The following is a 55,647-nucleotide window of genomic DNA, read 5'->3' as shown; positions in this document are numbered from 1 at the left end:
CAGGACGTGCAGACCTGGGGAATGCGGGCGTCGCTGCTGGCCAAGCAGGGAGACAAGGCGGCCCTTTCCAACCTGTACAGCGAGCTGTCGCGGCAGGCCGCCAAACCGGACCCGGCGCAGCGCCTGCTGCTGGGCAAGATCGCGGAGTATCTCAAGCGTTATCCGGAAGCGGTGCAGTGGTATCACAGCGTGCCGGGCGGCGATGAACTGAGCGAGGCCCGCCTGCGGGCGGCGAGCGCACAGGCGCTTGCCGGGCGCCAGAGCCTGGCGCTGGACGAGGTACACGCGATCCAGTCCGATGCAGGCGTGGACGATGAGGTGCGCCGCGACGCCTATCTGCTGGAAGCGGAACTGCGGCAGCGCGCCAGCGACGATGCAGGTGAACTGGATGCGCTGGCCCGCGGTCTGGCCGCTTACCCGGACGAGAATGCACTGCTGTACGCGCGTGCGTTGGCCTGGGAACGCCGTGATGATATTGCCCGTGCCGAGGCCGACTTGCGCAAGATCCTGATCACCGAGCCGGAGAACGTGCCGGCGCTGAATGCGCTGGGCTACACCCTGGCCGATCGCACCGGTCGCTACCAGGAGGCGCTGGAACTGATCGACCGTGCCCGCGTGGCCGAGCCGGACAATGCCGCCATCGTCGACAGTTATGGCTGGGTGCTGTATCGCCTGGGCCGCAACGAAGAGGCGCTGGTGCAGCTGCGTCGTGCGTGGACCCTGGCCAAGGATCCGGAGATCGCCGCACACGTCGGCGAAGTGCTGTGGGTGCTCGGCCGGCATGACGAGGCCCGCCACTTCTTCGAGGAAGCGGCCAGGCTCGACCCCGACAACCGCGCGCTGCAGCGTGCCCGCGAGAAATTCAATCCATGAGTGTTCTTTTCCGGCCGCTGCTGTTGGCAGTGGCGACCGTCGCCATGACTGCCTGTACGTCGCTGGGCACCCAGAAGACACCGGCGCCGGCCGTGGTCGAGACCGTGTCGGCGGAAGCGGCACAGGCCGAAGCCGCTCGGGTGGCGGCGCTGCAGGCGCAGCCGGAGTGGTCCTTCCAGGGCCGGGTAGCGGTCAGCAAGGGCAAGGACGGTGGCAGTGGACGCATCGACTGGCAGCAGGCCGGGCGGCGCTACGTGATCGAGCTCAGTGCACCCGTGACCCGTCAGAGCTGGAAGCTGACCGGCGACAGCCAGCATGGAGGCGGTCGCCTGGAGGGACTGGCCGGCGGCCCGCGTGAAGGCGAGGACGCGCAGCAGCTGCTGCTGGAGGCCACGGGCTGGGAAATCCCGGTCAACTCCCTGCCCGAGTGGGTGCGTGGGCTGGCGGTTGCCGATCCCGCCGGCGCGGGCAATGTCGAGCGTGATGGCGAAGGCCGCCCGCGCCGCATGCAGCAGATGGGCTGGCAGATCCAGTACCTGGACTGGTACCCCGCCGAGGCCGGGCGCCCGTCCCTGCCGCGCCGGATCGAAGCCAGTAGCGGAGACGCCAAGGTTCGCCTGCTGGTGGACCAGTGGGGGCAGGGCGCGCCATGAGCGCGGGTGCGGAGGATGCGGGCTGGTCCTGGTGGCCGGCCCCGGCCAAGCTGAACCTGTTCCTTCATATCACCGGCCGCCGCGCCGACGGCTATCACGAGCTGCAGACCGTGTTCCGCCTGCTGGATTGGGGGGACCGCATCGGCCTGCGCCTGCGTGAAGACGGCCAGGTACGTCGGCAGGGTGAGGGATTGCCGGGTGTGGACGAGGCCGACGATTTGGCCGTACGTGCCGCTCGCATGCTGAAAGAGGTCGCCAACATCGACCAAGGTGTCGACATCATCGTCGAAAAGCATATTTCGGCCGGTGGTGGGTTCGGCGGTGGGTCATCCGACGCTGCCACCGTGCTGGTGGCGCTGAACCGGCTCTGGAACGCCGCTCTGCACGAGGACGCGTTGGCCGCGCTGGGCCTGCGCCTGGGCGCGGATGTGCCGGTGTTCGTGCGTGGCCGTAACGCCTGGGCCGAAGGTGTGGGAGAGCGGCTGCAGCCGATCACCCTGGCACCGGCCTGGTATGTGGTGGTCGAGCCCGGCGTTCATGTTCCGACCCCGGTCCTGTTCGCAGCCCCGGATTTGACGCGCGACAGCCCAGTGGCGAAAATAGACGACTTCGCTTCCGGGGCCTTGGTCGGGAACGCGTTCGAACCGGTGCTGCGCCGCCGCGAGCCTGCCGTCGAGGCAGCGCTTGCCGCGTTGAGCGACATCGGTACCGCGCGACTGACCGGTTCTGGAAGTGGTTGTTTCGTCGAATTCGCATCGCAGACTGCCGCACAGCAGGGGCGGGCGAAGTTGCCGAAGGAGTTGCGGGCCAGGGTGGCTGCGGGCGTTGCGCGTTCGCCGCTGCTGGATGCACTCGAGCAACACTGATTTCAAATGCAGGGGCGTCGCCAAGAGGCCCAAGGCACCAGGTTTTGATCCTGGCATTCGTAGGTTCGAATCCTACCGCCCCTGCCAATGCGGCTGTGTCCGCGCCTTCAGCGCATCCTCCGCGCGGGACGTGGAAACAACCGCGGTGTTGTCAGCAGCAAGGGTCCGGCGTGGTCCTTGCCGCCACCGGATCCCCGCCACTCGTCCCCGCCCGAGACAATCATGATGCAAGAGTCCCCGAACCTGCTGGTCTTTTCCGGCAACGCCAACAAACGTCTGGCGCAGAACATCTGCAAGGAACTGGGGGTTCGCCCGGGCAAGGCGCTGGTCTCGCATTTCTCCGATGGAGAAGTGCAGGTGGAGATCGAAGAGAACGTCCGCAAGCAGGACGTGTTCGTGATCCAGCCGACCTGCGCGCCGAGCGCGGAAAACCTGATGGAACTGCTGGTGCTGATCGACGCGCTCAAGCGCGCATCGGTGAACAGCGTGACCGCCGTGGTGCCGTACTTCGGTTACTCGCGCCAGGATCGCCGCATGCGTTCCTCGCGTGTGCCGATCACCGCCAAGCTGGCGGCGAAGATGTTCAGCACCGCTGGCGCTGATCGCGTGCTGACGGTCGACCTGCACGCCGACCAGATCCAGGGCTTCTTTGATATTCCGGTCGACAACGTTTATGCCTCCCCGCTGCTGCTGGCCGACATCTGGCGCGCCTACGGCACGGAAAACCTGATCGTGGTGTCGCCGGACGTGGGCGGCGTGGTCCGCGCCCGTGCCGTGGCCAAGCGCCTGGATGATGCCGACCTGGCGATCATCGACAAGCGCCGTCCGCGTGCCAACGTCTCCACCGTGATGAACATCATCGGTGACGTCGAAGGCAAGACCTGCGTGATGGTCGATGACATCGTCGACACCGCCGGCACCCTGTGCGCCGCCGCCGCTGCCCTGAAGGCGCGCGGTGCGCTCAAGGTCGCCGCCTACTGCACCCACGCGGTGCTGTCGGGACCGGCGGTGGACAACATCACCAATTCCCAGCTCGACGAGCTGGTGGTGACCGACACCATCCCGCTGAAGGACGCAGCGCGGGTGTGCAGCAAGATCCGCCAGCTGAGCGTGGCGGAAATGCTGGCCGAGACGATGCGCCGCATCGCCTTCGGCGAGTCGGTCAGCTCGCTGTACGTCGACTGAGTTTTTCGTCCCTGCCGGCAACGGCAAGGACTTTCCCGGATGCTTCTGGTCGCGGAAGCATCTTCAATCGCCAAGCCGCAGGGCAAGGCAACAACCTGAGTAGTCGAAAATGTCGAAGACCCATGAAATCAAGGTCACCAAGCGTGAACTGCAGCGTAAGGGTGCGAGCCGCCGCCTGCGTCACGCCGGTGTGATCCCGGCCATCGTGTACGGCGGCAACGCCGAGCCGGTCGCCATCAGCCTGGACCACAACGAAATCTGGCTGGCACAGCAGAACGAGTGGTTCTATGCCTCGATCCTGGACCTGAACCTGGACGGCCAGGTGCAGAAGGTCCTGCTGCGTGACATGCAGCGCCATCCGTACAAGCAGCTGATCATGCACCTGGACTTCCAGCGCGTGAACGAGAACGAAGCCCTGACCGCTTCGGTCCCGCTGCACTTCATCAACGAAGACACCTCGCCGGCCGGCAAGGCTGCCGACGTCGTGGTCACCCACGAACTGAAGGAAGTGACCATCAGCTGCCTGCCGAAGGACCTGCCGGAGTCGATCGAAGTCGACCTGGCCGACCTGGCTGCTGGCGACGTGGTGTACCTGTCCAACATCAAGCTGCCGAAGGGCGTGGAAATCCCGGCCCTGGCGCTGGGCAAGGACCACGACGACGCGATCGTCACCGCCAAGCACGGCAAGGAAGACGCTGCCGACGCTGAAGAAGCACCGGCCGCCGAGTAATGCCCCCGCGGGGGGGGGGGGGGGCCGGGCCGCCCCCCCCCCCCCCCCTTCCCTCCCCCCCGGGGGGGGCCCCTCCTGGTTGCGGGGGCGGCCCCGCCCGGGCGTGCAGCGTGCGCATTCACCCTAAAGTAGCGCCGGCCTCGGCCGACACGGTAAATTCACAGGATCGCTCCGCGGGAATCCGGGTACCGCACGCCGATGTCAGCTGTCTTCTCCCTCTCCGCCACCGACGCTGCCCGCCTGGCCAGCACCGACCTGCCACCGCGGGTACGTGAACTGCTGGGGGCGTTGACCGGCCTGTGCCGGCAGGCACTGACCGCGCCGCTGATCCTGACCGTCGAAGCGCTGGAACAACTCCTGCTGCACGATGCCGACCGCGCGCGCAGTCCGCAGCAGCAGGCTGAACTGATGGCGCAGCGTAGCCAACTGCATGCCTTCGCCGGCCACTTCAGCGAGCGCATGCTCGATGCGGTGGCCGAGGCACTGGCGCGGCTGCGCGAACCGACCGCCTTCACGGCAGCAGCACCACCGCCCGCACTGCCGGGCACGATCGGCCTGTCGCTGGTCGACGAGCACGAGGTCGACCGCGACCTGCTGCTCACCGAAATGGTCCGGCGCGAGACGCAGCGCTCGGCCAACGCCCTGAACCTGCTCGGCCAGCGCCTGGGCGTGCTGGCTGCGGCGCCTGCGTTCGAAGCCGATACCCTTCCGCTGGCACCGCAGGCGCTGTGCGCGATGGTGCGCAGGGTCGCCGAACAGGATGGCCTCGGGGCAGAGGTGCAGCTGGCGCTGTATCGCAGTTTCGAGCGCCAGGTGCTGGAACGCCTGGGCGACCTGCTTGATCGGGCCAATGCCCTGCTCGCCCAGCAGGGCGTGCTGCCGGGCCTGGTCTACACCCCGTATCTGGCCCGCTCGTCGAGTACGCGAAGGATCATCACCCAGTCCGTCGCTGGCGGCCGTGCCACGCAGCCAGCCAGGCGCGCGGCGGCCCCCATGACCGGCTGGGGCGAGAACCTGCCTGCCGGCTCCTGGTCGACCCTGATGCAGGATGCCTTCCAGTCCGGTTCCGCATCCGCTGCAGCGACCCCCGGGCTGACCACCGCCACCGGCACCCTGCTGCACGACCTGCTGCAGCGCGCACGCGCCACGCCGGCGGCAGACGCGCCTGCGGTACCGACTGCTGCCGTCGATGCGGTATTGGCAAGGCTGCAAAACCAGGCCAGCGCCGCTACCGGTGTGGTCGACCTGCAGGCCGCCGTGGTCGCGCAGCTGCGCAGCGAGCATGGCCCGCATGCGCAGATCGGCAGCCATGATCGCGACAACCTGGACCTGCTGCGCCTGTTGATGCAGCAGATCCAGCAGCAGCAGCGTCCGGACCCGGTGCCCGCCGCCCTGCTGGCGCGCCTGCAGGTACCGTTGGCACGTGCAGCGATGGCCGATCCGGGCTTCTTCGTACGCGACGAGCATCCTGCGCGCGAGCTGCTCAACCATATCGCCGAAGCCGGTGCCCGCTGGCTGGGGGACGACGACGTCGATCCGCAGTTTCTGCAGCGCATGGCACAGAGCGTGCAGAGCCTGCTCGGCGAGGATGCACGCACGCCGGAAGCCTTCGCTGCTGCCAACGAAGAGGTGCAGCAGCACCAGCGCGCGGCCGCCCATCGCGCCGAACTGGCCGAACGCCGCCACGTCGAAGCCGCGCGCGGCAGGGAGCGCCTGGAACTCGCGCGGCGCCAGGCCAGCGCCCAGATCGAGCAGTGCTGCAGCACGCAGCAGCCGCCGCGCTTCGTCCAGACCCTGCTGCGCCAGGCCTGGTCCGACGCGCTGACCCTGACCCGGCTGCGCCATGGCGAGGACTCGCCCCAGTGGCAGGAGCGGCTGCAGCAGACCGAGCGCATCGCGGCCGTTACTGCAACCGCCGCCAACGGCGTCGATGGCACCGATGGCGCCTTGGCCGCCGATGTGGAGGCCGCGCTGCTGCAGGTGGGCTATCACGCCGAGGAAGCCTCAGCGGTGGCCCGTCGCCTGGCCACGCCCGGGGGCGAGGACGACAGCACGTCGCGTACCGAACTCAGCGCGCGGCTGAAGGCCCGCGCCCGGCTGGGCGAGCACACCGACAGCCGCAGTGCGTCCGCCCCTGCCGCGCCACGCAGCAGTGCGGAGGAGGCCGCCTACGAGCAGCTGTGCTCCCTGCCCTTCGGCAGCTGGTTCGACATCGACAACGGCGACGGCACGCTTCGCCGCCAGCGCCTGTCCTGGTACAGCCTGCTGACCGGCCATGTGCTGTTCGTCAATCCGCGCGGGCAGAAGATTGCCGAAACCGACCTCGACAGCCTGGCGCGGCAGATCAGCGCTGGGCGTGCGCATCTGGTCACCGAAGACAAGGGCCGGCTGGTCGACCGCGCCTGGAAGGCCAGCCTGGGCGCCCTGCGTGCGCTTGCCGGCCGCAACCCGCAGGACACCCCCGCATGAGCATGACGCCGCCGCAGGACACCCGCCGCGCCCCCCGACGCCAGGTGTCGGACCTGGTGCCGGTGACCGACCAGATGCGCGACTGCGTGGTCGGTCGCCTTGGCAATGTGTCCGAAACCGGCATGCTGATGCTGGCCAGCACTGCGCTGCGCGACGACGCGCTGTATCAGTTCCGCTTCCCGCTGCCGCTGGGCGATGGCCAGCAGGCAGCCATCGACGTGGGCGTGCACCTGTTGTGGAGCGAGCCGGCGCACGCCCCGGGACAGAGCTGGGTGGGCTTCCGGTTCCTCACCCTGTCACGCGAACACCGCCAGCTGCTGCGGCAGTGGGTAGGCGAAGACAGCGACGAAGGACCGCTTTCGACGGACTGACTGCCGGTTCCGGCACAGCGGTTTCCGCCGGTATGCGGCAGAATCTAGGGCCGTTTTCCGTGTCGAGCCACCGCAATGATCCAGCAAGACCCCGGCGCCCTGTATCCCGATCACCTGGCCGTGCTGTGCCGACGCGCCGAGCAGGCGCTGGCGCGCGGCGGCTTTGATCACCTCGTCGTGCCCAGCGGCACCCTGCACTACCAGGTGTTTGATGATCGCGACTATCCCTATGCGGTGAATCCGCAGTTCAAGGCATGGTTGCCGCTGACGCGCGTGCCCAACAGCTGGATCGTGTTTACGCCCGGCAAGCGGCCGGTGGTGATCTTCCATCAGCCGTTCGATTACTGGCACGTAGTGCCGGACGCGCCGAGCGGCTGGTGGGTGGAGCACTTCGACATCCACATCATCCGCACGCCGGACGAAGCGCTGGCGTTGCTGCCGGCCGATCCGTCGCGCTGCGCGATCCTGGGTGAGCCGCAGAGCGCACTGGGCAGCCACGTGCCGAACAATCCTCCGGCGGTGGTGAATTACCTGGAATGGCACCGTGGCAGCAAGACGCCCTACGAGATCGCCCTGATGCGCCAGGCACAGGTGCTGGGCGTGCGCGGCCATCGCGCCGCCGAAGCCGCGTTCCGCAACGGTGCCGACGAGTTCAGCATCCACATGGCGTACTGCCAGGCGGTGGGCCAGGACGCCAATGAACTGCCCTACGGCAACATCGTGGCGCTGAACGAGCACGCCGCCGTTCTGCACTACACCGAACTGGGCCGCAAGGCACCGCAGCCGCTGCGCAGCTTCCTCATCGATGCCGGCGCCAGCGCGCACGGCTACGCCAGCGACATCACCCGTACCTACGCGGCGCACGGCCACGACGAATTCGCTGCGATGATTGCTGCCGTCGATGCCGCCCAGCAGCAGATGTGCGCGGCGGTGCGCCCGGGCGTTGATTACAGGACGCTGCACGTGGACGCGCATCTGTCGCTGATGGGCGTTCTGAAGGACTTCGGCGTCATCAGGGTATCGCCGCAGACCGCGCTGGAAACCGGCGTCAGCGCCGCATTCTTCCCGCACGGCATCGGCCATCTGATCGGCCTGCAGGTGCATGACGTGGCCGGATTCGCCGCCAGCGACGAAGGCGGCCGGATCGAACGTCCGGCGGGTCATCCCTACCTGCGTCTGACCCGCGTGCTGGAACCGGGGATGGTGGTGACCATCGAGCCGGGCCTGTACTTCATCGACATGCTGTTGAACGAGGTCAAGGACGCCGGCCATGGCGATGCGATCAACTGGGAGCGCGTGGACTTCTTCCGTCCGTATGGCGGCATCCGCATCGAGGACGAAGTGCTGTGCACCGATGGCGAAGCGGACAACCTGACGCGACCGGAGTTTGCGGCAGCCAACGGCTGAGCCCCTCGTGGTTGGCCTCAAAGGTAGAGTCGACTGTTAGTCGACTGGCATCATGCGTGATGCGCGCTGGGCGGGGCGGGTAGGCCATGCAGGGGACGCTGCAAGTACGTCCCTGCATGCCCCCCCGCCCCACCTCTGACAGTCTTCTGCGCGCATCCAATCACGGAAAAGAAGAAAGAAAAGCAAAAGCGGGTCGCTCGCTGCGCTCGCTCTGTGTCGACCAAGGTCGACACCTACCAACAGCCACCGGCCAGCTGTCGAAGGCGGGGCACTGTGGATTTGCGGGGTGTGAGCGGCATGGATGCCGCGACCAAGCCCCCATGGACGGGTTCACGGCGTCCCCGCAAATCCACAGTGCCCCGCCATCCCTCGGAATGCCCGCTTTGGCTTTGGCCGTTGCATTGAGCAGGTGCAGGGCTGCAAGCCCTGCCGGCAACCCTCAACCCGCCATCACCGCTTCGATCTCGTCCGCACTCCGCGCCAGCCCTTCGGTCAGCACGCGATGGCCATCGTCGGTGATCAGCACATCGTCCTCGGTGCGGATGCCGATGCCACGCCAGCGCGGCTCCACCGTCGTATCGTCCACGCCGATGTACAGGCCCGGCTCGATGGTGAACGCCATGCCCGGCTCCAGCAGCCGCGAGTCACCGGCCAGGCGGTAGTCGCCCACGTCGTGCACATCCAGCCCGATCCAGTGGCCGGTCTTGTGCCGGTAGAAGCGCTGGTACAGGCCTTCGGAGAGATTCTTCTCCAGCGTGCCCTTCAGCAGGCCGAGCCGCAGCAGGCCCTCGGTCAGCGTCTGCACCGCCGCCAGGTGGCCGGCTTCGTAGGGTACGCCGGGCCGGGCCTGGGCCAGCGCCGCCGCCTGGGCCTGGCCGACCAGATCATGCAGCGCGCGCTGCTCGGCGCTGAAGCGCCCGTTCACCGGGAAGGTACGGGTGATGTCGCTGGCGTAGCCACGGTACTCAGCACCCGCATCGATCAGCACCAGCTCGCCGTCGCGCGCACGCCCGTTGTTGTCGCGATAGTGCAGGATGCACCCGTTGCGGCCGGCGCCGACGATGCTGCAGTACGCCGGCACCGCATCGCTGGCACGGAACACGCGCTCCAGTTCGGCCTGCAGTTCGTACTCATGGATGCCCGCCTTCGCCGCCTTCATCGCTGCCAGGTGCGCACGCACGCTGATCTGGGCGGCGTGCTGCATCAGCGCCACCTCCGCGCCGGACTTGAACAGGCGCTGCTCATGCAGCAGGTGGCCCAGCTCCAGGAACTCGTGCGGCGGCTGCGCACCGTGGCGCACCTGGGAGCGGACACGGTTGACCCAGCCGATCAGCTTCAGGTCGAAGTCCGCATCACGGCCGAAGTGGTAGTAGACGCGCGAGCGTCCCTCCAGCAGGCCCGGAAGGATGTCGTCCAGATCGTCGATCGGATAGGCATCGTCCATGCCGAACTGCGCCACGGCGCCTTCCTGGCCGGCGCGGCTGCCGTCCCAGGCCTCGCGCTCGGCATCGCGTTCGCGGCAGAACAGGATCGCCTCGCCGTGACGACGCCCGGGAATCAGCACCAGCACGGCTTCCGGCTCCGGGAAGCCGCTCAGGTACTGGAAGTCCGAATCCTGCCGGTACGGGTAATGGGTATCCAGGCTGCGCACCTTCTCGGACGCGGCGGGCAGCACCAGGATGGCGTCTTCGCCGGCCATGTCCATCAGCTGCCGGCGACGACGCTTGTACTCGCCGGCCGCGATGCCGGTGCGCTGCTTGATGTCCATCAGTTCAGGCGCTGCCGGTGGCGCGCGGCCAGCACCACATCGCCGTGCAGCAGCAGCACCGCCACGCGGATGAATTCCTCGATCTCCGACAGCGCCTCATCGTCGTCCTCGCCACCTGCCTCGAAATCCTCGCTGGAAGCACGCGCCAGGCTGGCCATGTCGGTCAGCGCCTCTTCGCCCTCTTCGGACAGGGCCGGACGACGGCCGCCACTGCCCAGTCCGAATCCACCCAGGAAGGCGCGGGTCCAGCTGAACATGGCGTCGGCCTGCGCAGCCACGTCCTCGCTGTCGCTCAGCAGCAGCTCGAACGCGAAATCGCGGTCCTCCAGCTGCTTGATGGTGGCCTGCAACAACTGCCCGAGGGCGCTGTCGGCCGCCACCGGCGGCAGGCTGTCGTCGGCCAGCACACGCGCCGGCCAGTCGTTGCCGGGAGCTCCACCGGCGGCCAGCCAGCCGCACAGGCCGCCATGCAGCTCGGCAGCGGTGGCGCCCAGGCCCAGGTCCTGGCTGGCGCGGGAAACGTCGTCGACGGAGGGAAGTTCGGTCATCGTGCGGCTCGTTCGGAGAAGGAAACCCCGAGCGCGCACGCGCGCGCCCGTGAGCCCTGTAGTGTAGCAACCCGATAGCGACCTCCCCGTGGCCATCGGGGCCTGCTGCGACAGCGCTTGACCGCCCAGACCCGGCTTGCCTATCGTGCCTGCATGGAACCCGCCGATCCCCTTGCCCAGCTGCAGGACTTCGCCGCCCGCGTGGAAGCGTTGCTTGAACGCAACCAGCGCCTGGCCGAAGAGAACCGCAGCCTGCGCCACCAGCAGGAACAGCTGGTGGCCGAGCGCTCGACGCTGCTGGCCAAGAACGAACAGGCGCGCTCGCGGGTGGAAGCGATGATCAGCCGGCTCAAATCCCTGGAGCAGCACACATGAGCGCCGAACCGGTCAGCGTCCGCATCCTCGACCGCGAGTACACCGTCGGCGTGGGTGCCGATGAACGCGACAGCCTGATGGCGGCCGCGCGCCTGCTCGACGCACGGATGCGCGAGATCCGTGGCAGCAACCGCATGGCGGCGGTCGACCGCATCGCGGTCCTGGCGGCACTGAACCTGGCCCATGAACTGCAGCTGCTGCGTGACGAGAACGCCCGCCAGGCCGTGGCCCTGCAGCAGACGCTGGCCGACCTGAACCGGCGGCTGGACCGCGCCATCGACGGCAATCCCTGACAGATCGCGCGACACGCGTCTTCTCATTTCTGAATTGGCACGGACTGTTGCCGACGAACGGCCTATCCAGATCAGGACCGGCCGCTATAATGGCCCTGCGTTCTCTGCGGTACTCGACGGCATGTGCAAACATTCGCCTTGTCCCTTAAGAACGACACCGGGAGCGCGACAGCGCCGGGAGTGCAGGTCCGCCTTGTAGCGGGAAGCCCGATGGTTCTCCAGCGTTCCCACTTGAGCCCCCGGGTTCAAGGTCGTTTCGCATGCATCGACATTGCGGAGAATGCAATATTCCAGCAAGGGCGGCGTCTTCGGGCGTCGCCCTTGTTCTTTCCGGCACAATGACGGCTGTTCCTTGCCGCACGCTGCCATGACCGACCCGCGCCAGGCCCTGCGCCACGACCTGCGGCAACGCCGCCGCGACCTTTCCGCCAGCGAGCGCATCGCCGCCGCCGATGCCCTTGCCGATGGGCTGCTGGCGTTGCCGTTTGCGCCGCTTCACGGCCACGTTGCCGGCTATTGGGCGCTGGACGGTGAGATCGCGCTGCATCGCTGGCAGCTGCAGCTGCCCGATGGACTCTCCTACTGCCTGCCGGTGCTGGCCGGCGACACGCTGCGCTTCGCGCCCTGGCGGCCCGGTCAGCCCCTGACCGGCAACCGCTACGGCATTCCGGAACCGGACGTGGCCGTGGAAGACACGCTGGAACCGGCGCAGATGGCGCTGGTAGTGACCCCGCTGGTGGGTTTCGACACACAGTGCCGGCGGCTGGGCATGGGGGGCGGCTGGTATGATCGCAGCTTCGCCTGCCGCCACGACCGGCCGGCGCCGCCCTGGCTGGTCGGTGCTGCCTTCGCGGTGCAGCAGGTCGAGTCCTTGCCGGTGGCGTCGTGGGACGTGCCGGTGGATGCGATCTGCACCGAAGCCGGCACCCTGTTCCCCTCCGCTGCCCCCGTGAACGCATGACCGCCCGCAAGCGCTATTGGCTGATGAAGTCCGAACCGGACGCCTTCTCCATCGATGACCTGGCCCGGGTCAAGGTCGAGCCGTGGAACGGGGTACGCAACTACCAGGCGCGCAACTTCATGCGCGATGGCATGCAGGTCGGCGACGGCATCCTGTTCTACCACTCCAATACCAAGGTCCCCGGCATCGTCGGCCTGGCCACGGTCGCCAGCCCGGCCTACCCGGACGATACCCAGTTCGACCCCCGATCCGACTACCACGACCCGAAAAGCACGCGCGAGAACCCGCGCTGGATGCTTGTGGACGTGGCCTTCGACCGCAAGCTCAGGCAGGTGATCGCGCTGGACGAGATCAAGCTGCACGCTGAAGCGCTGGGCGAGGGCTTCCCGCTGGTTGCCAAGGGCAACCGGCTGTCGGTGTTCCCGGTGACCGCCGCGCAGTGGAAGCTGCTGCTGTCGCTGGAAAAGAAATCCTGATTCCCTGCTGAGAGTTGCTCCCATGTCCGAAGCCAAGCGCCTGGCCGCCGAGAAAGCCATCGAGTACGTCGAAGACGGCATGATCGTCGGTGTCGGCACCGGTTCCACCGTCGCCTATTTCATCGATGCGCTGGCGCGCATCCAGCATCGCATCAAGGGTGCGGTGTCCAGCTCGGAACAGAGCACCGCGCGCCTGAAGCAGCACGGGATCGAGGTGATCGAGCTGAACCACACCGGCAACCTGTCGCTGTACGTCGACGGCGCCGACGAGTGCGATCCCGGCAAGTGCCTGATCAAGGGCGGTGGCGCTGCACTGACCCGCGAGAAGATCATTGCCGAGGCCAGCGAGCGCTTCGTCTGCATCGTCGACCCGAGCAAGCAGGTCCCGGTGCTGGGCAGGTTCCCGCTGCCGGTGGAAGTGATTCCGATGGCACGCAGCCTGGTGGCCCGGCAGATCCGCGACATGACCGGGGGCCAGCCGACCTGGCGCGAGGGCGTGGTCACCGACAACGGCAACCAGATCCTGGACATCCACAACCTGCAGATCACCGATCCGGAAAAGCTCGAGCGCGAACTCAACCAGCTGCCGGGCGTGGTCTGCGTCGGCCTGTTTGCCCGTCGCCGTGCCGACGTGGTGATCATCGGCGGCGAACCGCCGGTCGTGCTCTGACCCTCACGCGAAGGATCCTGACGATGTCGCTGCTGCGTTCGCTGCTGATGCTTCCCTTGCTGGCCCTGGCCGGCTGTGCCACCGATGCGGCCCGTCACTGGGTCGAACTGGACGGCGCCCGCTACCACGTGGAGCTGGCAACCAATGATGAGACCCGCGCACGCGGGCTGATGTTCCGCGACCAGATGCCCGTTGACCACGGCATGCTGTTCATCCATGACCGCGAGGAAATGCAGGCGTACTGGATGAAGAACACCAAGATCGCGCTGGACATCCTGTACTTCGACAGCCAGCGCAGGCTGGTGAGCCAGCAGCGCGACGTGCCGCCCTGCTCGGCCGGCGACATGTGCCCGCCCTATCCCAGCGGCGGCCCGGCCCGGTACGTGCTGGAACTCAACGCCGGCCAGGCCGAGAAGCTCAAGCTGAAGGATGGTACCGAACTGACCTTCGGCCCGGGCATCGAGAAGTAGGCCCACGCGGCCCGGCGGCCGGCCGGCACCCCGGTCGGGGTCGGATCCCTTTCGCACGCGGACGGGATCTGACCCCTGGATTTTTCACGCCACACCGCTTGAATCCGTCTGCGATTGCCGCCAGTCTGTGACCATGCCGGACCGGATCACACTCCCCGACTGGGATGCACTGGCCGACCTCGAAGACGAGGCGCTGCCGTTGTTGCCGACCGCGCTGCTGATCGCGCGCGATGAATATCCGGATCTGCAGCCGTCCACCTACGACGCGCTGATCCAGAGCCATGTCGACCACCTTCGCGCCGAAGTGGACAGCATCGAGCGCAGTCCGCTGAAAATGGCCGCGATCAATCGCCACCTGTTCGACGAACTGGGCTACAGCGGGGACCACGACGAGTATTACGATCCGCGCAACAGTTATCTCAACCAGGTATTCGAGCGCAGGCTCGGCAATCCGATCTCGCTGGCGCTGGTACAGATGGAGGTCGCGCGGCGGCTGGGCATTCCGCTGGACGGCGTGTCCTTCCCCGGCCACTTCCTGGTGCGCCTGCCGGTGGATGACGGTGTCCTGGTGATGGACCCGTTCAACGGCGGTCGGCCGCTGGATGTGGACGAACTGCGGGAGCGCGCAAAGTCACATCTGGGCGGGCAGATGCCCGACGACCAGGTGCTGGCGCAGATTCTCGATCCGGCACCGTCCCGCGCGATCCTGATGCGGATGCTGCGCAACCTGCACGGCGTGTATGCCGAGGCCGGTGAATGGGACCGTGCCGCGCGCAGTGCCGACCGCCTGCTGAAGCTGGCGCCGGAGCAGGACGACGCCCTGCGCGACCGGGGCCTGGCCTACCTGCAGCTGGAGTACCTGACGGGAGCCCTGCACGATCTGGGGCAGTACCTCAAGCGCAATCCCGAGGCCAGCGACGCGCAGTGGCTGCGCGAGAAGCTGATCGATCTGGGCGGGCCGATGCCACGGCTGCATTGAGGCGGTCGGTGCGCGGACCTGCGGCCCGCCCCACGTCCGTCAATCGACCTCGACCATCTCGAAATCGGCCTTGGTAACGCCGCAGTCCGGGCAGGTCCAGGTGTCCGGAATGTCTTCCCAGCGCGTGCCCGGCGCAATGCCCTCTTCCGGCAGGCCGTCGGCCTCGTGGTAAAGGAAGCCGCAGACCACGCACATCCAGGTACGCAGGGTGGTGGGGGTGGCGTCGCTCATCGGATAATCGGGGTTGAATTCACGGGCCGCCATTGTCCCATCGCGGTCCACTCACCGGTAGCCATCGATGACCTCTGCTTCCCCGGCGCCCCGTGGCGTCTACCTCATCACCCCGGATGAGCCCGACACCGCACGCCTGCTGGCCCGCACCGCGCCCTTGCTGGCCGCCGGCGCCACCTGGCTGCAGTACCGCAACAAGACCGCCAGCGACGCGCTGCGGCTGGAACAGGCCACCGCACTGCAGGCGCTGTGCGCAGAGCACGGCGTGCCGCTGATCGTCAATGATGACCCGGTACTGGCCCGGGCCTTGGGCGCAGCCGGCGTGCATCTGGGCGGTACCGACGGCGACATCGCCAGCGCGCGCGCCCTGCTCGGTGCCGACGCCATCATCGGCGCCTCCTGCTACGACCAGCTGGCCAACGCCGAGGCCGCCGCAGCCGCTGGCGCCAGCTATGTGGCCTTCGGCGCCTTCTTTCCGACCACCACCAAGATCACCACCAGCCGTGCCCACATCGATCTGCTGCGGCAGAGCGGCGCACTGGGCGTACCGCGGGTGGCGATCGGCGGCCTGACGCCGGACAATGTCGGTCCCCTCATCGAGGCCGGCGCCGACCTGGTGGCCGTGGTCAGCGGCATCTACGCCGCACCGGACCCGGTCGCCACCCAGCGCGCCTACCTCGCCCAGTTCCGGTAACACCCAGGAAACCCGATGAACCACGACCAGTCCCACGCCCTGTTCTCCCGTGCCCAGCACTTGCTGCCGGGCGGCGTCAATTCGCCGGTCCGCGCGTTCAAGTCGGTCGGCGGCGAGCCCTTCTTCGTCGAGCGCGCCGATGGCGCCTACCTGTACGACGTGGACGGCAACCGCTACATCGACTATGTCGGTTCCTGGGGTCCGATGATCGTCGGCCACAATCATCCGGCCGTACGCCAGGCGGTGAAGAAGGCCGTCGAACAGGGCCTCTCGTTCGGCGCGCCGTGCGCCGCCGAAGTGACGATGGCCGAGACCATCACCCGCCTGGTGCCGTCCTGCGAGATGGTGCGGATGGTCAACTCCGGCACCGAAGCGACCCTGTCGGCGATCCGCCTGGCGCGCGGTGCCACCGGGCGCAACCGCATCGTCAAGTTCGAAGGGTGTTACCACGGCCATGGCGACTCGTTCCTGGTCAAGGCCGGCAGCGGCATGCTGACCCTCGGTGTGCCCACCTCACCGGGCGTTCCGGCAGGCCTGAGCGAACTCACCCTGACCCTGCCCTACAACGACTTCGACGCCGCCACCGCACTGTTCGAGGCACAGGGCAGCGAGATCGCCGGCCTGATCATCGAACCGGTGGTGGGCAACGCCAACTGCATCCCGCCGCGCGACGGCTACCTGCAGCACCTGCGCGAGCTGTGCACGCAACACGGCGCACTGCTGATCTTCGATGAAGTGATGACCGGCTTCCGCGTGGCGCTCGGCGGCGCGCAGGCGCATTACGGGATCACGCCGGACCTGACCACCTTCGGCAAGATCATCGGCGGCGGCATGCCGGTGGGCGCCTATGGCGGTCGCCGCGACCTGATGCAGCAGATCGCCCCCGCCGGCCCGATCTACCAGGCCGGCACGCTCAGCGGCAATCCGGTGGCGATGGCGGCCGGCCTGGCAATGCTGGAACTGGTCCAGCAGCCCGGCTTCCACGCCGACCTGGCCGAGCGCACCGCACGCCTGTGCGAGGGCCTGGAAGCTGCGGCCGCAGACGCCGGAGTGGCCGTGACCACGACCCGGGTCGGCGCGATGTTCGGGCTGTTCTTCACCAGCGAGAAGGTGGAGACCTATGCGCAGGCCACCGCCTGTGACATTCCGGCGTTCAACCGCTTCTTCCACGCCATGCTGGACCAGGGCGTGTTCCTGGCGCCGTCGGCGTACGAGGCCGGCTTCCTGTCCAGTGCGCACGACGATGCGGTGATCGAAGCGACGCTGGCCGCTGCACGCGTGGCGTTCAAGGCCGCCAAGGGCTGAGCCCTGCCCATGGCAGGTGCCAACCTTGGTTGGCACTCCCTTGCACCGTATCCACGCCTGGCGTGGATCTACTGCAACGTGTAGAGCCGAGCCATGCCCGGCTCATCGTACGCAGCGCGGAAAAGAGCAGTCGAGCATGGTGCGACGCTGCAAACGGCATCAACCAAAGACGAACGTGCCCTTCATCATCGCGAAGTGGCCGGGGAACGAGCAGAAGAAGGTGTAGTCACCGCCCTTCTGCAGGCCCTGGGTAGAGAAGCGCACGCGCGTGGTCTCGCCGCCGCCGATCACCTTGGTGTGCGCCAACACGCGCTTGTCGGCCTTCGGCAGGTAGCTGTCGGCCAGGGTCATGCGCATGCCCGCCATCGCCACCGGCTGGTAATCGGCACTGCGGGTCAGCACCCAGTTGTGGCCCATGGCAGTGGCGGCCAACTTGCCGGTGTGGCGCAGGGTCAGATCCACGGCGGTGCAGTCGGCGGCGACCTTGATCTCGCGGCTGCTGAAGCTCATCTGGTCGGTGCTGTCGATGCTCACCGCACACACACGCGCCATCGCCGACGGCGCCAGCATCAGCGCGCCCAGTCCCACTGCCACCATCCAAGCCTTCATCGTTGCCTCTCCTGCGGATTCAAGCGCCATTCTAGGCAGCCCCCTGTGGCCGCGTCTGCGACCGTCTGTCGCATGCCCGCTCCAGGGTTTCCCGCACACTTGCCGCAATGGCATGCTCGGCCGATGCGGATCGACCTGTTGCTGCTGGATGTAGACGGCGTGCTGGTGCATTACCAGCGCGCGCAACGCGTGCTGCATCTGGCGAAGGCGCTGGGGGTTCCGACGCAGGCCGTGCAGACCGCGTTGTACGACAGCGGGCTGGAAGCCGCGCATGACAATGGCTCGCTGGGCGGCCCTGCCTATCTGGCGCGATTGGGAGAGCTTCTGCACAGGACCATCGACGTGGACACCTGGACCGCAGCGCGGCAAGCCGCGAGCCATCCGCAGCGCGCAGTCCTGCAACGGCTGCAGGCCCTGCAGCTGCCGATGGCGGTGCTGACCAACAATGGCGCGCTGATGAAGCAGGCGTTGCCTTCCCTGCTGCCGGAGCTGTTCCCTGCCCTGCTGGGTCGCGTGTTCTGCAGCGCCGATTTCGGCCTGCGCAAACCGGCGCCGGAGGTGTTCCTGCGCACGCTGGAGATGCTTGATGCAGCGCCTGCGCACACGCTGTTCGTCGATGACCTGTTCGCCAACGTGCGCGGCGCACGCGCCGCTGGGCTGCACGCGGAAACGGTGCACGATGGCCGTGGGCTGGGCAAGGTGTTGAAACGCTACCGGATCACGTGACCGCTGTAGAGCCGAGCCCATGCTCGGCTGCTGTTGCCTGACGTGGAGATGAGCCGAGCATGGGCTCGGCTCTACAGCGATTCCGCGGCAACGGGGTCAGCGCCAAGGCTTCAGCGTGCGGCGACGAACGCCGCAACAGCGGCACGCAGGCGCTTCAGGCCTTCGGCCACTTCTTCGTCGGTGATGTTCAACGACGGCACGAAGCGCAGCACGTCCGGACCGGCCTGCAAGGTCAGCAGGCCGTGTTCGGCCGCGTGATCGAGGATGGCACCGGCCTGCCCGGCGAAGTCCTTGGCCAGGACCGCGCCCAGCATCAGGCCGCGACCGCGTACGCCACTGAACACGCCGAATTCCTCGCTGATGCGGGCGAAACCATCGCGCAGCGCCTTCGACTGGCGGCTGACATTGGCGGCGATCTCAGGCGAGGACAGTTTGCGCAGCGCTACGCGGGCGACGGCAGCAGCCAGCGGATTGCCACCGAAGGTGGTGCCGTGCGCACCGAACTGCATGGTCTCGGCGACCTTCGGGCCGGCCAGCATCGCGCCGATCGGGAAGCCGCCTCCCAGCGCCTTGGCCAGGGTGACCATGTCCGGCACCACGTCATCCTGCCAGTGCGCGAACAGCGTGCCGGTACGGCCCATGCCCGCCTGGATCTCATCCAGCACCAGCAGCGCGCCGTGCTGGTCGCACAGCTCGCGCACGCGCTTGAGGAAACCGGACTTGGCCGGCATCACGCCACCCTCCCCCTGCACCGGCTCCAGCATCACCGCCGCCACGTCGCCCGCGGCCATCGCCGTTTCCAGCTGCACTTCGTCGTTGAAGTCGATGTAGCGGAAGCCACCGGGCAGCGGCTCATAGCCTTCCTGGTACTTCGGCTGGGCGGTGGCGGTCACCGCGCCCAGGGTGCGGCCGTGGAAGCTGCCGCGGAACGTGATGATCACCCGCTTGTCAGCCGGCCGCCCCTGGCTGGAGGCCCACTTGCGCACCATCTTGATCGCCACTTCATTGGCTTCGGCGCCGGAATTGCACAGGAACACGCGCTCGGCGAAGCGGCTGGCCTTCACCAGCTCTTCCGCCAGGTGCAGCGGCGGTGCGCTGTAGAACACATTGCTGGTGTGCCAGAGCTTGCCGGCCTGCTCGACCAGTGCCGCCACCAGATCCGGGTCGTTGTGGCCCAGGCCGCACACGGCGATACCGGCCGCCAGATCGATGAACTCACGGCCCTGGCTGTCCCACACGCGGGCGCCCTGGCCACGCTCCAGCACCACCTGGCGAGGCTTGTAGACCGGCAGGTAGTAGTGCGAAAGGGAGATCAGCGGGTCGGTCGCGGCGGTCATGGCAGTCGGCAGGATTCAGGAATGCCCATTCTCGCGCCGGAACCCCTGCGGCACAATGCGCCCATGCGACCGTTCTCCGCCCCCCAGCTGAACCCCGCCACCGAAACCGGCTGGCGCCGCCAGTGGTTCGACATCATCTACCGGCACGATACCCGGCCCTCGCGCAATTTCGACCTGCTGCTGGTGGTGACCATCATCGCCAGCATCCTGGTGGTGATGATCGACAGCGTGCAGCACCTGCACGCCGAGTGGTCCACCAGCCTGTACGTGCTCGAGTGGGGCTTCACCCTCATCTTCACCGCCGAGTACCTGCTGCGGCTGGCGGTGGTCAAGCGCCCGCTGCGCTATGCCGTGAGCGTGTGGGGCATCATCGACCTGCTCTCGATCCTGCCCGCGTACCTGTCGATGTTCATCCCCGGCGCGCAGAGCCTGCTGGTGGTGCGCGCACTGCGCATCCTGCGCGTGTTCCGCATCCTCAAGCTGACCCGCTACATCGAGGAAAGCGGCGTGCTGATGCAGTCGCTGTGGCGCAGCCGGCGGAAGATCCTGGTGTTCCTGTTCACGGTGATCACCATCACCATCATCGCCGGCGCGCTGATGTACGTGATCGAAGGACCGGAAAACGGCTTCAGCAACATTCCTGCCAGCATGTACTGGGCGGTGGTGACCATGGCCACGGTCGGCTTCGGCGACATCGTGCCGCAGACCGTGCTCGGCCGCTTCGTCACGTCCGTGCTGATCCTGATCGGCTACAGCATCATTGCCGTGCCCACCGGCATCTACACCGCTGAACTGGCCAGCACCATGCGCGAGGCCGAGCTGGCGGCACGCCGCGATGCCCGGGGTTGCCCGCACTGCGGGCTGGAAGGCCACGAACCGGATGCACGCCACTGCCGGGCCTGCGGCAACGCGCTGCCGGAAGCCTTCAACCGCTGACCCGTACCTGCGCGGGGCGGTGAGCAGCCTGCCGCCGCTCCCGCCTCAGCGCATCTGATTGCTGGCACTGACCAGTGCGTCGGCACACTGGACTGTCACCCGGATCTACTGCCGGTTGCTCTGGAACACCAGCGCGTTGTAGACATGCAGCAGTCGCCCGGCCGAACCCCGCGGGGCCATCGACGGCGAATCCAGCATGCGCCGCTCGAAGTCGTTGTACGGGGTCTTGCTGCTGACCCGCTGCAGGCGCTCCTTGCCCTCGCGACGGAAGTTCTCGGCTTCGCGCTCGAAGCTGTTCCAGTCCAGCTTGCCCGGCTCCTGATCGGCCACCTTGGCATGTGCTTCGTCGGAAATGCGATTGAAGGCCTGCAGCCGTTCATCGGCCTGCGCCGGATCGAAATCGTCGTCGCCCATCATGTCCATGATCGCTTTCGCTTCCAGCATCATCGCCAGCCGGTAGTACTCGCGGGTGCGGCCCTCGGCCTGTTCCAGCGCCTTGAGGTGCTCGCGCTGGGCAGCATCGTTCTGGCGTTCCAGTTCAACGTTGAACGTTTCGCTGGCGCCGGCGAAGGCCTTGAACGCAGCCATCAGCGGCGCGTGCAGCTGCTTGCCCTTGGCGAACTGGTCGTCCTCGTAATCCTGGCGCTCGTAGTAGTCGTGTGCCTCATGGCTGACCGGCACCAGTGCCTTCAGCGCCTGCAGGTAGCGGCCAGCCGCCGCATCGAGTTCCGGCAGCGCGGGCTGGGCCGCGATCGCCTCGGTGATCGGTGCGTCGCACTGCTTCATGTCGTAGTCGTCGATCTCGCTTGGTCCGTACACACGGGTCTCGCGTCCGCTCGGACCGGCCTCCAGATCCTTGATCCAGCCCGTGTAGGCGCGGGCGCTGCCATGCACCTCGGAATCGACCGCGTTGAAGCAGCCGATATAGGCGTTGAGCTTGGCGGTCAGCTGCTGCTGGGCATCCTGCGTAGGCGCGGCATCGGCCTTGTCGGACGTGCCGGACGAGGCGGGCGGCTTGCCACCACAGGCGACCAGGGCAAGCGACAACGACGCAGCGAGCAGCGCTGCAGTGGTACGACGGAGCATCTACGCACATCCTTGTTGAAAACGATTACAGCCGCGAATTCTATCGCAGTTGGCCGATCATGACACTCGCATCGGATCAGTCGAGGAACAGATCCGGCAGCAGCGGCCGCGACGGATCCACCGCATAGCCGGACAGGTCGGTGATGCCGGCCTGTGCCAGCACCTCGTCATCGATCAGGAACTGGCCGTGGAAACCCGCGGCTTCGCGTACCAGCACTGCATGCGCGGCATCGGCCATGATCTGCGGCGTGCGGCATCCCGCCGCGTCAACGCCGGGGATCATGTTGATGGCGTCGGTGGCGATCACCGTGCGCGGCCACAGCGCATTGACCGCCACGCCCTGCGGCCCGAACTCGGCAGCAAGGCCGAGGGTGACGAAGCTCATGCCCATCTTCGCCAGCGTGTAGCCGGTATGCGCACCCCACCACTTCGGTTCCAGGCTCGGCGGCGGCGCCAGGGTGAGGATGTGTGGATTCGGGGCCTGCCGCAGGTACGGCAGGCAGGCCTGTGCGCACAGGAAACTGCCACGCGCATTGACCTGCTGCATCAGATCGAAGCGCTTCATCGGTGTCTCCAGCGTGCCGCGCAACCAGATCGCGCTGGCATTGTTGACCAGGATGTCGATGCCACCGAAGGTATCGACCGTAGCGGCGACGGCCGCCTGCACCTGCTCTTCCTCGCGGATGTCGCATTTCAACGCCAGGCCCCGGCCGCCGGCCGCATTCACCGCATCGGCAGCGCTGTGGATGGTGCCCGGCAACTTCGGGTTCGGCACCGACGACTTGGCCGCGATGGCCACGTTGGCACCATCGCGCGCGGCACGCAGCGCGATCGCCAGGCCGATGCCACGCGAGGCACCGGTGATGAAAAGGGTCTTGCCCTGCAGACTGCCCACGTTCCAGACTCCAGCGTATGCAATGAGCGGCTAGTATGCCGCGCCGACGCGGAGTTCACCCGGTCTTGACGATACTCGGGCCTCCAGTCAACGCACGAGGTCCACGCCATGCGCCGTTCCCGTCTGCTGCTGCCTGCCCTCGCACTCGCCCTGATGACCGCCTGCCAGGGCAGCTCGCCCGAGCCCGGCAAGGAACCTGTCGCCACGGACACCCCCAGCGCGGAGAAGGCAGCGACCGATGGCCGGATGCGCTGGAGCGAGGCGGTGGTGTGGGACGGCGATCTCAACGCCTGCCGTCAGGGAGGCGATGCGGCGACGCGCGACTGCCTGCGCGATGCGATGCGCAGCGGCGGCGCCAGCTCGGATGCAATCACGGCCGCCGAGCAGCTTTCCACCGGCGGCGAACTGGCCTATGTCAGCGCGTGGCATGAGCATGACGGACTGGGCGTGGCCACGGTTGAATATCCCTTCCGCGCCAACACCAACCAAGGCACGCGTCTGGTGGATGCAGGCGGCAAGCGCATCGATGTCGATGCGGTGCAGCTGGACGATGCGCTGCGCGCCGACCCGACTGTGCAGGCAGTGCTGAAGGCCAACCCGCAGGCGACGCCGTTCGCACCGGCGCAGGCCGCAGGCACCACACCACTGGAAGGCGGCGGCATCCGCCTGCTGTACCGCACGCCGCTGCGCGACTGCCATGCCTGCCCGGATGTGGGGCAGCTGCAGATCGGCTATGACTTCGATGCCAAGCGGAACTTCATTGGCCAGCAGCTGGTGCCGGCAACGCCCTAGCGCTCCGGTGGCGCCGGGTGCCGCCGGGCCCGGCCTACCCGTACGCGCGTACCTGCCTGCGCAGCAGATGCGGCACGATCAGCCGGTGCATCGGGTCCACCGGCAGCATGTACAGGCGCCCGAACGCGTTGTGCGTATGCACCACCGTCGCCACTTCCAGCGTGTCACCCTGCCACTGCAGCGCCAGCTGCACGTGCAGGTGCCGGTCGTCATCCTCCAGCACGATGGCATCATCGTGCAGCGACTGCAGGGTGAAAATGCCGAGCCGCTGCCCGGGACTCGGATGCTGCGCAGCCTGCACCGCACGCAGCGAACCCAGATCCTTCATCCCGAGCAGGCGCATGCCCTGGTTGCGCAGCGCCATCAGCCCGTCAAACCACGCGGGGACCGTCGCTGCCATGTCGCGATAGGCCTGCAGTGCACTGCGCCCCTGTCGATGGGTGGCGACGCGGCAGGCATGCACGAAACCCGCACCCGCCAGCTGCGGATGCAGGACGCTGGCCGCGCTCGGCAGCGTGGTCACTACGTTCCACCGTCTCACGGCTTCGGCCCCTGCCCTTCGTTGTCTTCCCAGTGCAGGATGCGCCGTGTGACGAAGCGGTAGACCGGCTTGCCGGTGGCGAACCACAGTTCGCGTACCCACGACGTGCGCTTGAGCACGCGCTTCTCCACCGGCGTCAATGACTCGCGGCAATACATGCGTTTGTGCTTGAGCAGATGGCGCAGATCCTCGCGGGCCAGCAGGCGCATCCAGCGCGAGCGCGGATTGCCGATCACCGCCAGCTGGAAGTCGATCAGCGCCGGACGACCATCGTCGGTGACCAGCCAGTTGGCCTCCTTGGCCAGGTCGTTGTGGGCGACGCCGCGCCGGTGCAACTGCTGCAGCAGGCGCCGCGCGGCGCGGAACCAGGCGAGGTCGCCGCGCGGCGGGCGCTGGTACATGGCATCGCCGGCCATGAAACTGCGATCCAGGTGGCGGCCATCCCAATCGATCAGCTGCGGGACATCGGCCATGCCGTGGATATGGCGCAGCGCGCGTGCTTCGCGCCGCGCCAGCCACCACGCCGGCAGGCGCAGCCACAACGGCGTCGCCCCCAGATCGCGGCGCACGAACGGCCCGTCGGGGCCCTCCATACGAAGGATGCGGCCGAAGCTGTCGGCCTTCAATGCATGTGGTGGGACGTCTGGCGAATGCGGCATGGCGCCATTCTAGGCGATGCCGACGGTGGCAAACGGTCGGCAAGCGGCTGGGAGCCAGTCACCTTCACGCCTTTATAATCGGGCAATGGACTCTTCATGGATCGACGCCACCCTCGCGTGGATTGCCGCTCATCCCGTGCTGGCGGGCGCGGTCATTTTTCTGATCGCGTTCTGCGATGCGGTCATCATTCTCGGCGCCATCGTGCCCGCACTGCCCCTGCTGTTCGCCGTGGGCGTGTTCATCGGCCTTGGCCAGATCTCCGGGCCGTACGCGGTCGCTGCGGCAGCGCTGGGTGCGTTCGCGGGCGACGGCATCAGCTACTGGATCGGCCGCCGCTGGGGCGATCGCCTGCGCGGCGTGTGGCCGTTCAGTCGCTACCCGCAACTGCTGGACCGTGGCGAGAACCTGTTCCGCCGCAATGCCTTCAAGAGCATTCTGGTGGCCCGCTACGTCGGCGCGATCCGGCCGTTCGTCCCCGCCATCGCCGGCATGATGAACATGCCCGCCAGCCGCTACATGCAGGCCAGCGGCATCGCCAGCATTTCCTGGGCCGTGCTGTTCCTGGCGCCAGGCTGGATCCTGGGCGAAGCCTATGACGCGGTCGCGGCCGTGGCAGGTCGCCTGGTGGTGGTGGTCGGCCTGCTCGCGGTGATCCTCAGCCTGGTCTGGGCGATCGTGCTGTACGGCTACCGCTGGTCCGCCGCGCGCATGGATCATTGGCTGTCGCGCCTGCTCGACTGGTCCAACCGCCATCCGACTCTGGGCCGTTACACGGTCGGCGTGCTCGACCCGAAGCGGCGCGAGTCGGTGCCGTTGGCGATGCTGGCACTGATGCTGCTGCTGCTCGGCTGGGGCTGGTTCGCACTGCTCACCCTGGTGGTCGCGCACGGTGAACCGCTTGCGGTCGATCTGCTGGTGCACCAGGCCATGCTGGCGCTGCGCAACCCGCTAGCCGACTACCCGATGGCGGCGCTGGCCTCGCTCGGCGCATGGCCGGTACTGCTGCCGGCCACTGCCGCGGCGATGGGCTACCTGATCTGGCGCCGGCGCTGGATGGCTGCGGCGCACTGGCTGGCCGCGCTCGCCTTCGGCCTGGCCCTGACCCTGCTGCTCGGCGCGACCGTGGATGTGGTCCGCCCGGTCGACGCCAGCAGTGGCTTCGGCTTCCCGTCGGTGTCTGTGACCATGGCCACCATCACCTTCGGCTTCTTCGCGGTCCTGATCGCGCGCGAGATGCCCGGCCGCACCCGCGTCTGGCCGTACCTCGTATCGGGCATCGTGGTCAGCCTGATCGGCTTCTCGCGCCTGTATCTGGGCGCACACTGGCTGAGCGATGTGATCGGCGGCATGCTGTTCGGCACGTTCTGGCTGCTGGTGCTGGGCATTGCTTACCGCCGCCGGTTCAACCGGTCGTTCTGGGTCAAACCGGTCGCCTGGCTTTTCTACGGCGTCTTCGCCGTTGCCGCGATGTGGTATGCGCCGCGCAACATCGCGGTGAAGCTGGAACGTTTCGAGCCGTCCCTGCCCGCCGCGCAGGCGATGGATATGCAAGCGTGGTGGCAGCACGACTGGTCCGCGCTGCCGGCGCGCCGCAACGAGTTCGACGATGACCAGCGCTGGCCGCTCGATGTGCAGGTCGCCGGTCCCCTGGCCCCGTTGCAGGCACAGCTGGAGGCACGTGGCTGGACGCTGCAGGAGCAGGCCGGTTGGCAGGAAGCATTGCTGATGCTGGACAAGGACACCGGTGCGGAGCAGCTGCCGGTCTTGCCGGCAACGCTGGACACGCGCGTGGAAGCATTGCTGATGGTGCGCCAGGGGGCGCGTCCGGACGAGCGCTACGTGCTGCGCCTGTGGCCGGCCGCCGTGCAGCTGCAGCCGGGCGACACGCCACTGTGGCTGGGCAGCGCACAGACCCTGCGCTACGAGCGCCACTTCCAGTGGATCGGCATGTGGCATCCGCTGCGCGGCGTGGATCCAGCCTTGAACGCGGTGAAGGACGCCGTGCAGGACCTGCCGCAACGCGAGGATGTGCACGGCGAAACCGGGTTGCCGGTACTGCGGTTGAAGACCATCGCACCGTGAGGAGCCGCCGGGCGTGGCCCGGCGCTACCGCGCGGGATGATTCTTTACGGCATCCAGCCCAGCAGCTGCTGCAGGCGCTGATGCGGATCGTCCATCTGCAGCAGTTGCAGGCGCTGCTGTTCGCTCAACGGCAGCAGCTCGGCCAGCCGCCAACCGACCCAGCTTGCCTGGTCCAGCAACGCAGGGTTGGCCGGAGCGTAGGCTTCGCCGGCCTGCTCGATGATGTGACCCAGCACGGTGGCCAGCAGCGCATGCTGTGGACGCAGCTCGTCATCCGGGTCTTCTTCGCACCAGCGCACATCGGCCACCACCAGGCCGTTGTCGCGCACCCGGGTGCGCTCGACATGGAAGCGGCGGGTACCGCGCAGGCGCAGCTGCAGCACGCCGTCGGCGCCGACATCGAAGTCCTCGATGCGTACCTGCACACCGTAGGCGGCCGGCGTTGCCGGCGCACCGACCTCCTGGCCATCAAGGATCAGGCAGACGCCGAATCCCTCCGCACTGCGGCCGCTGTCGCGGATCAGGTCCAGATAGCGGCGCTCGAACACGCGCAGGCCGATCGCCGCGCCAGGCAGCAGGGTGCTATGCAGCGGGAACAGGGGCAGTGACGCGTCCGTGCTCATCGCGCCTGCAGTGCTGCAAGGAATCGGCGCGGCGCGCCGTCGAAGCCACCATTGGACATGAACACCACGTGGTCACCGCGGTGCACGCGCTCCTGCAGCTGTGCCAGCAATGCGTCGGTATCGGGTACCGCGTGCGCGTGGCCGCGCACCGCTGCGATCACCGACGCTGCGTCCCAGGCCAGCTCGGGACGATGCAGGAACACCACCTCGTCGGCCAGCGCCAGCGAGGGCGCAAGCGCGTGTGCATGTGCGCCCAGCCGCATCGAATTGCTGCGCGGTTCCATCGCCACCACGATGCGTGCATCGCCCACCTTGGCGCGCAGGCCCTCGAGGGTGGTGGCGATCGCGGTGGGATGGTGCGCGAAGTCGTCGTAGACGGTGATGCCGTCGTGGCTGCCGATCACTTCCATGCGCCGCTTGACGCTGCGGAAGCGCGCCAGCGCCGGGATCACCTCGGCCGGTGCCACGCCCACCGCATGGGCAGCGGCCAGCGCAGCCAGGCCATTGAGCACGTTGTGCCGCCCCAGCAGCGACCATTGCACATCGCCCAGCGCTTGCCCGTGATGGTGCACGCGGAAGGCGCTGCCATCGGCGGCCAGCAGTTCGGCATGCCATTCCAGCGCCGGATCGAATCCGAAACGCTCGACCGGCGTCCAGCAGCCCATTGCCAGCACTTCGGCCAGGTGCACGTCCTCGCCGTTGACGATCAGGCGGCCGCGCGCCGGCACGGTGCGCACCAGATGGTGGAACTGGCGCTGGATCGCGGCCACGTCCGGGAAGATGTCGGCGTGGTCGTATTCGAGATTGTTGAGGATGGCGACCAGTGGCCGGTAGTGGACGAACTTGCTGCGCTTGTCGAAGAAGGCGGTGTCGTACTCATCGGCTTCCACCACGAACTCACGACCCTGGCCGAGGCGGGCGGAAACGCCGAAATCCTCGGCCACGCCACCGATCAGGAAACCCGGTGCGCGACCGGCGTTCTCCAGCAGCCAGGTGAGGATGGTCGTGGTGGTGGTCTTGCCGTGGGTGCCGGCCACAGCCAGCGTGTCGCGGCCCGGCAGCACCTGCTCGGACAGCCACTGCGCGCCGGAGATGTAGCGTTGGCCGGCGTCGAGCACGGCCTCCACGGCCGGGTTGCCACGCGAGAGCGCGTTACCGATCACCACCTGGTCGGTGCCCGCCGGCACGCTGTCGGCCCGGTAGCCCTGGTCCAGGGTGATGCCCAGCTGCTCCAGCTGGGTCGACATCGGCGGATAGATGGCCTGGTCGCTGCCGCTGACCGTATGGCCCAGTTCCCGCGCCAGGGCGGCCACGCCACCCATGAAGGTGCCGGCGATTGCAAGGATATGTACGCTGCTCATGAGCGAGGATTGTGACTGATCACGACTGTATAGGGCCAATGTCCGTAGTGGGGTCAGACAAGTCCTACACCGGATGTGAGAAAACTCCAGCGACCTGTCAGGGAATTCCTGATAGCGATGTTCTGTGAACCCGGACACAATTCGGGTTGCCAGCCGCAGTACCCGAACCGGTCCTACTCCCCAAGAGGCCATCCCCAAGGGAGCTCATGCTGCGGGGCCCTGAGCAAGCCCTCCGCTGGCACCTATGAAAACGACACAGGCCTGGTCCGCAAGGACCAGGCCTGTGTTCTGCATGCCGGCCGCAGCCGGCCGCGCGCGTGGTTCAGGCCTTGATCGCGGCCAGGATGCGGGCTTCGATCTCGTCGAGCTCGCCGACGCCATCGACGCGGGCCAAGGTGCCCCGGCCTGCATAGAAATCCACCACCGGCGCGGTCTGGTCGTTGTAGACCTGCAGGCGCTGGCGCACCGATTCGGGATTGTCGTCGGCGCGGCCCTGCTCCTTGGCGCGGCCGGCGATGCGTTCGACCAGCAGTTCGGTGGCCACATCCAGCTGCACCACCGCATCCAGCGGCTGACCGATCTTGGCCAGCAGGCCATCCAGCGCGTTGGCCTGCGCCACGTTGCGCGGGTAGCCATCCAGGATGAAGCCCTTGGCGACATCCGCCTGGGCCAGCCGCGACTCCAGCATGCCCAGCAGGATCTCGTCCGACACCAGGTTGCCGGCATCCATCACCGCTTTCGCCTGCTTGCCCAGCTCCGAGCCCGCAGCGATCTCCGCACGCAGCATGTCACCGGTCGAGATATGGGCGATGCCCAGCTTGTCCTTCAGGCGCGTCGCCTGTGTCCCCTTGCCCGAACCGGGCGGTCCCAACAGAACCAATCGCATTGACCTGACTCCAACGTGTTGAAAACAAAGAAGGTTCGCGTCCCGGACGGTCCGGTATCGCTGCACCGCAATAGCGCCACTTTACCGCATCCGGGTAATGTCCCTGCAATGTCCCTCCCCTGAGCAGGTAGAAGCATGCGCAACGGTACCCTCCTCTATGCCCAGTCCGGTGGTGTCACCGCGGTCATCAACGCCACCGCTGCGGCGGTGATCGAACAGGCCCGGGCCAAGGGCATCAAGGTCCTGGCGGCCCGCAACGGCATCCTGGGCGCCCTGCGCGAAGAGCTGATCGATACCAGCAGGGAGAGTGCGGCGGCCATCCGCGCCCTCGCCCATACACCGGGTGGTGCCTTCGGTTCGTGCCGCTTCAAGCTGAAGTCGCTCGATGCCGACCGTGCGCGCTACGAACGTCTGCTGCAGGTCCTGCGCGCGCACGACGTGCGCTGGTTCCTCTACAACGGCGGCAACGACTCGGCCGATACCGCGCTGAAGGTCTCGCAGCTGGCCAAGGCCTCCGGCTACGACCTGACCTGCATCGGCGTGCCGAAGACCATCGACAACGACCTGGCTGTTACCGACACCTGCCCCGGCTTCGGCTCGGCGGCCAAGTACACCGCGGTGTCGGTGCGCGAGGCGGCGCTGGATGTCGCGGCGATGGCCGAGACCTCCACCCGCGTCTTCATCTACGAAGCGATGGGCCGCCATGCCGGGTGGCTGGCCGCTGCCGCAGGCCTGGCCGGCAATGGCGACGATGAGGCCCCGCACATCATCCTGCTGCCCGAACGTGCCTATGACGAGGCGGCCTTCCTGGCCAAGGTCAAGGCGGTGGTCGAACGCGTCGGGTACTGCGTGGTCGTGGCCTCCGAGGGCATCGCCACGGCGGATGGCCGCTTCGTCGCCGATGCCGGCGGCAGCAAGGATTCATTCGGTCATTCGCAGTTGGGCGGCGTCGCCGCGCACCTCGCTGGCCGGGTCAAGGACCAGTTGGGGCTGAAGGTGCACTGGGCCCTGCCCGATTACCTGCAGCGCTCGGCACGTCACATCGCCAGCCGCACCGACTGGGACCAGGCGCAGGCCGTGGGCAAGGCGGCCGTGCAACTGGCATTGAAGGGCCAGAACGGGGTGATGCCGGTGATCGTGCGCAGCAGCGACGCACCGTACCGCTGGAAGATCGAGTCCGCGCCGCTGTCGAAGATCGCCAACCACGAGAAGAAGATGCCAGCCGGCTTCATCCGGCGCGACGGCTTCGGCATCACTGCCCGGGCGCGCGCCTATCTGTCACCGCTGATCAAGGGCGAAGCGCCACTGCCGTACGGCGCCGATGGCCTGCCGAAGTATGTGACGCTGAAGAACGTGGCAGTGAAGAAGACGCTGCCGGCCTTCGAGGTCTGACTGCGATCATGGCCCTGCGGATCGTCCGCCTCGGTTCTCCGCGCGTTCCGGGCGAAGGCCTGCGCATCGGCACCGTACGCCGCCCGCCGCGCGGCGTGCCACGCAGCGAGTTCGCCCGCCAGGACTGGTACGACGTGTGGTTCCCGACGTTGTCGCCCAGCGCGGAACGGGTGAAACAGGCTCGCGGGGCGACCACCGCGGCCGACTGGAATGCCTTCTTCCGCAGCTACCGTGCCGAGATGAAGGCGCCCGACGCAGCCCACGCGCTGGATCTGCTGGCCGCGCTGTCGCAGCACACCGACATCAGCGTGGGCTGCTACTGCGAGGATGAGGCGCACTGCCATCGTTCGGCACTGCGTGACCTGCTGGTGGCCCGCGGTGCGAAGCTGGCCGAGTGATGGCAGGGGTGCCGGCCAGCGGCCAGCACTACCGGGTTCTCCGCCGGGCATGGCCCGACGCTACCGGTGCGCGCCGAAGTACATCCACGCCCTGCGTGGCTTCGCCCTGCCGGACGGCGTCAGTTGCAGGCCTTGCCTTCCACCTGCAGCTGCGCGGCGAACATCGTCACCTGCGGAATCTTGCCGGCGGCGGCCTGCTTCTTTGCTTCTTCCAGATAGATGCGCGACTGCCCCTGGCCGTCCAGCGCCTGGCGGTTGTCGACCGGCAGACGCCACACCCGCACCACCGCCTGCTGTGCCGGGCACGTCGCGCTGGGCACGCGGATCACGTCATTGAGCTTCCAGCCCTTGTCGACAGCGGGCTGCGCCTTGGCGAAGTCGACAAAACGAGCGCGCGGCTGGCACTGCTCGCTGGTACGGACCACGGCGAATCGATACGGCTCGGCAGCCTGGCCGGTGAAGGCGCCCTCCAGCCGCGCACAGGCTTCGGGAATCTGCCGCAGCGTGTGTACCGCTCCCACCGCCTGCGGCGCACCCACCGCGCGTTGCAGTTCCGGGGTCTCAGCGGCAGATGCAGGCATTGCCGGCACAAGGGCGGCAAGCATCAACAGGGACAGACGCATGGGAGGGTCTCCTTCAGGACTGAGCGCAGGCTTGCAGAGGAAGGCTTAACAGGGTGCAAAGGCGCGTCGGTGGAGGGGCAAGCGCTGCGCCTTCCACGCACGGCGCTACCATCCGGGCGCATGTGCACGCATACTGCGGCCACCAGGGAATGCTGAACACCGCCATACGTCGGACGACCGCCACGGTCGGCACGGGTTGGTTCCAGGCTGCAGCCCGTCGTCCCCCTCGTGGTGAAGTTCATCGCCACTGGATGCTCATCATCCATTCTGCGGAGGGGTCTAATGCTGGAACGTCACGGGCTGTCATTGGCGCTGGGCTGCGCCATTCTCGCGATCCTGTTCGGAATCGTCTCGGCGCGCTGGATCCTGCGCCAACCCACCGGCAATGAGCGCATGGTCGCGATCGCCACCGCGATCCAGGAGGGCGCACGCGCCTATCTGAACCGCCAGTACCTGACCATCGGCATCGCTGGCGCGGTGTTGTTCGTGCTCGTAGGCGTGTTCCTGAGCTGGTACACCGCTGTCGGCTTCGCGGTGGGTGCGGTGCTGTCCGGCGTTGCCGGCTACATCGGCATGAACGTGTCGGTGCGCGCCAACGTGCGGACCGCTGAAGCCGCACGCAACGGCATCAGCGCCGCGATGGACGTAGCGTTCCGTGGCGGTGCGATCACCGGCATGCTGGTGGTCGGCCTGGGCCTGCTGGGCGTGGCCGGCTATTACGCCCTGCTGCTGCGGCTCGGGCTGCAGATGGACCAGGCGCTGCATGCGCTGGTCGGCCTGGCCTTCGGCTCTTCCCTGATCTCGATCTTCGCGCGCCTGGGCGGCGGCATCTTCACCAAGGGCGCCGACGTCGGCGCCGACCTGGTCGGCAAGGTCGAAGCCGGCATTCCCGAAGACGATCCGCGCAACCCGGCGGTGATCGCCGACAACGTCGGCGACAACGTCGGTGACTGCGCCGGCATGGCCGCCGATCTGTTCGAAACCTACGCGGTCACGGTGATCGCAACCATGCTGCTGGGCAGCCTGATGCTCGCCGAAGCCGGCGCCAACGCCGTGCTGTATCCGCTGGTGCTGGGAGGCGTGTCGATCATCGCATCGATCATCGGCGCGCTGTTCGTCAAGGTGAAGCCCGGTGGCTCGATCATGGGGGCCCTGTACAAGGGCGTGATCGTGTCGGGTGTTCTGGCGGCGATCGCCTTCTACCCGATCACCACGGGGCTGATGTCCGACAACGTGCACGGTCCATTGGCGCTGTATGGCTGCGCCCTCATCGGCCTGGTCCTGACCGGCCTGATCGTCTGGATCACCGAGTACTACACCGGTACCCAGTACAAGCCGGTGCAGCACGTCGCCCAGGCGTCGACCACCGGACATGGCACCAACATCATCGCCGGCCTCGGCATCTCGATGAAGTCCACCGCGCTGCCGGTGGTGGCGGTCTGTGCCGCGATCTGGGGCGCCTACGCGCTGGGCGGCCTGTACGGCATCGCCATCGCCGCTACTGCCATGCTGTCGATGGCCGGCATGATCGTGGCCCTCGACGCCTACGGACCGATCACCGACAACGCGGGCGGCATCGCGGAGATGGCCGAACTGCCCTCGGAGATCCGGGACATCACCGATCCGCTTGACGCGGTGGGCAACACCACCAAGGCAGTGACCAAGGGCTATGCGATCGGCTCGGCGGCGCTGGCGGCGCTGGTGCTGTTCGCCGACTACACGCACAACCTGCAGGCGGCGAACCCCGGGCAGGAGTTCCGCTTCGACCTCAGTGACCACACGGTGATCATCGGCCTGCTGATCGGCGGCCTGATTCCGTACCTGTTCGGCGCGATGGCCATGGAGGCGGTGGGTCGTGCCGCCGGCGCGGTGGTGGAGGAAGTGCGCCGGCAGTTCCGCGACATCCCCGGCATCATGCAGGGCACCGGCAAGCCGCAGTACGACAAGGCCGTGGACATGCTGACCCGTTCTGCGATCCGCGAGATGATCCTGCCCTCGCTGCTGCCGGTGGTGGTGCCGGTGGTGGTCGGCCTGCTGCTGGGCCCACGCGCGCTGGGGGGCCTGCTGATCGGTACGATCGTCACCGGCCTGTTCGTGGCGATTTCGATGACGACCGGCGGCGGTGCCTGGGACAACGCCAAGAAGTACATCGAGGATGGCCACTTCGGCGGCAAGGGCAGCGAAGCGCACAAGGCCGCGGTGACCGGCGACACGGTCGGCGACCCGTACAAGGACACGGCCGGGCCGGCGATCAATCCGCTGATCAAGATCATCAACATCGTGGCGCTGCTGCTGGTGCCGCTGCTGTAGCGGATCGGTGGAGCCGGGCGTGGGCCCGGTTCCACCCCCTCACCCGGACTCAGCGATTCCAGCGACGCCCACAGCGGCGTGGATCGCCGACATCGCCACGTTCGACACTCTGGGGCGGCTCCAGTCGTGGCGCCGGCCGGCTGAGCACATAGCCGGCGCTGACCGCGAAGAACAGCCCCACGCCCAGCAGCAGCCGCCAGGAAGGGTGCGCGCCCCAGCAGAACAAGGCGAACCCCACCGCCATGCCGGCACTGGCCAATGCCTTGCCCCGGCGCGACACCGCGCCCTGTTCCCGCCACAGCCGCAGCGGCGGGCCGTAGCGAGGATGTGCCAGCAGCCGTTGCTCGAACCGTGGCGAACTGCGCGCGAAGCAGCCCAGCGCCAGGATCAGGAAGATGGTGGTGGGCATCACCGGCAGCAACGCGCCGATCACCCCCAGCCCGACCATCATCCAGCCCAGCGCGAACCACAGCCAGCGCATCAGCGCATCGCCCGCAGGCAGAGCCCGGGCATCAGCCGAACTCGATTTCAACGTGGCCATGCACGCTACGGAACGCGGCATCGGCGGCATCGATCACCTGCTGTTCCTGCGCGGCGCTCAGGGGCACCGCATCCAACGCGGCGGTGAATTCCCGCCAGTGGCGGGCCGCGCCATCCGGGTGCGCAGCCAGGTGGCGGGCACCGAACCCTTGGTCCAGGCCAAGCCGCGCGGCCATCTTGTACAGCACCGTGCCCCCCAGGTTGGAGCCTTCGGCCACGTACAGCCACCCCAGCGCCACCGGCAACGGCAGGTCACCTGCCAACGGCGCCATGTCCGCGCCGGGGAGATCCTGCCCCAGGTCGTGCAGATCAGCTGCCACCTGCTGCAGACGCCGACGCCCGGCCAGCCCCGGCAGCAATGCCTCCAGCGCCGGGCTGGCGTACAGCCGGTCGATGCTGCGATGGAAGCGGTACTGCACGCGCAGGAAGCGGGCGAAGCTGCCGAGATCGGCAAAGATGTCACCGGCCATGATGCGCTTGTCCAGCGCGCCGTGGCTGTCGCGTGTGGCGGCCTTGAGGCGCAGGCTGCGGCTGTCTTCAGGAGCGATGTGTGCGTTCATGGAGGGTACCTGGGAGAGAGGTCCTGCTGTAGACGTGTGGCGCAGGGCTTTCCCCAAGCCCGCTTGCGTTGATAATGCCCCTCCCTCTTTCCCGCCGGGAACCGATGATGATCACCACCGAACCGCGCATGACCAACCTGTTCCTGCAGCTGGGCCTGGATGCCAGCGCCGAGGGCATCGCCCGCTTCATCCGCGACCACCAGCTGGCTACCGGCGTGGCGGTGGCCGACGCGCCCTACTGGAACGATGGCCAGCGGCAGTTCCTGGCCGAATCGCTGCAGGCCGATGCGGCCTGGAGCACGGTGGTCGATGAACTGAACGAGTCGCTGCACGAAGATGCGGTGAAGGCAGCGACCGGGCTGTAAGCCCGCGGTCGCGGCAAGGCGGTGCGGACCAAGGTCCGCACCCACCGAAGGCGCTCTGCGCAGGTAATCAGTACCTCCAGGTGAACGCAAGGCGCGCGGTACGGCCCGGGGCGGGCATCACGCCCAGGGCGAGCGGATCGAGATAGTAACGATCCGTCACGTTGTCCACATTCGCCTCCACCGACAGCTGGTCGCTGAAGCGCCAGCTGGCGAACAGATCCACCAGGGTGGTGGGCCGGTACAGCTGCTGGATCGCCGAAAGGCCGACATTCCAGTCCTTGTCCAGTCTGCTGATCGGGCCGGCGTTGTGGATCACCCGGGTGCCGAAGGTCAGGCGCTCGTCGAACAGGCGCGATCCAGCCGTCAGGTTCACCATGTAGCGCGGCGGGTTCTGCGTATTGGTGTAGGAACCCTCGAAGCCACCGTCCACGCAGTTGGGCGTACTGGCCAGTTCATCATTGTTGCGCTGTGCACCGTACGCCCGGCGCTCGGCGGCGATGTCCGGGGCGCAGGTCTTGGCCTTGAAGTAGTAATGCGCGGACAGGTCGGCAAATACCTTGCCGCTGTCATAGCTGGACTGGAACTCCATGCCTGAGACCTTGAACTGGTCGACGTTGCGGATCAGGCCGGCCGACAGCGTGCGGTAGTCACGCGTGATCAGGTCATCAATGCGCGTATCGAAGTACGCCAGCTTCAGCGCCAGGCGATCGCCGGCGGTGAACAGGTCATGGTGGACGGTGCTGGCACCGATTTCCCAACTGCGCGCGCGCTCCGGCTTCAGCTCTCCGACGGGTTTGGCGGCGGTGAACAAGCCCAGTGTCGTCTCGAACAGGCTCGGAAGCTTGGTGCCCTCGGCGTACTTCACGTAGACCATCGTGTCCTCGCTGAAGCGATAGGCCACGCTGGCGGTGGGTGAGAAGGCACTGTCGCGGCGACGGATCGGCTGCGACCAGGTCCAGCTGACCGGCACCTCCAGGTCTTCCGGTGCGTCAGCGTCGTAGAAGTTCCAGCCACCGATGTCAGCCACCGTGCCTTTCTTGTACGGCGAGGCCAACAGCGAGGCCTGGGTGAACGCACCATCGGCGTCCGGATACCAGTTCAGCAGCGCGATGCGCTTGGCGCGCCAGGAGGGCAGTGCCGGGTTGCCATCCAGCAGCTCGGTGTAGCGGTACTGTCCCTGCACTTCATAGGCATCGGGTGTGGCCAGACGATTGCGGTCATGCACGTCCACCCGGTTCCAGCGGCCACCGGCCATCAACTCCCAGTGTTCGTCGGGCTGCCACTTCAGCGACGCCACCGCACTGTATTCCTTGCGCTCAGCGTTGCGCAGGAAACGGTTGTTGACCAGATCATCCTGCTTGATCGGTGCGGAGCTGCCCGGTGCGATGTCCTCGTCGCTGTAGGACAGGCCGTAGTCGAGCGTGAACACGCCTGCACGAGTGTCGAAGATCGAGGTGTTGCTGGCATCCAGGCCGAAGCGCTTCTGTCGCAGCGGATTGCGGTAGGCATCCTTGTAGCCCGGATCGCCGCTGAAACTCGGCGCGTCGTACCACTCGGTACGGCGGTCGAAGTACCACGGCGTGATGCCGGTCAGGCTGTTGTACATCACGCTGTCAGCATCGGTGTACCAGGCGTTGACGCGCAGATCGATCCGTTCGCTGTCTGGATCGAAGCGATAGCGCAGGCTGTAGCTGTCCATGTCGACGTGGCCGGGATCCCACTGTGGGATGCGATCCCGCTCAACGCGGATGATCTGCGAGGCCATGATCTCGCCGGCGCGGCCCTCATAGCGGCGATAGCCAGCTTCGAGGGTCTGCGCATCGTCGATGCGCCAGGTGCCCTTGAGCAGGGCCGACGTCGAGCGCGAGGAGGTGTTGAACACTTCGGTGCGCGGCGGATTCAACGGTGCCAGCGTGCGCCGGGTCTGCGGAAAGTCATCGTATCCGTGCCTGCCGGAGAAGTAGTTGCCGTTGTCGCGGTGGGCGTACGCCGCGACCAGATCGAAGCGGTCCCACTGCCCAGCGGCGGCAACGTTGAAGAACTGGCTTCCGGTGGCGCTGCGGTCCGTCCGGGGCACGGCGCTGTAAGCCGGCACGCTGTTGGCGCTGGCGTTGGCCAACCCAGCGCGCACGCGGACGCCGACGTCGCGGCCCTCGCGCAGGATGTCACCCACGTTCAGCGTCTCCATCTCCACCACGCCGCCGATGCCGCCGGACGCGTTGGCCTGCAGGCTGGGGCCCTTGGTGATGGTCAGGCGTGAGATCAGGTCCGGATCAAGATAGCTGCGCTGTGACTGGCCGGCGTAGCCTCGGTAGGTGTCCATGCTGGACTGCCCGCCATCGATGATGACGGGCACGCGGCTCTGGCCCTGGATGCCGCGGATGTTCACGTCGAAACCGTTGCCCACGCGCGGATCACCGGCGGTGACCCCGGCCACGCCCTTGACGATGTCGCCGCTGGATGTGCCACGGAAGCGCTCCAGCGTTGTGCGATCCAGCGTGGTGGTCGAGCCGACGCTGCGATAGGTGTCGAGCAGGCGCGCCTCGTCGCTGCCGATGCCTTCAGCGACGCGATCGCCGGCCACACGCAGCGGGCCGGTGATGGTCGGCGATTGCGCCTGCAGGGCGCCGGCCGCTGCCAGTGTCACTGCACCGTCGCCGACACGGCGCACGCCCATGCCACTGCCCTGCAGCAGCCGCGCCAGCGCCTCGTCTGCGGTGAGCGGGCCGCTGACCGCCTGCGACGTGACGCCGCTGGCCAACGCAGCCGGATAGACCACCTGTACGCCGGACTGCCGCATGTAGCTGCGCAACGCGCTGTCGAGCGGCTGCGCGGGAATGTCGAAGCGCTGCGCGGCTACCTGCGGGTTGGCAGTATCCTGGGCCAGCGCGGGCGGTACTGCGCCGGCAATACCGGCGGCGAGCAGTGCGACACACAGTCGGGACGGGCGCGGAGTGCGGCCCGGACGTGGGGAATCGAACATGGAGAAACCTGTCAGGAAAGCGGAGCCGCAGGCGCGGCGTCATCCACGGCACGCGTGGACACGGCGACGTACGTGGCGGCTGCGGGTACGTTCGTGGAGTAAGACGAACGGCAGCGCCACAGCCCCAAGGGGGATCACTGCCGATCACGTCTCCACACGTGACACGGCGTCATCTGTGAACGATGACCACACCCATCGGCAGGCGGGTGATCCTCAGCCCCGTCGTCTCCGCGAGTGCATCCAGGGCCTGTTCGGGGCGATCGATACGCAGTGCGGCGCTCACGGCCGGCAAGGTCGAAAGGTCGCCCTGCACGAAGGTCGGACCAGCACGATAACGACCAAGCAGATGCACTGCATCGGCAACATTGGCCTGCTCAAGCAGCAGTTCGCCCTGGCGCCACGCACCCACGCTGTCGGCAGCGACATCGCTCAGGCGGACGACGCCGGACGCGGAACCGTACTGCGCACGCTGCCCCGCCTGCAGATAGGTCCAGCCACTGTCGGCCGGGGCGGCCACGCGCACCCTGCCCTGCCCGACCTGGGTTTCAACCGCTTCCTCGACCCGCGACACGGAGAATGCCGTGGAGATGTCTTCAACCACGCCGTTGCCTGCGGCCACGCTGAAGCGCCGCTGCGGATCGGCGACCACCTCGAACCAGGCGCGGCCACGCAGCAGATCGACCCGCCGAGTGCCCGCATCGAAGTGCACGGCGATCGCGCTGTCCGCGTCGAGCACCGCACGGCTGCCGTCGGGCAACTGCACATGCTGGACGCTCTGGCGGCTGCGGTGGTCCGCCTGCAGGCGCAGGGACGCCTCGGGCCAGACCATCAGCATCGCCAGGGCGGCAGCGGCAGCCGTCATCCAGCGCAGCCGCTGACGCCGGCGCCGCACCGCAGACGCGACAGCCGGTCGAGGGCCGAGGCTGCGCCACAGCGTGCGCTGCTGCTCGAAGGCGTGGCGATGGCCCGGTTGCGCCAGCCACTCTTCGAATTCGCACATGCCAGCATCGGTGATGTCGCCCGATGCCAGCCACGCGATCCAGCGCATGGCCTGTTCGGCCACGACGTCTTCGCAGGCGGCGGGAGAAGAAGTGTTCGGCGGGCTCATTGGCTGGCGGACAGGAATACTCACGCGCGGGGAGAGGGAACTGGACCGCAGGTACAGTCCAGCCATCAAGACGTTTGAACCAGGCCCATCCCCAAGCGCGTCCGCTCAGCGGCCGCTGCGGGCCCAGGCCAGGCGCTGCAACGCGGCGCGGATGTGGTTCTCCACGGTGGTGACCGACACGCCAAGGCGACGCGCGATCTCGGCCTGGGTCAGGCCCTGCAGCCGATTGAGGCGGAAGATGGCACGGGTCGGCTCCGGCAGGTGGCTGGCCGCATCGAGGACACGCTGCAGCTCATCCTGCGCCATCACCTGCTCTTCGGTGGACGTGGACGTAGCCTCGTCCGGTCCCCACAGGTAGTGATCGGCCAACAGGCGGTTGCGGCGCGTCGACTCGCGTCCATGATCGGTCGCCAGGTTGGCTGCCAGGCGGTACAGATAGGCCCTGGGATTGTCGATCAACGGGGCGTTGCCCACCCCGCGGGCCTTGAACCAGACAGCCTGGATCACGTCCTCCGCACCCGGGTCGCCCCCCAGGATGCGCTGCACCCGGCGCAGCAGCGCCGGCCGCTCTCGGATCAGCAGTTCGGTGAGGGTGGCGGCATTGGATGGCATGCGCGGAGCCGGTACGACGGGAGGGCGCCGCGCATGCTACACCGTCAATGCGAATCAGTCACGTTCTCATTTGAGAGAATCACAGGCAACCGATCAGCCCCTCGTGAATCGAAATGCGGCTGCCTGGCGGCGTGACATGGATCGCACGGACGGGCGCGGCCTGCTCCAGCGCACGGAGGAAGTCCTCAAGCCGTGTTCCCGTCGCCACGGGCAGTGGACAGGCGAAACTGCGCAGGTCGACATCGATCCGTCCATCATCAGCCACCGTGGTGGCGCTGCCGGCGAAGGTCCAGATGCAACTCTGGATGGCGCCGCTCGCCGCATGCACCGAGCAGCGCAACCGCATCGGCAGCAGATTGCTGTATTCGCCTTCGCAGAAGGTGTCACCGCAGACGTGGTCAAAGCTCTGCCGCAGCGACCGTTCGACCGCCAGGAAGCGTTGCCACCCAGCCGCCTGGCTGGGGAACAGGCGTGCATCCACATAGGCCGGCGCAGCGTGTGCCGCGCCGGCCAGGCCCATCAGGCCTGCAAGAACAACCCTCTTCAGCGCGCGCATCAGGCGGCCCTCCCGGCATTGCCCGGCCGCCCCAGGCAGGTCGGCAGTGTGTCGAAGACCGTCACATCGGTTCCGGGGAAGGGCTCGAACGCGCCCTCCTCCTGCTCCAGCGTCGCGTGGAACACCTCCACCGGAATCCCCTCCCCAAGGGTGACGGGGCAGATCCAGCGCGCATTGTCCACCTGCACTTCGCCGCGGACCGGTTCGACCTGCAGCTCGCTGGCCACGATGCCCCAGGCGCAGTGGCGTACGATACCGGCGTCGGCCTGCACGGCACAGCGGAACGTCAGTACCCGGTAGTTGCTGTACTCACCTTCGCAGAAGGTGTCGGCGCAGATGCCGTCGAACTCGCGCACCAGCGACGCCTGCAACCGGTGGAAGCGGTGCCAATTGGCTTGGGGCGAGGGGTAGTCGACAAGGTCGACATGGCTGGCGTGTGCCAGCGCCGGCAGGGTTGCGAACAACAGGAACGTGCCGCAGCAGCGGGTTGTCCAGGACATGGCGGATATCTCCCAGGGAACGAGCCAGCAGCCTGCGCCGGCCGGCCTTCCGGGCCCATCGGGCAAGCCGGGCGCCGCAGGTCGTCCACCTGCGCAGCGGCCTGTAGGGGTCGCCCCACCTGCACAGCGGCCTGCAAAGGCATAAAATGGACGGCTATCCGCCTACATCCCCACCTGGAGCACGACCATGGGTCTGGAACTCGTCTCGCCCGGCAAGAACCCGCCGGAAGAAATCAACGTCATCATCGAGATCCCGAAGGACTCGGAGCCGGTGAAGTACGAAGTGGACAAGGAAACCGGCGCGATCTTCGTCGACCGCATCCTGTCGACCCCGATGCGCTACCCGTGTAACTACGGCTACGTGCCCAGCACCCTGTGCGGCGACGGCGATCCGGCCGACGTGCTGGTGGTGCTGCCGCTGCCGCTGGTGCCGGGCTCGGTGGTGCGCTGCCGCCCGGTCGGCGTGCTGAAGATGAGCGATGAGGCCGGCAGCGACGAGAAGATCCTGGCCGTGCCGGTCGCCAAGATCTTCAGCGGCTATGCCCACGTGGAGGACATCGAGCAGGTCTCCAGCCACTGGCTGGAGCGCATCGGCCACTTCTTCGAGCACTACAAGGACCTGGAAAAGGGCAAGTGGGTCAAGCTCGACGGCTGGGGCGGTGCGGCGGAAGCCAAGCAGATCCTGGTCGAAGCGCACGCGCGCTACCTGGAAGGCAACAAGGCCTGATCCTGAACCGCGTCGCTCCGGTGTGTCCTGCCGGAGCGATGCGGGTCACGTTTCAACACCGCGGCACAGCACTCCGGGTGCTGTATTAGGTAAATTGCGTCACTTCACACGTCGTCGACATCCAGCGTCGAGACAGCCAGGGGATTGTGTCGTGCGTATTCTGCTTGTTGGAGATGCAGCCAGCCTGCCGGCCGAGCTGACCGAATTCATTGCCGATCTTGGGGAAGACTGGCAGCCGTTGACCGCCGCCGACGGCCACACCGCGATGACGGCAGTGGCGACGCAGGGCGTGGACGCGGTGATCGTCTGCCCGCAGCTGCCGGACCTCAATGCCACCACCTTGCTGGGGCAGATCCGGACACTGCGCCCGGAAACCATCCGTATCGCCCTGGTCGATGCCCAGCACGGCAACCGGCCACCACCGGCGCGCCTGATCGGCGTTGCCCACCGCTTCCTGCCGCTGCCACTGGCGCCGGAAGTGCTGCTGGAGGCCTTGACCAGCCTGGAAGAGCTGCGCGAGGTGCTGGACAGCCCGCGCCTGCGTGATGCCATCGGCCGCATCGAGAAGCTGCCTTCGCCGCCACACCTGTACCTGAGCCTGACCCAGGCCCTGGAACACGATGACGATACCGACAGCGCCGACGTGGCCAAACTGGTCGCCGCCGATCCTGCCATCGCCGCGAAAGTCCTGCAGCTGTCCAACTCGGCCTTCTTCAGCCAGGGCCGCACCATCGCCGATCTGCGCACGGCGGTCACCCGACTGGGCCTGTCCACCCTGCGCGACCTGGTCCTGGCAAGCGAGGTGTTCTCGGCACCGACGCTGTCTGCGGCCGAACGCAACTCGCTGCAGCAGCGCGCCCTGCTCGCCTCGCGCCTGGCCGCCCGCCTGCTGCCCGATTCCAGTGCGGAACTGGGTGCCACCGCGGCGCTGCTGGCTGACATCGGCCTGCTGCTGCCGGGCGTCCGCAACGAGCGCAGCGAGCCTGCGCTGGCCGGCGACCTCCGTCCCGGGCACGCCGAAGCCGGCGCCTACCTGCTGGGGCTGTGGGGCCTGCCGATGCCGATCATCGAAGCGGTGGCGTTCCACCTGCAGCCGCAACGCGCCACGACCCGCAGTTTCTGGGTGACCGGCGCGGTGCACGTGGCGCTGGCGCTGGTCAACGGCGATCCCGTTGACGAGGACTACCTGCAGCGCGCAGGCGTACTCAATCGATTGCCGCAGTGGCGTGAGCATGCCAATGCACTGATGGGGCTGACACCCACTGACGCCTGAGCAGCACGCGGGCGACTGCCGTCACCTCGCATGAGGGCGCGTCCAACGGACGCGCCCTTTTTTCTCTCTCAGCGCTGCGGACAGGCGTCCAGCACGCACAGACGCCATTGACGCTCGCACAGGGCCGGGGCGTTGCCCTTGGCCAGGCACTCCAGCCGGAGTTGCTCGCAGTACACACCGCCGCCGCAGACGATGATGTTCTGTGCGGACAGCGAGCCCACCAGCGTTGCATAGATCAGGACGGCGGCCGATACCTGGCGGAAAAGCGTGCGCTTCATATCCATCTCCCAGTGTCCGGTATTGGACGCACCTACTGTGCTGAATGCGACAAGAGCAGACAGTGACCGCACTCACTTTCCCGACCTGATCAGAATTCCCTTACAGAAATGAAAAGGGCGGACCTTGCGGTCCGCCCTCCTCGTTCTGCTATCGCACTTCGATGGATCAGAAGCGCTGGGTGTACTTCATGTACAGGAAGCGACCCACGTCGAAGCCGCCGTAGTAGGCGAAGCTCGAGTTCGGCTGGGTGAACATGATCGGACCCTTGTGGTCGAACACGTTGTTGGCGCCCAGCGCGATGGTGGCATCCCACGGTGCCTTCCAGCTGACCTGCAGGTCGTGGAAGGTGTTGGAGCCGGTCTTGCGCAGCGGCGACTTCTCACCGTTCTGGTAGCGGTCGGCGTCGTCGCACGGACGGTTGGCCACGCAGGCTTCGTTCATGCCCGAGTAGTAACGCGCGGTGTACGCCACGCCGAAGTCACCCTTCGACCAGGTCAGGCCCAGGTTCGAACGCACGCGGAACAGGCCCGGCTCACCGACACGGCCGATGGTGATGTTGTCACCGTCAGCGTTCTGGCCCTGCTCGTCGTACTTGGCCAGGTAGCTCGTCTGCCAGTCGATCGCGAACTGGCCGATGGCCAGCTCCGGCAGGCGGTACTTGATGCCCAGGTCGTAGCCCTGGGTTTCCATCTGGCCGAGGTTGGCCAGGCCGTAGGTCATGCCGTTGATGTGGCCATCGCCTGCACGGGTGTGCGCGGCGCAACGCGAAGCATCGCCCAGCACGTAGCAGTCACGCAGGATGCGGTCGACGCTGTCAGCGATGATCATGTCGCTGATTTCGTACTTGTACCAGTCCAGCGAGATGTCCAGGCCCTGCACCCAGCGCGGGCTCCAGACCAGGCCGACGGTGGTGCTCTTGGAGGTTTCCGGGGTCAGGTTCGGGTTGGCACCCGAGATGAACTGGTCCGGCGTCGCACACGGGGTCGAGGTGCACGGAATCAGGCCCTGGCCCAGCTGGGTGTAACCGACCGGGACGCCCGCCGCCGAGCAGGCCGCGTTGCCGTTGACCGAACCCGGCGCGGTGATGCCGCACGGATCGGTGTACGACTCGAAGCTGCTGCTCAGGCCACCGTACAGGTTGTCGATGGTCGGAGCACGGAAGCCCTCAGCCCAGGTACCGCGAACCAGCAGCTCGTCCAGCGGACGCCAGGTGAAGCCGAACTTCGAGTTCAGGGTGTCGCCGAAGTTGCTGTAATCCGAGTAACGGGTCGCAGCATTCAGGGTCAGTTCCTTGGCAAACGGCATGTCCGCCAGGACCGGCACGTTCAGTTCCAGGTAGACCTCGTCCAGCGAGTACTCACCCTGGGTGGTCTGCGCGCCCAGGCCGGTGGACTGGCCCGACTGTGCGAAGGCGTCTGGCGAGAAGCGGCCTTCTTCCTTGCGGTGCTCGACGCCCACGGCGAAGCCCAGGTCACCGGCCGGCAGGGTCACGATCGAACCCGACAGGTTGGCGGTGAAGCTGGTGGTCTTGGTCAGACCGGTATCGGTGAAGTACGGGAACAGGAAGTCCTGGGTGGCCTGGTCGGCCAGCGAACCGGCACCGGCAACGCCGAACGGCAGCAGCGGGTTCCACGGACGGCAGCCGCTGGTGGCGAGCGGATCGGACATGCTGGTGCCGCAGCGGGCGACGCCATCAGCACCGATGAACGAAGCGCCCAGCGCCTGTTCCGATGCGATCAGGCTCATGTCGCCGTGACCACGCTTGGTGGTTTCGTTGCGGTTCCACAGCGCGCCGACGTCCCAGTCGAAGGTCTTGCCGGCGAAGTCGAAGAAGCCGCTGATGCTCGGGGCGAAGCGCAGGGTCTTGACCTGGCTTTCGGTGGTGCGCGGCACTTCCCACAGACGGCGGCGGAAGGTCAGGTCTTCACCGGTCGGGTTGAACGCGCTGTCGGCCGACAGCGGGGTGTCGAAGGATGCCGACTGGTACGGATAGCCTGCGATCTGCTGGGTGGTGTTGCGCTCGTTGTAGAGCACGTCAGCGTTGAACGAGATCGCGTCGGTGAAGTCGTAGTTGCCGTTGACGTACAGCGACTTACGCTCGATACCGGTCTGCACCATCATCTGCTGGTTGGCATTGACGGCGTCAGCGGAGGTTTCCAGACGGTAGTCGGCGCGGTTGGCCGGGTTGCCGCCATCACGCAGGGTGTACCAGCGCTGGTCGCTCGGGCCGACATAGCCCGGCTCGCCCTGCTTCAGGTTCGGGGTGACGCACGGGTCGCAGAAGCCACCCTTCTGGTTGATCGGGCTGGCGCCCGAACCCGGGTAGTTCGGGCCGGCGTTGCCGTCACGGCTGAACCAACGGTCCTTCGCCCACACCGGATCCTGCTTGGAGTACTCGGCGGACATGGTGACACCGCCGCGCTCGCCCATGCTGCCGAGGGTGAACGAATAGGTTTCGGTGTCGCCGTCGCCCTTGCCGTACTGACCGACATAGACGCTGGCTTCAGCGCCGTCGAAGCGCTTGCGGGTGATCACGTTGACCACGGCCGCGATGGCGTCCGAACCGTAGATGGCCGAGGCGCCGTCCTTCAGGATCTCGATGCGCTCGATGGCGGCCATCGGGATCTGGCTCAGATCCTGGTAGCCGGCGGTGGTCGCGCCCAGGCGCTTGCCGTTCATCAGCACCAGGGTGCGCTGCGCGCCCAGGTTGCGGATGTCGACGTAGTAGCCACCGACGTTTTCGCCCGAAGCCAGCGACTCCGAACGGGAGATGGCCGGGGAGCCGGCCGAGGTCAGGTTCTGCAGGACGTCGGCAACCGAGGTGTAGCCCTGCTTTTCCAGGTTCTCACGGCTCAGGGTGACGATCGGCTGCTGGGTTTCAACGGCAGCGCCGCGGATGCGCGAGCCGGTGACCGAAATGCGGTCCAGGTCGGTGGTGCCCTTTGCTTCCGGTGCTTCCTGTGCGGAAGCGAAGGCGGGCGCCAGCGCCAGCGCAATGCCGGCCGGCAGCAGGCCGAACCGCACTGCGGGGTTACGAACGTTCATCAATCTCTCCAAGGTACGTGTTAGCAGCGTGTTAAAACACCCCAGCACGTTACGATTGCGTTGCAGCGCTGTATTTGCGCGAACCAACCAGAGACTTTGCGGATTGTGGCGGGAGCAAGCCGCCGTTTTCCCTGAAGCGCGAAGCGGACTGCCCGTAGCGGGCGCGGAACGCCCGGGCGAAGCTGCAGCAGTTGTCGAAACCACTGGCCGCGGCGACCTCTCCCACCATCATGTCGGTGTCGCGCAGCAGGTCGGCGGCGCGCTCCAGGCGCAGCCGTGCCGAAAGCGACTGCGGGCTTTCTTCATACAGGCTCTGGAACGTCTTGGAGAGATACCAGCTGGAGAAGTTGGTCAGCTCGGCCAGTTCGCCGATGCGTACGACGCGGTGGCTGTTGCCTTCCAGATAGAGGCGGGCGCGCTGCATGCGACCGAACACCTGGCGCTTGCGGCTGCGCGAACGGCCAGGGCAGCGCTGCACGTTGTCGGCCAATCCACGCTGCAGGCCGGCCAGATGCAGCAGCAGCGGGCGCAGGTGCTGCGCCGGGTGGCCACTGGCCAAGGCATCACGCCACAGGCGCAGCGCGACGCGAGCGTCACTGCGGCCCATCCGGCCGCGGCCCGCGTACAGGCCGCAGTCGGCCATCTCCGCCAGCACACGCAGCGCTTCCACGTTCAGGTTCAGGCCGATGCACAGCCCGTTGCGCCCTGCCTGCACCAGCGGGCGCGATTCCTTCTCGAACGCGATCCATTCGCCGTGGCGCAGGCGGAAGCGCCCCTCCTTGGCCTCCACCCAGGAGCTGCCGCGCACCTGCATCCACACGGTGAAGCTGCTGCCCGCGGTCTGCAGGCTGCCGAGCCGGGCAACGCCCAGACAGGTCGGCACGACGTCATCGAGTGCCTTGTCCAGGGAGACGGATTGGCCACGATCGGCCAGTGAGAGTTGACGCATGGTGCACCACGGATTTGCCAAGTACAGGCCTCCGTTTTGCCCAATCAGGCGGCACCGCGTCAGGAAAGACCGACGAGATCGCCACGAATTCGCGGCGAGATCCCGACGAAAAAATTACGAAGGCCCATTTCCCTTGAACATCAACATCTTGGAGAAGGCCGGGAACAGCGCTGGCGCCTTTTCGGGCAGCCGCATCACGCCGATGTCGGCGCCATCACTGACTGCCAGAGCGACAAACAGGGCCGTCCCGTCTGCGCTGGCGCTGAGTCCGTTGCTCGCGCTCAAGCGCTGCGCGTCCAGGCAGCGCCCGGCATCCTCCTGCCCGGCGGCGATGCGGACGAGGATGGTGCTGCAGCGGGTGGAACTGCCGAGATATCCGATGCTGTCGTGGCCGGCAACCGTCCACGAGCGGTAGCGCCAGCGGCTGGGTTTGTCCTCGCTGATCTGCCGCACGCTGTCCGGGGACAGCGCCGCGTCCGCCGCCCACAACCCCTCCGCCGCCAGGCGGGTGAACAGCACCCGACGGCCTGCGCGGTCAAAGCGGACCTGGGAGACGCCGTCGATGCTCGCCAGCCGCCGCCAGGGTTGGGTGCTGCGATCGAACAGACTGAGCCGCGTACGCTGGTCGACATCACGTTCGACCACCAGCAGCTGCTCGGGCGTGGCGCCATACAGCGCCTGCAGCGGCTGTTCGGCGGGCACGGGCAGCGGTTGCAGACGCTCGTCGCGGGGTGCGATCTCGTAGACCACCGCGCGACCGTGTGCATCGCGCCCAACCACCAGAAGTTGCCGGCTGTCGGCCGACCAATCGGGGGCCTGCCGTGCTTCCGGGCGCAGGCCCTCGATCGGCCGCAGCGAATCGGGGCGTTGCATGTCCGCCCACCAGAGAGCGAAGCTGCCCGAGCGGTCAGAGGTGAATACCAGCTGGCGACCGTCCGGTGCTGCCATCGGTTGACCATCGCGGCCGCTGGACGCAAACAGGCGCTCCGGTTCACCGCCCTGCATCGGCACCTTGAACACGCCGAACTGTGCACGGCGATGGACGAAGGCCAGCATGCCGCCATGCCGCGATACCGCCGGCCACTGCGCATCGTCCAGTCCGGCATCACGCAGCGTGCGCCGCTCGATGTCGAGGTAATAGAGCCGCACCTCGCTGTCGACCCGGCGGCCGAACACGATGGTGCGGCCGTCGCCAAGCCAGGCCCATCCGCGCAGCTCGGCCGACTCGCTGGTCAGCTGCTCCGGCGTGCCACCCGCGGCAGGAACCCGCCACAGGTCGCCCATCTGCGGGTTGCGCACGAACACCAGCCATTTGCCGTCCGGCGAATAGCGCGGCGCGTAATCGAAATCGTCCTGATCGACGGCGTACTGCAGCGGCTGCCACTGTCCGCTGGCCAGATCGAGTACTCGGATACCGCGGTGGGCATAGCGGCCCACCATGCTGCCGAATACCAGGCCGCGCCCGTCGGGTGTCCAATCGAAGCTGAGCAGCTCGGTGCCATCGCAGCGCGTGGCCTGGCGCAACGCGCCGCCGGTCGCACTGGCGATCAGCACCTGACAACCCCCATCGGCGGAGAAGCGGGCAAAGGCGATGTCGCGTCCATCCGGCGACCAGTTCGGGAAGCGATCAACCGCACCCGCAGGAGGAACAAGCAGCTGCCGCGCCGGCGCGTTGCCGGACGTCTGTACCTTGATCGCACCGCCGCCCAGGCCATCCTCGCTGGCACCTTCGTAGGCCACCTGCGAACCATCCGGCGACAGCGTGGGATAGGTTTCGAAGCCTGCGGTGGCGGTGATCAGCCGATAGGGCCGCTGCGGGCTGCCGATCACCCGCGTGCCGTTCTCCACCGCCGCCTCCACCGGAGAGCTGGCCGGCGCACGGCGCAGCAGCAGGACCGTCATCACCAGCAGTGCGGCCAGCATCAACAGGCCCAGCACCAGCAACAATCGACGTCGCAGGTAGCGCCAGCGACGGCGTCGCATGTCCTCCGGGGCTGGCGTGTGCACTTCCATGGCCGCGTTGGAATCGCCAGCCGCGCCTTCGGCATCGACCGCCAGTTCCGCTTCGGGCTCAGGCATGGCCTGCACCGGCACGCGCAGGCGGTAGCCGGTCTTGGCGATCGTCTCGATATACGCCTGGCCGTTGTCATCGTCGTTGGCGAAGGCTTTGCGCAGCTGGGTGACCGCCTGCGTCAGCACATCGTTGGTGGGCAGCGTATCGGGCCACACCTCGGCGAACAGTTCTTCGCGGGTGACCACGCGCCCGGGTTGCCGCAGCAGCACACGCAGCACGCCCAGCGCCTTCGGCGTCAGCCGGCGCGGGCGACGCGCGCCGGCAACTTCGACCTCTCGCGAGGACAAAGTGACGACACATTCGCCAATCCGGATCCGATCAGATTCGGTGGGCTGGATTTCGCTGCGGTTCATTTTTTGCTAAACAGTAGAGACAGTTTCCGGGCAGTGTTCGCCTTCGATACCGTCCCCAACGGGGAACAGCGAAAAGCCAGACTCCGCACAAAGCATCGGCGCATACCGCAAAAACAATGGAGCGCGCGAATACTAGCCTATGCCGGTTACCTCGCCTATCGCGTGGTCGACATCAGGCTCTCTCTCGCCGACGCATTCACATAACTTCGCACCATCATTCGCGCCCTTTCGGGCGCGAAATTTTTATCTGCCATTCATTTTCAGAAACGCCGCAGCATGGTCAATCCGACCAGCCGCGAAACCACCAAAGCCACGTACATCACGCCTGAGAACTGCTCCAGCATGACCAGTGCGCGTGCCTGCGGATGCAGCGGCACGACATCGCTCAGGCCGACCCCGGACAGCAAGCTGAAGCTCAGATAAAGCAGCTCCATCCAGCTTCGCTGAGGTCCCTCGCTGCTGCCCTGGAAGCTGCCCGGATACCACTGTTGGCACACCCCGAATGCGAAGGCGAATGCCCACGCGAGCAAGGTGAAGGTGGCGCCGGCCGCGAACAGTTCGTCGCGGGTGACTTTGTGGTCCTGCAGCATGTAGGCGATCAGGGCGCCGGCCGTATAGAAGTAGAGCAGGCTCTCCAGCAGCTGCGCGGTGGTCACCAGCGCGGCGCGGTCCAGCAGCGCGCCGGCGATGGAGAACACCACCGCCGGAATCGCCAGCAGCAGTGCCAGCCATGTACCCAACGGGCTGCGCTGGACCACCCACAACGCCAGGCCCAGCACCGCCATTCCAAACATGCCCAATGCGGCGCGGCCGGCGGCCGTGTCGTCCAGCGCGGGATACAGCATCACCGCCAGCAGCTGCGCGCCCAGCAGCCACGCGGACGGATGGCGGCGGGCGATGGCCAGCCAGCGGGTGGTCACGGCAACAGGCATGGCGTCCCTTCCCCGGAAAGATGGGCGGAGGATAACGGGATGCGCGTGAGGCGCGCGATGCAGCGCCGCCGGGGCACGCCCGGCGACGCCAGTCCGATCAGCCCTGCTGGTAGACCTCCGCGCCCGCAGCGCGGAACTGCTCGGACTTCTCCTTCATTCCGGCCTCGGCGTACTCGCGCACGTCCTGGGTGATCTTCATCGAGCAGAAGTGCGGCCCGCACATCGAGCAGAAGTGCGCCAGCTTGTGCGCGTCCTTGGGCAGCGTCTCGTCATGGAATTCCTTTGCCTTCTCCGGGTCCAGCCCGAGGTGGAACTGGTCTTCCCAACGGAACTCGAAGCGCGCCTTGCTCAATGCGTTGTCGCGGACCTGCGCGCCCGGATGCCCCTTGGCCAGGTCGGCCGCATGTGCGGCGATGCGATAGGCCATGATGCCGTCGCGCACATCCTGGCGGTTGGGCAGGCCAAGGTGTTCCTTCGGCGTCACGTAGCAGAGCATCGCGGTACCGAACCAACCGATCATCGCTGCGCCGATGGCACTGGTGATGTGGTCATAGCCGGGCGCGATGTCCGTGGTCAGCGGCCCCAGCGTATAGAACGGAGCCTCACCACATTCGCGCAGCTGCTTGTCCATGTTTTCCTTGATCAGCTGCATCGGCACGTGCCCGGGACCTTCGATCATCGTCTGCACGTCATGCTTCCATGCGATCTTCGTCAGCTCGCCAAGCGTTTCCAGCTCGCCGAACTGCGCCGCGTCGTTGGCGTCTGCGATGCAGCCCGGGCGCAGCCCATCGCCCAGCGAGAAGGTCACGTCGTAGGCCTTCATGATTTCGCAGATGTCCTCGAAGTGCGTGTAGAGGAAATTCTCCTTGTGATGGGCCAGGCACCACTTGGCCATGATCGAGCCGCCGCGACTGACGATGCCGGTCACCCGCTTGGCGGTCAGCGGCACGTAGCGCAGCAGCACGCCGGCATGGATGGTGAAGTAGTCCACGCCCTGTTCGGCCTGTTCGATCAACGTGTCGCGGAAGATCTCCCAGGTCAGTGCCTCGGCACGGCCATCGACCTTCTCCAGGGCCTGATAGATCGGCACCGTGCCGATCGCCACCGGCGAGTTGCGGATGATCCACTCGCGGGTCTCGTGGATGTGCTTGCCGGTGGACAGGTCCATCACCGTATCGCCCCCCCAGCGGATCGCCCACACCAGCTTCTCCACTTCCTCGGCAATGCCGGATGACACCGCGCTGTTGCCGATGTTGGCGTTGATCTTGGTCAGGAAGTTGCGGCCGATGATCATCGGCTCGCTTTCCGGGTGGTTGATGTTGTTGGGCAGCACCGCCCGGCCACGGGCGATTTCGTCGCGGACGAACTCCGGGGTGATGATCTTCTGGATGGATGCGCCGAAGGCTTCGCCCGGATGCTGCTGCAGCAGGCCTGCATCGCGGATCGCGTCCAGCCGCTGGTTCTCGCGGATGGCGACGAATTCCATCTCCGGCGTGATGATGCCGCGGCGCGCATAGTGCATCTGGGTGACATTGCCACCCGCACGGGCGCGGCGCGGCAGGCTACGGGCCGGGAAGCGCACCGCATCGAGCTTCGGGTCGTGCTCGCGATCGCGGCCGAAGGAAGAGCTCAGGCCATCAAGCTGTTCGGTGTCACCCCGCGCTTCGACCCAGGCACGGCGCAGGGCCGGCAAGCCCGCGGACAGGTCGATGCGCACGTCAGGATCGGTGTAGGGGCCGGAGGTGTCATACACCGTGACCGGCGCGTTCTCTTCGCCGCCGAACAGGGTCGGCGTGCGGCTCAGTGTGATCTCGCGCATCGGCACGCGCAGGTCCGGGCGCGAGCCGGTGACATGGATCTTGCGCGAGCCGGGAATCGGCCGGGTCACGGATTCGGAGAGTTGCTGGGCCTGTTGCTGCAGGGCGGAGAGCTGTGCGTTCATCGGGCATCGTCCAGGAGGGTCAGGGACGAAGCGGCGGCGCACTGCCCCCGCACGCGGACGGCCCTTGGGCCGCGTCCGGGTTCGGTTGCATTGCAAAGCTTCCCTACGCCGGTATGAGCCGGATCAGGTTCCAAGGGACTGTCTCAACCGTGGCCGATGGCCGCGGTACCCCCGCTTCTTGCCGGCATTAGACCATAAGAAGTCCTGCAACAGGGCGAGCCCACGGGGCGGCTGCGCGTCACGCGCCATTGATGAATTAACGCAACCATGACGTCGCGTTCAGTAACGTGCACGCGCATCGTGTCGCTGCGACCGATGACGCATCGCCGCCATCGCGGCCCCTGCCCGGCTAGCGCTCGAGTGCCGCCGGCCCCTCGCTGCAAGCATTTGCTCGCTCCCTCAATCCCTTTGATCGGAGAAGCTCCTTCATGGTGTTTCGTGTTTCCATCGCACTGGTCCTGTTGCTGGTGCTGCTTGCCGGCGTAGCGCCCGGTCCCTTCAACGCCGTGGTGCAGAGCATCCTCGGCGAACTCATCCGCGGCATCGGCTGGCTGTACCTGCTGGTGGTGTTCCTGGCGCTGGTGTTCCTGATGTACCTGGCGTTCGGCCGCTTCGGCAACCTGCGCATCGGTGGCGAAGACGCCGAACCCGAATTCTCGCGGGCCAGCTGGATGTCGATGCTGTTCGCCGCCGGCATGGGCATCGGCCTGGTGTTCTGGGGGGCGGCCGAGCCGATCTCCCACTTCAGCAAGCCGCCGGAAGGACTGGCACCGGAAAGCATGGACGCCGCACGTGCAGCGATGCGCTATGCGTTCTTCCACTGGGGCCTGCATCCGTGGGCGATCTACGCGCTGATCGGTCTGGCAATGGCGTGGTTCCAGTTCAACCGCAACGGCCGCGGGCTGGTCAGCGACATGCTGCAGCCGATCATCGGTCATCATCATCGGGGCTGGATAGGACGGATTGTCAACATTGCCGCGGTGGTGGCCACGGCAATCGGTGTGGCCACCACGTTGGGCTTCGGCACCATCCAGATCGCAGCCGGCATGCAGCGCGTGTTCGGCGTGCATGCCGGTGTGCCGCTGCAGCTGACCATCATCGCCGTCGCCTTCGTGCTGTACATGGCCTCCACCCTCAGCGGCGTGGAGCGCGGCGTGAAATGGCTGTCGAACTTCAACCTGGCGCTGGCCGCCCTGCTGCTGGCACTGGTCCTGGTGCTCGGGCCGACCGGCGCGATCTTCAATACCTTCACCACGACGCTGGGGTCCTACCTGAACCAGCTGGTGACGATGAGCCTGCGCATGTCACCGTTCTCCTCCAGTACGTGGGTCGCCGACTGGACGATCTTCTACTGGGCCTGGTGGATTTCCTGGGCACCGTTCGTGGGTTCGTTCATCGCGCGCATCTCGCGTGGCCGCAGCGTGCGCGAGTTCGTGGTGGGCGTGGTACTGGCGCCGACGCTGCTGGGCTTCTTCTGGTTCTCGGTGTTCGGTGGCACCGCGATCTGGTCGCAGATCTTCGGCCATGCAGACCTGGTACAGGCGCTGGGCAACGGCTATGAGACCGTACTGTTCACCCTGTTCGACAGCATGCCGCTGCCATTGCTGCTGTCGTGCATCGCGCTGGTTCTGCTGATGATCTTCTTCGTGACCTCGGCTGACTCGGCGGTGCTGGTGCTGGCCAGCATGTCCACCGACGAGGCAGGCGACCCGCCCGCCAAGCGCAAGCTGGCCTGGGGTGTGGGCATCGCGCTGATCGCAGGTGCGTTGCTGCTGGCCGGCGGCCTCGACGCGCTGCAGGGCATGATCACGATCTCGGCACTGCCATTCGCGCTGCTGATGGTGCTGGTGATGGTCTCGCTGTACCGGGTACTGGACCAGGAGTACACGCGGGAGCGGCGGCAGGCACAGCGCCAGCGGCACATGATCGATGCGTGGATCGCGCGCGAAATGGCGGCACAGGAAGAAACCCAGGCCGAAGCAGCGCGCGCGCAGGATTCGGATTGAGGGTGTTCGGCAGCCTGCGCCGGAAAAACACGAAGGGGTCGAATCCGTTTCCTCTGGAAGACGGATCCGACCCCAACCCACAGCGCGCGGCTGTTGCTGTTGCTTTTGATCTTCTTCTTTCTCTTCCGTGGCTGACGCGCACGGAAATTGTCGGGGGGCGTGCGGGTGGGAAGGACGGGGGTGTCCGCCGCCAGGGGTGCGCCGGCACGCCGACAAGGGCCGATTAACGGCCTCCCCCGCGCAACCCACGGGCCCCCCCCCA

The 55,647-nt window shown here is 67.1% G+C and carries 54 protein-coding genes, 1 tRNA gene, 1 other RNA gene and 1 riboswitch (1 of these 57 only partly in view); of the genes, 30 read left to right on the top strand and 26 right to left on the bottom strand.

The genetic code is table 11. The annotated features are described in order from the left end of the window. The 9 genes from ACVOMM_RS09110 to pepQ form a co-directional block, all read left to right on the top strand. Positions 1–873 carry the 3' portion of a tetratricopeptide repeat protein gene (locus tag ACVOMM_RS09110; protein WP_481526144.1) on the top strand. 813 nt of this gene lie to the left of the window's left edge, so only the last 873 of its 1,686 coding nucleotides appear in the window; the start codon falls outside the window, past its left edge; the stop codon is at positions 871–873. After that, positions 870–1,526: a lipoprotein insertase outer membrane protein LolB gene (gene lolB, locus ACVOMM_RS09105; protein WP_481526143.1), complete on the top strand. Its 657-nt coding sequence runs from the start codon at positions 870–872 to the stop codon at positions 1,524–1,526. Before ACVOMM_RS09110 ends, lolB begins: the two co-directional genes overlap by 4 nt. Then, positions 1,523–2,392, top strand: coding sequence for a 4-(cytidine 5'-diphospho)-2-C-methyl-D-erythritol kinase (gene ispE, locus ACVOMM_RS09100; protein ID WP_481526142.1), 870 nt, complete (start codon positions 1,523–1,525; stop codon positions 2,390–2,392). The genes lolB and ispE overlap by 4 nt, the downstream gene beginning before the upstream one ends. Positions 2,393–2,402: 10 nt before the next feature. Further along, a tRNA-Gln gene (locus ACVOMM_RS09095) sits at positions 2,403–2,479 on the top strand. Between the two features lie 138 nt (positions 2,480–2,617). Next, the gene (locus ACVOMM_RS09090; RefSeq protein ID WP_053520289.1) at positions 2,618–3,577 is read left to right on the top strand and encodes a ribose-phosphate diphosphokinase; all 960 of its coding nucleotides are present in this window, start codon (positions 2,618–2,620) and stop codon (positions 3,575–3,577) included. A 109-nt stretch (positions 3,578–3,686) separates the two neighbouring features. Next, positions 3,687–4,307 (top strand): 50S ribosomal protein L25/general stress protein Ctc, encoded by a 621-nt coding sequence (locus ACVOMM_RS09085; protein ID WP_053520288.1) that lies wholly within the window; start codon positions 3,687–3,689, stop codon positions 4,305–4,307. Between the two features lie 198 nt (positions 4,308–4,505). After that, positions 4,506–6,776, top strand: coding sequence for a DUF1631 family protein (locus tag ACVOMM_RS09080; RefSeq protein ID WP_481526141.1), 2,271 nt, complete (start codon positions 4,506–4,508; stop codon positions 6,774–6,776). Then, positions 6,773–7,147, top strand: a complete 375-nt coding sequence (locus tag ACVOMM_RS09075) for a PilZ domain-containing protein (RefSeq protein ID WP_065175725.1) — start codon at positions 6,773–6,775, stop codon at positions 7,145–7,147. Before ACVOMM_RS09080 ends, ACVOMM_RS09075 begins: the two co-directional genes overlap by 4 nt. A 75-nt stretch (positions 7,148–7,222) precedes the next feature. Further along, entirely contained in the window at positions 7,223–8,554 is a 1,332-nt protein-coding gene (gene pepQ, locus ACVOMM_RS09070) for a Xaa-Pro dipeptidase (protein ID WP_065181689.1), read from the top strand. A 439-nt stretch (positions 8,555–8,993) separates the two neighbouring features. On the opposite strand, the gene ACVOMM_RS09065 is transcribed toward pepQ, so the two are convergent. Further along, positions 8,994–10,316 carry an aminopeptidase P N-terminal domain-containing protein gene (locus ACVOMM_RS09065; protein WP_111186809.1) on the bottom strand — a complete coding sequence of 441 codons (1,323 nt, stop codon included), beginning with the start codon at positions 10,314–10,316 and terminating at the stop codon, positions 8,994–8,996. Positions 10,317–10,321: 5 nt separating this feature from the next. Continuing rightward, positions 10,322–10,870 (bottom strand): UPF0149 family protein, encoded by a 549-nt coding sequence (locus tag ACVOMM_RS09060; RefSeq protein WP_053519828.1) that lies wholly within the window; start codon positions 10,868–10,870, stop codon positions 10,322–10,324. Positions 10,871–11,023: 153 nt separating this feature from the next. Between ACVOMM_RS09060 and ACVOMM_RS09055 the strand changes: the two genes are divergently transcribed. The 8 genes from ACVOMM_RS09055 (at position 11,024) to ACVOMM_RS09020 (ending at position 15,094) form a co-directional block, all read left to right on the top strand. Then, a complete protein-coding gene (locus ACVOMM_RS09055; RefSeq protein ID WP_005410898.1) occupies positions 11,024–11,245 on the top strand; it encodes a TIGR02449 family protein in 222 nt (73 codons plus the stop codon). Then, on the top strand, positions 11,242–11,538 hold the full coding sequence (locus ACVOMM_RS09050; RefSeq protein WP_053519829.1) for a cell division protein ZapA: 297 nt from the start codon (positions 11,242–11,244) through the stop codon (positions 11,536–11,538). The genes ACVOMM_RS09055 and ACVOMM_RS09050 overlap by 4 nt, the downstream gene beginning before the upstream one ends. A gap of 98 nt (positions 11,539–11,636) precedes the next feature. Further along, positions 11,637–11,822: non-coding RNA, 6S RNA (gene ssrS / locus ACVOMM_RS09045), on the top strand. 83 nt (positions 11,823–11,905) lie between these two features. Then, positions 11,906–12,499 carry a 5-formyltetrahydrofolate cyclo-ligase gene (locus tag ACVOMM_RS09040; RefSeq protein WP_481526140.1) on the top strand — a complete coding sequence of 198 codons (594 nt, stop codon included), beginning with the start codon at positions 11,906–11,908 and terminating at the stop codon, positions 12,497–12,499. Continuing rightward, complete coding sequence (locus ACVOMM_RS09035; protein WP_111186787.1) at positions 12,496–12,975, top strand: EVE domain-containing protein; 480 nt, start codon at positions 12,496–12,498, stop codon at positions 12,973–12,975. Before ACVOMM_RS09040 ends, ACVOMM_RS09035 begins: the two co-directional genes overlap by 4 nt. A 22-nt stretch (positions 12,976–12,997) precedes the next feature. After that, positions 12,998–13,645, top strand: a complete 648-nt coding sequence (rpiA, locus tag ACVOMM_RS09030) for a ribose-5-phosphate isomerase RpiA (RefSeq protein ID WP_065175077.1) — start codon at positions 12,998–13,000, stop codon at positions 13,643–13,645. 23 nt (positions 13,646–13,668) lie between these two features. Beyond that, complete coding sequence (locus ACVOMM_RS09025; protein ID WP_053519833.1) at positions 13,669–14,115, top strand: DUF192 domain-containing protein; 447 nt, start codon at positions 13,669–13,671, stop codon at positions 14,113–14,115. 133 nt (positions 14,116–14,248) lie between these two features. Beyond that, a complete protein-coding gene (locus tag ACVOMM_RS09020; RefSeq protein WP_481526139.1) occupies positions 14,249–15,094 on the top strand; it encodes a SirB1 family protein in 846 nt (281 codons plus the stop codon). A gap of 39 nt (positions 15,095–15,133) precedes the next feature. Here ACVOMM_RS09020 and ACVOMM_RS09015 read toward each other — a convergent pair whose 3' ends face one another. Continuing rightward, the gene (locus ACVOMM_RS09015; RefSeq protein WP_053519835.1) at positions 15,134–15,358 is read right to left on the bottom strand and encodes a rubredoxin; all 225 of its coding nucleotides are present in this window, start codon (positions 15,356–15,358) and stop codon (positions 15,134–15,136) included. Positions 15,359–15,392: 34 nt separating this feature from the next. Between ACVOMM_RS09015 and thiE the strand changes: the two genes are divergently transcribed. Together thiE and hemL are read left to right on the top strand one after the other, a co-directional pair. Continuing rightward, positions 15,393–16,019 carry a thiamine phosphate synthase gene (gene thiE, locus ACVOMM_RS09010; protein WP_481526138.1) on the top strand — a complete coding sequence of 209 codons (627 nt, stop codon included), beginning with the start codon at positions 15,393–15,395 and terminating at the stop codon, positions 16,017–16,019. Positions 16,020–16,034: 15 nt separating this feature from the next. Next, positions 16,035–17,324 carry a glutamate-1-semialdehyde 2,1-aminomutase gene (gene hemL, locus ACVOMM_RS09005; RefSeq protein WP_481526137.1) on the top strand — a complete coding sequence of 430 codons (1,290 nt, stop codon included), beginning with the start codon at positions 16,035–16,037 and terminating at the stop codon, positions 17,322–17,324. 159 nt (positions 17,325–17,483) lie between these two features. Here the strand turns inward: hemL and azu are convergent, their stop codons facing one another. After that, positions 17,484–17,933, bottom strand: coding sequence for an azurin (gene azu, locus ACVOMM_RS09000; RefSeq protein WP_050509801.1), 450 nt, complete (start codon positions 17,931–17,933; stop codon positions 17,484–17,486). A gap of 123 nt (positions 17,934–18,056) precedes the next feature. On the opposite strand from azu, the gene ACVOMM_RS08995 reads away from it, so the two are divergent. Continuing rightward, the gene (locus tag ACVOMM_RS08995; protein WP_197572400.1) at positions 18,057–18,659 is read left to right on the top strand and encodes an HAD-IA family hydrolase; all 603 of its coding nucleotides are present in this window, start codon (positions 18,057–18,059) and stop codon (positions 18,657–18,659) included. Between the two features lie 110 nt (positions 18,660–18,769). Here the strand turns inward: ACVOMM_RS08995 and ACVOMM_RS08990 are convergent, their stop codons facing one another. Further along, entirely contained in the window at positions 18,770–19,996 is a 1,227-nt protein-coding gene (locus tag ACVOMM_RS08990; RefSeq protein ID WP_193396842.1) for an acetylornithine transaminase, read from the bottom strand. A 63-nt stretch (positions 19,997–20,059) separates the two neighbouring features. On the opposite strand from ACVOMM_RS08990, the gene ACVOMM_RS08985 reads away from it, so the two are divergent. Continuing rightward, on the top strand, positions 20,060–20,932 hold the full coding sequence (locus ACVOMM_RS08985; RefSeq protein WP_053519846.1) for an ion transporter: 873 nt from the start codon (positions 20,060–20,062) through the stop codon (positions 20,930–20,932). Positions 20,933–21,037: 105 nt separating this feature from the next. Here the strand turns inward: ACVOMM_RS08985 and ACVOMM_RS08980 are convergent, their stop codons facing one another. Then, a complete protein-coding gene (locus ACVOMM_RS08980; RefSeq protein WP_253118312.1) occupies positions 21,038–22,018 on the bottom strand; it encodes a YiiG family protein in 981 nt (326 codons plus the stop codon). Between the two features lie 76 nt (positions 22,019–22,094). After that, complete coding sequence (locus ACVOMM_RS08975) at positions 22,095–22,913, bottom strand: SDR family oxidoreductase (RefSeq protein WP_197572595.1); 819 nt, start codon at positions 22,911–22,913, stop codon at positions 22,095–22,097. Positions 22,914–23,021: 108 nt separating this feature from the next. Here ACVOMM_RS08975 and ACVOMM_RS08970 point away from each other — a divergent pair, with 108 nt between their 5' ends. After that, positions 23,022–23,705, top strand: coding sequence for a hypothetical protein (locus tag ACVOMM_RS08970; protein ID WP_197572596.1), 684 nt, complete (start codon positions 23,022–23,024; stop codon positions 23,703–23,705). A gap of 34 nt (positions 23,706–23,739) precedes the next feature. Here ACVOMM_RS08970 and ACVOMM_RS08965 read toward each other — a convergent pair whose 3' ends face one another. Together ACVOMM_RS08965 and ACVOMM_RS08960 are read right to left on the bottom strand one after the other, a co-directional pair. After that, on the bottom strand, positions 23,740–24,228 hold the full coding sequence (locus ACVOMM_RS08965) for a DUF2867 domain-containing protein (RefSeq protein WP_414487636.1): 489 nt from the start codon (positions 24,226–24,228) through the stop codon (positions 23,740–23,742). A 14-nt stretch (positions 24,229–24,242) separates the two neighbouring features. Continuing rightward, on the bottom strand, positions 24,243–24,905 hold the full coding sequence (locus ACVOMM_RS08960) for a serine/threonine-protein kinase (RefSeq protein WP_111186793.1): 663 nt from the start codon (positions 24,903–24,905) through the stop codon (positions 24,243–24,245). 85 nt (positions 24,906–24,990) lie between these two features. Here ACVOMM_RS08960 and ACVOMM_RS08955 point away from each other — a divergent pair, with 85 nt between their 5' ends. Further along, complete coding sequence (locus ACVOMM_RS08955) at positions 24,991–26,988, top strand: bifunctional DedA family/phosphatase PAP2 family protein (protein WP_065175086.1); 1,998 nt, start codon at positions 24,991–24,993, stop codon at positions 26,986–26,988. A gap of 44 nt (positions 26,989–27,032) precedes the next feature. On the opposite strand, the gene ACVOMM_RS08950 is transcribed toward ACVOMM_RS08955, so the two are convergent. The 3 genes from ACVOMM_RS08950 to ACVOMM_RS08940 all read right to left on the bottom strand — a co-directional run bounded on the left by ACVOMM_RS08950 (position 27,033) and on the right by ACVOMM_RS08940 (position 29,858). Next, positions 27,033–27,611 (bottom strand): LON peptidase substrate-binding domain-containing protein, encoded by a 579-nt coding sequence (locus tag ACVOMM_RS08950; RefSeq protein ID WP_053519216.1) that lies wholly within the window; start codon positions 27,609–27,611, stop codon positions 27,033–27,035. Next, positions 27,608–28,972, bottom strand: a complete 1,365-nt coding sequence (mpl, locus tag ACVOMM_RS08945) for a UDP-N-acetylmuramate:L-alanyl-gamma-D-glutamyl-meso-diaminopimelate ligase (RefSeq protein ID WP_481526136.1) — start codon at positions 28,970–28,972, stop codon at positions 27,608–27,610. The genes ACVOMM_RS08950 and mpl overlap by 4 nt, the downstream gene beginning before the upstream one ends. Positions 28,973–29,294: 322 nt before the next feature. After that, a complete protein-coding gene (locus tag ACVOMM_RS08940; RefSeq protein ID WP_053519211.1) occupies positions 29,295–29,858 on the bottom strand; it encodes an adenylate kinase in 564 nt (187 codons plus the stop codon). Positions 29,859–29,993: 135 nt separating this feature from the next. Between ACVOMM_RS08940 and ACVOMM_RS08935 the strand changes: the two genes are divergently transcribed. Further along, positions 29,994–31,250 (top strand): 6-phosphofructokinase, encoded by a 1,257-nt coding sequence (locus tag ACVOMM_RS08935; RefSeq protein WP_053519209.1) that lies wholly within the window; start codon positions 29,994–29,996, stop codon positions 31,248–31,250. Between the two features lie 8 nt (positions 31,251–31,258). Continuing rightward, entirely contained in the window at positions 31,259–31,648 is a 390-nt protein-coding gene (locus tag ACVOMM_RS08930; RefSeq protein ID WP_053519206.1) for a DUF488 domain-containing protein, read from the top strand. Between the two features lie 119 nt (positions 31,649–31,767). Here the strand turns inward: ACVOMM_RS08930 and ACVOMM_RS08925 are convergent, their stop codons facing one another. Then, on the bottom strand, positions 31,768–32,271 hold the full coding sequence (locus ACVOMM_RS08925) for a hypothetical protein (RefSeq protein ID WP_065175090.1): 504 nt from the start codon (positions 32,269–32,271) through the stop codon (positions 31,768–31,770). Between the two features lie 282 nt (positions 32,272–32,553). Here ACVOMM_RS08925 and ACVOMM_RS08920 point away from each other — a divergent pair, with 282 nt between their 5' ends. Continuing rightward, positions 32,554–34,581: a sodium-translocating pyrophosphatase gene (locus tag ACVOMM_RS08920; RefSeq protein ID WP_065175091.1), complete on the top strand. Its 2,028-nt coding sequence runs from the start codon at positions 32,554–32,556 to the stop codon at positions 34,579–34,581. Positions 34,582–34,630: 49 nt separating this feature from the next. Here ACVOMM_RS08920 and ACVOMM_RS08915 read toward each other — a convergent pair whose 3' ends face one another. Together ACVOMM_RS08915 and ACVOMM_RS08910 are read right to left on the bottom strand one after the other, a co-directional pair. Further along, on the bottom strand, positions 34,631–35,062 hold the full coding sequence (locus ACVOMM_RS08915) for a YbaN family protein (protein ID WP_065181703.1): 432 nt from the start codon (positions 35,060–35,062) through the stop codon (positions 34,631–34,633). Between the two features lie 31 nt (positions 35,063–35,093). Next, positions 35,094–35,681, bottom strand: coding sequence for a biliverdin-producing heme oxygenase (locus tag ACVOMM_RS08910; protein WP_053519197.1), 588 nt, complete (start codon positions 35,679–35,681; stop codon positions 35,094–35,096). A 107-nt stretch (positions 35,682–35,788) separates the two neighbouring features. Between ACVOMM_RS08910 and ACVOMM_RS08905 the strand changes: the two genes are divergently transcribed. Further along, positions 35,789–36,046, top strand: coding sequence for a DUF2789 domain-containing protein (locus ACVOMM_RS08905; RefSeq protein ID WP_053519195.1), 258 nt, complete (start codon positions 35,789–35,791; stop codon positions 36,044–36,046). 67 nt (positions 36,047–36,113) lie between these two features. Here the strand turns inward: ACVOMM_RS08905 and ACVOMM_RS08900 are convergent, their stop codons facing one another. The 5 genes from ACVOMM_RS08900 to ACVOMM_RS08880 form a co-directional block, all read right to left on the bottom strand. Then, the gene (locus ACVOMM_RS08900; protein ID WP_481526135.1) at positions 36,114–39,029 is read right to left on the bottom strand and encodes a TonB-dependent receptor; all 2,916 of its coding nucleotides are present in this window, start codon (positions 39,027–39,029) and stop codon (positions 36,114–36,116) included. A gap of 169 nt (positions 39,030–39,198) precedes the next feature. Further along, on the bottom strand, positions 39,199–40,137 hold the full coding sequence (locus ACVOMM_RS08895; protein ID WP_283219382.1) for a FecR family protein: 939 nt from the start codon (positions 40,135–40,137) through the stop codon (positions 39,199–39,201). A 105-nt stretch (positions 40,138–40,242) separates the two neighbouring features. Continuing rightward, a complete protein-coding gene (locus tag ACVOMM_RS08890) occupies positions 40,243–40,749 on the bottom strand; it encodes an RNA polymerase sigma factor (protein ID WP_053519189.1) in 507 nt (168 codons plus the stop codon). Positions 40,750–40,828: 79 nt separating this feature from the next. Next, a complete protein-coding gene (locus tag ACVOMM_RS08885) occupies positions 40,829–41,305 on the bottom strand; it encodes a hypothetical protein (protein WP_180875874.1) in 477 nt (158 codons plus the stop codon). Beyond that, positions 41,305–41,805 (bottom strand): hypothetical protein, encoded by a 501-nt coding sequence (locus ACVOMM_RS08880; protein WP_180875873.1) that lies wholly within the window; start codon positions 41,803–41,805, stop codon positions 41,305–41,307. The genes ACVOMM_RS08885 and ACVOMM_RS08880 overlap by 1 nt, the downstream gene beginning before the upstream one ends. Positions 41,806–41,992: 187 nt before the next feature. Between ACVOMM_RS08880 and ppa the strand changes: the two genes are divergently transcribed. Continuing rightward, positions 41,993–42,532, top strand: a complete 540-nt coding sequence (gene ppa / locus ACVOMM_RS08875; protein ID WP_180875872.1) for an inorganic diphosphatase — start codon at positions 41,993–41,995, stop codon at positions 42,530–42,532. A gap of 151 nt (positions 42,533–42,683) precedes the next feature. Beyond that, complete coding sequence (locus tag ACVOMM_RS08870; RefSeq protein ID WP_053519181.1) at positions 42,684–43,805, top strand: HDOD domain-containing protein; 1,122 nt, start codon at positions 42,684–42,686, stop codon at positions 43,803–43,805. 68 nt (positions 43,806–43,873) lie between these two features. On the opposite strand, the gene ACVOMM_RS08865 is transcribed toward ACVOMM_RS08870, so the two are convergent. The 6 genes from ACVOMM_RS08865 to thiC all read right to left on the bottom strand — a co-directional run bounded on the left by ACVOMM_RS08865 (position 43,874) and on the right by thiC (position 53,379). Beyond that, positions 43,874–44,083, bottom strand: coding sequence for a hypothetical protein (locus ACVOMM_RS08865; RefSeq protein WP_053519179.1), 210 nt, complete (start codon positions 44,081–44,083; stop codon positions 43,874–43,876). Positions 44,084–44,249: 166 nt separating this feature from the next. Continuing rightward, positions 44,250–47,129, bottom strand: coding sequence for a TonB-dependent receptor plug domain-containing protein (locus ACVOMM_RS08860; RefSeq protein WP_053519177.1), 2,880 nt, complete (start codon positions 47,127–47,129; stop codon positions 44,250–44,252). A 49-nt stretch (positions 47,130–47,178) separates the two neighbouring features. Next, positions 47,179–48,078, bottom strand: coding sequence for a helix-turn-helix transcriptional regulator (locus ACVOMM_RS08855; RefSeq protein ID WP_053519175.1), 900 nt, complete (start codon positions 48,076–48,078; stop codon positions 47,179–47,181). Positions 48,079–48,192: 114 nt separating this feature from the next. Continuing rightward, entirely contained in the window at positions 48,193–50,505 is a 2,313-nt protein-coding gene (locus ACVOMM_RS08850) for a winged helix-turn-helix domain-containing protein (RefSeq protein WP_346475419.1), read from the bottom strand. A gap of 260 nt (positions 50,506–50,765) precedes the next feature. Then, entirely contained in the window at positions 50,766–51,437 is a 672-nt protein-coding gene (locus ACVOMM_RS08845) for an ion channel (protein WP_053519170.1), read from the bottom strand. A gap of 97 nt (positions 51,438–51,534) precedes the next feature. Next, positions 51,535–53,379, bottom strand: coding sequence for a phosphomethylpyrimidine synthase ThiC (thiC, locus tag ACVOMM_RS08840; RefSeq protein ID WP_065175099.1), 1,845 nt, complete (start codon positions 53,377–53,379; stop codon positions 51,535–51,537). An 82-nt stretch (positions 53,380–53,461) separates the two neighbouring features. Beyond that, positions 53,462–53,562, bottom strand: a riboswitch (TPP riboswitch). Between the two features lie 245 nt (positions 53,563–53,807). Between thiC and ACVOMM_RS08835 the strand changes: the two genes are divergently transcribed. Then, positions 53,808–55,385: a BCCT family transporter gene (locus tag ACVOMM_RS08835; RefSeq protein WP_053519166.1), complete on the top strand. Its 1,578-nt coding sequence runs from the start codon at positions 53,808–53,810 to the stop codon at positions 55,383–55,385. Positions 55,386–55,647: the final 262 nt, after the last annotated feature.

Source organism: Stenotrophomonas sp. STEN009, from assembly GCF_056760395.1.
Note: the sequence above shows the minus strand (reverse complement) of the source record. Positions and strands in the feature narration are given on the sequence as shown.

Coding starts and splice junctions, on each gene's coding strand:
- lolB (WP_481526143.1), top strand. CDS start 870: ATGAGTGTTCTTTTCCGGCCGCTGCTGTTGGCAGTGGCGACCGTCGCC.
- ispE (WP_481526142.1), top strand. CDS start 1,523: ATGAGCGCGGGTGCGGAGGATGCGGGCTGGTCCTGGTGGCCGGCCCCG.
- ACVOMM_RS09090 (WP_053520289.1), top strand. CDS start 2,618: ATGCAAGAGTCCCCGAACCTGCTGGTCTTTTCCGGCAACGCCAACAAA.
- ACVOMM_RS09085 (WP_053520288.1), top strand. CDS start 3,687: ATGTCGAAGACCCATGAAATCAAGGTCACCAAGCGTGAACTGCAGCGT.
- ACVOMM_RS09080 (WP_481526141.1), top strand. CDS start 4,506: ATGTCAGCTGTCTTCTCCCTCTCCGCCACCGACGCTGCCCGCCTGGCC.
- ACVOMM_RS09075 (WP_065175725.1), top strand. CDS start 6,773: ATGAGCATGACGCCGCCGCAGGACACCCGCCGCGCCCCCCGACGCCAG.
- pepQ (WP_065181689.1), top strand. CDS start 7,223: ATGATCCAGCAAGACCCCGGCGCCCTGTATCCCGATCACCTGGCCGTG.
- ACVOMM_RS09060 (WP_053519828.1), bottom strand. CDS start 10,870: ATGACCGAACTTCCCTCCGTCGACGACGTTTCCCGCGCCAGCCAGGAC.
- ACVOMM_RS09055 (WP_005410898.1), top strand. CDS start 11,024: ATGGAACCCGCCGATCCCCTTGCCCAGCTGCAGGACTTCGCCGCCCGC.
- ACVOMM_RS09050 (WP_053519829.1), top strand. CDS start 11,242: ATGAGCGCCGAACCGGTCAGCGTCCGCATCCTCGACCGCGAGTACACC.
- ACVOMM_RS09040 (WP_481526140.1), top strand. CDS start 11,906: ATGACCGACCCGCGCCAGGCCCTGCGCCACGACCTGCGGCAACGCCGC.
- ACVOMM_RS09035 (WP_111186787.1), top strand. CDS start 12,496: ATGACCGCCCGCAAGCGCTATTGGCTGATGAAGTCCGAACCGGACGCC.
- rpiA (WP_065175077.1), top strand. CDS start 12,998: ATGTCCGAAGCCAAGCGCCTGGCCGCCGAGAAAGCCATCGAGTACGTC.
- ACVOMM_RS09025 (WP_053519833.1), top strand. CDS start 13,669: ATGTCGCTGCTGCGTTCGCTGCTGATGCTTCCCTTGCTGGCCCTGGCC.
- ACVOMM_RS09020 (WP_481526139.1), top strand. CDS start 14,249: ATGCCGGACCGGATCACACTCCCCGACTGGGATGCACTGGCCGACCTC.
- ACVOMM_RS09015 (WP_053519835.1), bottom strand. CDS start 15,358: ATGGCGGCCCGTGAATTCAACCCCGATTATCCGATGAGCGACGCCACC.
- thiE (WP_481526138.1), top strand. CDS start 15,393: ATGACCTCTGCTTCCCCGGCGCCCCGTGGCGTCTACCTCATCACCCCG.
- hemL (WP_481526137.1), top strand. CDS start 16,035: ATGAACCACGACCAGTCCCACGCCCTGTTCTCCCGTGCCCAGCACTTG.
- azu (WP_050509801.1), bottom strand. CDS start 17,933: ATGAAGGCTTGGATGGTGGCAGTGGGACTGGGCGCGCTGATGCTGGCG.
- ACVOMM_RS08995 (WP_197572400.1), top strand. CDS start 18,057: ATGCGGATCGACCTGTTGCTGCTGGATGTAGACGGCGTGCTGGTGCAT.
- ACVOMM_RS08990 (WP_193396842.1), bottom strand. CDS start 19,996: ATGACCGCCGCGACCGACCCGCTGATCTCCCTTTCGCACTACTACCTG.
- ACVOMM_RS08985 (WP_053519846.1), top strand. CDS start 20,060: ATGCGACCGTTCTCCGCCCCCCAGCTGAACCCCGCCACCGAAACCGGC.
- ACVOMM_RS08980 (WP_253118312.1), bottom strand. CDS start 22,018: ATGCTCCGTCGTACCACTGCAGCGCTGCTCGCTGCGTCGTTGTCGCTT.
- ACVOMM_RS08970 (WP_197572596.1), top strand. CDS start 23,022: ATGCGCCGTTCCCGTCTGCTGCTGCCTGCCCTCGCACTCGCCCTGATG.
- ACVOMM_RS08960 (WP_111186793.1), bottom strand. CDS start 24,905: ATGCCGCATTCGCCAGACGTCCCACCACATGCATTGAAGGCCGACAGC.
- ACVOMM_RS08955 (WP_065175086.1), top strand. CDS start 24,991: ATGGACTCTTCATGGATCGACGCCACCCTCGCGTGGATTGCCGCTCAT.
- ACVOMM_RS08950 (WP_053519216.1), bottom strand. CDS start 27,611: ATGAGCACGGACGCGTCACTGCCCCTGTTCCCGCTGCATAGCACCCTG.
- mpl (WP_481526136.1), bottom strand. CDS start 28,972: ATGAGCAGCGTACATATCCTTGCAATCGCCGGCACCTTCATGGGTGGC.
- ACVOMM_RS08940 (WP_053519211.1), bottom strand. CDS start 29,858: ATGCGATTGGTTCTGTTGGGACCGCCCGGTTCGGGCAAGGGGACACAG.
- ACVOMM_RS08935 (WP_053519209.1), top strand. CDS start 29,994: ATGCGCAACGGTACCCTCCTCTATGCCCAGTCCGGTGGTGTCACCGCG.
- ACVOMM_RS08930 (WP_053519206.1), top strand. CDS start 31,259: ATGGCCCTGCGGATCGTCCGCCTCGGTTCTCCGCGCGTTCCGGGCGAA.
- ACVOMM_RS08925 (WP_065175090.1), bottom strand. CDS start 32,271: ATGCGTCTGTCCCTGTTGATGCTTGCCGCCCTTGTGCCGGCAATGCCT.
- ACVOMM_RS08920 (WP_065175091.1), top strand. CDS start 32,554: ATGCTGGAACGTCACGGGCTGTCATTGGCGCTGGGCTGCGCCATTCTC.
- ACVOMM_RS08915 (WP_065181703.1), bottom strand. CDS start 35,062: ATGCGCTGGCTGTGGTTCGCGCTGGGCTGGATGATGGTCGGGCTGGGG.
- ACVOMM_RS08910 (WP_053519197.1), bottom strand. CDS start 35,681: ATGAACGCACACATCGCTCCTGAAGACAGCCGCAGCCTGCGCCTCAAG.
- ACVOMM_RS08905 (WP_053519195.1), top strand. CDS start 35,789: ATGATCACCACCGAACCGCGCATGACCAACCTGTTCCTGCAGCTGGGC.
- ACVOMM_RS08900 (WP_481526135.1), bottom strand. CDS start 39,029: ATGTTCGATTCCCCACGTCCGGGCCGCACTCCGCGCCCGTCCCGACTG.
- ACVOMM_RS08895 (WP_283219382.1), bottom strand. CDS start 40,137: ATGAGCCCGCCGAACACTTCTTCTCCCGCCGCCTGCGAAGACGTCGTG.
- ACVOMM_RS08890 (WP_053519189.1), bottom strand. CDS start 40,749: ATGCCATCCAATGCCGCCACCCTCACCGAACTGCTGATCCGAGAGCGG.
- ACVOMM_RS08885 (WP_180875874.1), bottom strand. CDS start 41,305: ATGCGCGCGCTGAAGAGGGTTGTTCTTGCAGGCCTGATGGGCCTGGCC.
- ACVOMM_RS08880 (WP_180875873.1), bottom strand. CDS start 41,805: ATGTCCTGGACAACCCGCTGCTGCGGCACGTTCCTGTTGTTCGCAACC.
- ppa (WP_180875872.1), top strand. CDS start 41,993: ATGGGTCTGGAACTCGTCTCGCCCGGCAAGAACCCGCCGGAAGAAATC.
- ACVOMM_RS08865 (WP_053519179.1), bottom strand. CDS start 44,083: ATGAAGCGCACGCTTTTCCGCCAGGTATCGGCCGCCGTCCTGATCTAT.
- ACVOMM_RS08860 (WP_053519177.1), bottom strand. CDS start 47,129: ATGAACGTTCGTAACCCCGCAGTGCGGTTCGGCCTGCTGCCGGCCGGC.
- ACVOMM_RS08855 (WP_053519175.1), bottom strand. CDS start 48,078: ATGCGTCAACTCTCACTGGCCGATCGTGGCCAATCCGTCTCCCTGGAC.
- ACVOMM_RS08850 (WP_346475419.1), bottom strand. CDS start 50,505: ATGAACCGCAGCGAAATCCAGCCCACCGAATCTGATCGGATCCGGATT.
- ACVOMM_RS08845 (WP_053519170.1), bottom strand. CDS start 51,437: ATGCCTGTTGCCGTGACCACCCGCTGGCTGGCCATCGCCCGCCGCCAT.
- thiC (WP_065175099.1), bottom strand. CDS start 53,379: ATGAACGCACAGCTCTCCGCCCTGCAGCAACAGGCCCAGCAACTCTCC.
- ACVOMM_RS08835 (WP_053519166.1), top strand. CDS start 53,808: ATGGTGTTTCGTGTTTCCATCGCACTGGTCCTGTTGCTGGTGCTGCTT.